The organism is Pseudolysinimonas sp., assembly GCF_051954455.1.
GTDB lineage: Bacteria > Actinomycetota > Actinomycetes > Actinomycetales > Microbacteriaceae > Pseudolysinimonas.
Window position 1 is genome coordinate 52677 of sequence record NZ_JBQCHS010000014.1, and the last position, 54898, is coordinate 107574.

At 73.1% G+C, this 54898-nt stretch carries 57 protein-coding genes (2 of these 57 only partly in view); 20 read left to right on the forward strand and 37 right to left on the reverse strand.

The genetic code is table 11. The annotated features are described in order from the left end of the window. Together ACTHM3_RS05935 and ACTHM3_RS05940 are read left to right on the forward strand one after the other, a co-directional pair. A protein-coding gene (locus ACTHM3_RS05935; protein ID WP_440405183.1) for a hypothetical protein crosses the window boundary here: on the forward strand, positions 1-148 show its 3' portion. The gene continues 38 nt to the left of window position 1, outside the view; the window shows 148 of its 186 coding nt (coding positions 39-186); its start codon lies beyond the left edge, outside the window; the stop codon is at positions 146-148. Next, positions 145-354 (forward strand): hypothetical protein, encoded by a 210-nt coding sequence (locus ACTHM3_RS05940; protein ID WP_440405184.1) that lies wholly within the window; start codon positions 145-147, stop codon positions 352-354. The genes ACTHM3_RS05935 and ACTHM3_RS05940 overlap by 4 nt, the downstream gene beginning before the upstream one ends. Here the strand turns inward: ACTHM3_RS05940 and ACTHM3_RS05945 are convergent, their stop codons facing one another. From ACTHM3_RS05945 to ACTHM3_RS05955, 3 genes are read right to left on the reverse strand one after another with little or no spacing between them, the layout of a single operon-like run. Next, the gene (locus tag ACTHM3_RS05945; RefSeq protein ID WP_440405185.1) at positions 355-1116 is read right to left on the reverse strand and encodes a DarT ssDNA thymidine ADP-ribosyltransferase family protein; all 762 of its coding nucleotides are present in this window, start codon (positions 1114-1116) and stop codon (positions 355-357) included. 15 nt (positions 1117-1131) lie between these two features. Continuing rightward, a complete protein-coding gene (locus ACTHM3_RS05950) occupies positions 1132-2343 on the reverse strand; it encodes an MFS transporter (protein ID WP_440405186.1) in 1212 nt (403 codons plus the stop codon). Positions 2344-2356: 13 nt separating this feature from the next. Beyond that, positions 2357-2899, reverse strand: coding sequence for a TetR/AcrR family transcriptional regulator (locus tag ACTHM3_RS05955; protein WP_440405187.1), 543 nt, complete (start codon positions 2897-2899; stop codon positions 2357-2359). A 73-nt stretch (positions 2900-2972) separates the two neighbouring features. Between ACTHM3_RS05955 and ACTHM3_RS05960 the strand changes: the two genes are divergently transcribed. From ACTHM3_RS05960 to ACTHM3_RS05975, 4 genes are read left to right on the forward strand one after another with little or no spacing between them, the layout of a single operon-like run. Continuing rightward, positions 2973-3860, forward strand: a complete 888-nt coding sequence (locus ACTHM3_RS05960; RefSeq protein WP_440405188.1) for an aldo/keto reductase — start codon at positions 2973-2975, stop codon at positions 3858-3860. Next, positions 3857-4204: a glyoxalase gene (locus ACTHM3_RS05965; RefSeq protein WP_440405189.1), complete on the forward strand. Its 348-nt coding sequence runs from the start codon at positions 3857-3859 to the stop codon at positions 4202-4204. Before ACTHM3_RS05960 ends, ACTHM3_RS05965 begins: the two co-directional genes overlap by 4 nt. 57 nt (positions 4205-4261) lie before the next feature. Next, positions 4262-4819 (forward strand): PadR family transcriptional regulator, encoded by a 558-nt coding sequence (locus ACTHM3_RS05970; RefSeq protein ID WP_440405190.1) that lies wholly within the window; start codon positions 4262-4264, stop codon positions 4817-4819. 4 nt (positions 4820-4823) lie between these two features. Then, the gene (locus tag ACTHM3_RS05975; protein ID WP_440405191.1) at positions 4824-6566 is read left to right on the forward strand and encodes an ABC1 kinase family protein; all 1743 of its coding nucleotides are present in this window, start codon (positions 4824-4826) and stop codon (positions 6564-6566) included. A gap of 15 nt (positions 6567-6581) precedes the next feature. Here ACTHM3_RS05975 and ACTHM3_RS05980 read toward each other — a convergent pair whose 3' ends face one another. Continuing rightward, positions 6582-7853 carry a GNAT family N-acetyltransferase gene (locus tag ACTHM3_RS05980; protein ID WP_440405192.1) on the reverse strand — a complete coding sequence of 424 codons (1272 nt, stop codon included), beginning with the start codon at positions 7851-7853 and terminating at the stop codon, positions 6582-6584. A 106-nt stretch (positions 7854-7959) separates the two neighbouring features. Between ACTHM3_RS05980 and ACTHM3_RS05985 the strand changes: the two genes are divergently transcribed. Next, on the forward strand, positions 7960-8220 hold the full coding sequence (locus ACTHM3_RS05985) for a hypothetical protein (RefSeq protein ID WP_440405193.1): 261 nt from the start codon (positions 7960-7962) through the stop codon (positions 8218-8220). A gap of 4 nt (positions 8221-8224) precedes the next feature. Here the strand turns inward: ACTHM3_RS05985 and ACTHM3_RS05990 are convergent, their stop codons facing one another. Genes ACTHM3_RS05990 through ACTHM3_RS06015 form a run of 6 tightly spaced genes read right to left on the reverse strand, consistent with a single transcriptional unit; the run spans position 8225 to position 13553 of the window. Next, positions 8225-8593, reverse strand: a complete 369-nt coding sequence (locus ACTHM3_RS05990) for a hypothetical protein (RefSeq protein ID WP_440405194.1) — start codon at positions 8591-8593, stop codon at positions 8225-8227. A 43-nt stretch (positions 8594-8636) separates the two neighbouring features. Further along, on the reverse strand, positions 8637-9035 hold the full coding sequence (locus tag ACTHM3_RS05995) for a PPOX class F420-dependent oxidoreductase (protein WP_440405195.1): 399 nt from the start codon (positions 9033-9035) through the stop codon (positions 8637-8639). Between the two features lie 12 nt (positions 9036-9047). Beyond that, positions 9048-10202, reverse strand: coding sequence for a glycoside hydrolase family 3 N-terminal domain-containing protein (locus ACTHM3_RS06000; protein WP_440405196.1), 1155 nt, complete (start codon positions 10200-10202; stop codon positions 9048-9050). Positions 10203-10210: 8 nt separating this feature from the next. Further along, positions 10211-11164 carry a J domain-containing protein gene (locus ACTHM3_RS06005; RefSeq protein ID WP_440405197.1) on the reverse strand — a complete coding sequence of 318 codons (954 nt, stop codon included), beginning with the start codon at positions 11162-11164 and terminating at the stop codon, positions 10211-10213. A 4-nt stretch (positions 11165-11168) separates the two neighbouring features. Further along, complete coding sequence (locus ACTHM3_RS06010; protein WP_440405198.1) at positions 11169-13193, reverse strand: DUF2207 domain-containing protein; 2025 nt, start codon at positions 13191-13193, stop codon at positions 11169-11171. A gap of 15 nt (positions 13194-13208) precedes the next feature. Then, on the reverse strand, positions 13209-13553 hold the full coding sequence (locus ACTHM3_RS06015) for a hypothetical protein (RefSeq protein ID WP_440405199.1): 345 nt from the start codon (positions 13551-13553) through the stop codon (positions 13209-13211). Positions 13554-13654: 101 nt separating this feature from the next. Between ACTHM3_RS06015 and ACTHM3_RS06020 the strand changes: the two genes are divergently transcribed. From ACTHM3_RS06020 to ACTHM3_RS06030, 3 genes are read left to right on the forward strand one after another with little or no spacing between them, the layout of a single operon-like run. Further along, positions 13655-13936 (forward strand): tryptophan synthase subunit alpha, encoded by a 282-nt coding sequence (locus ACTHM3_RS06020; RefSeq protein WP_440405200.1) that lies wholly within the window; start codon positions 13655-13657, stop codon positions 13934-13936. Next, positions 13933-14805: an aminotransferase class IV gene (locus tag ACTHM3_RS06025; RefSeq protein WP_440405201.1), complete on the forward strand. Its 873-nt coding sequence runs from the start codon at positions 13933-13935 to the stop codon at positions 14803-14805. Before ACTHM3_RS06020 ends, ACTHM3_RS06025 begins: the two co-directional genes overlap by 4 nt. Further along, positions 14806-15450, forward strand: coding sequence for a Pr6Pr family membrane protein (locus tag ACTHM3_RS06030; RefSeq protein ID WP_440405202.1), 645 nt, complete (start codon positions 14806-14808; stop codon positions 15448-15450). A gap of 397 nt (positions 15451-15847) precedes the next feature. Here ACTHM3_RS06030 and ACTHM3_RS06035 read toward each other — a convergent pair whose 3' ends face one another. From ACTHM3_RS06035 to ACTHM3_RS06045, 3 genes are all read right to left on the reverse strand, one after another. Beyond that, positions 15848-17965: a DEAD/DEAH box helicase gene (locus ACTHM3_RS06035; protein ID WP_440405203.1), complete on the reverse strand. Its 2118-nt coding sequence runs from the start codon at positions 17963-17965 to the stop codon at positions 15848-15850. 190 nt (positions 17966-18155) lie between these two features. Next, positions 18156-18479, reverse strand: a complete 324-nt coding sequence (locus tag ACTHM3_RS06040; RefSeq protein WP_440405204.1) for a DUF6804 family protein — start codon at positions 18477-18479, stop codon at positions 18156-18158. Positions 18480-18645: 166 nt separating this feature from the next. Continuing rightward, positions 18646-20139, reverse strand: coding sequence for an FAD-dependent oxidoreductase (locus ACTHM3_RS06045; protein ID WP_440405205.1), 1494 nt, complete (start codon positions 20137-20139; stop codon positions 18646-18648). A gap of 62 nt (positions 20140-20201) precedes the next feature. On the opposite strand from ACTHM3_RS06045, the gene ACTHM3_RS06050 reads away from it, so the two are divergent. Continuing rightward, complete coding sequence (locus tag ACTHM3_RS06050) at positions 20202-21536, forward strand: M20/M25/M40 family metallo-hydrolase (RefSeq protein ID WP_440405206.1); 1335 nt, start codon at positions 20202-20204, stop codon at positions 21534-21536. 295 nt (positions 21537-21831) lie between these two features. Here ACTHM3_RS06050 and ACTHM3_RS06055 read toward each other — a convergent pair whose 3' ends face one another. The 5 genes from ACTHM3_RS06055 to ACTHM3_RS06075 form a co-directional block, all read right to left on the reverse strand. Continuing rightward, positions 21832-22698 (reverse strand): aldehyde dehydrogenase family protein, encoded by an 867-nt coding sequence (locus ACTHM3_RS06055; protein WP_440405207.1) that lies wholly within the window; start codon positions 22696-22698, stop codon positions 21832-21834. After that, positions 22698-24137, reverse strand: coding sequence for an aldehyde dehydrogenase family protein (locus ACTHM3_RS06060; protein ID WP_440405208.1), 1440 nt, complete (start codon positions 24135-24137; stop codon positions 22698-22700). The genes ACTHM3_RS06055 and ACTHM3_RS06060 overlap by 1 nt, the downstream gene beginning before the upstream one ends. Before the next feature lie 2 nt (positions 24138-24139). Then, a complete protein-coding gene (deoC, locus tag ACTHM3_RS06065; protein ID WP_440405209.1) occupies positions 24140-25147 on the reverse strand; it encodes a deoxyribose-phosphate aldolase in 1008 nt (335 codons plus the stop codon). Continuing rightward, complete coding sequence (locus ACTHM3_RS06070) at positions 25144-26085, reverse strand: sugar-binding transcriptional regulator (protein ID WP_440405210.1); 942 nt, start codon at positions 26083-26085, stop codon at positions 25144-25146. Before ACTHM3_RS06070 ends, deoC begins: the two co-directional genes overlap by 4 nt. A 74-nt stretch (positions 26086-26159) precedes the next feature. Continuing rightward, the gene (locus ACTHM3_RS06075; RefSeq protein ID WP_440405211.1) at positions 26160-26525 is read right to left on the reverse strand and encodes a hypothetical protein; all 366 of its coding nucleotides are present in this window, start codon (positions 26523-26525) and stop codon (positions 26160-26162) included. An 82-nt stretch (positions 26526-26607) separates the two neighbouring features. Here ACTHM3_RS06075 and ACTHM3_RS06080 point away from each other — a divergent pair, with 82 nt between their 5' ends. Both ACTHM3_RS06080 and ACTHM3_RS06085 read left to right on the forward strand, forming a co-directional pair. Next, positions 26608-27867, forward strand: coding sequence for a 6-phospho-beta-glucosidase (locus tag ACTHM3_RS06080; protein WP_440405212.1), 1260 nt, complete (start codon positions 26608-26610; stop codon positions 27865-27867). Beyond that, positions 27855-28832, forward strand: a complete 978-nt coding sequence (locus tag ACTHM3_RS06085; RefSeq protein ID WP_440405213.1) for an N-acetylglucosamine kinase — start codon at positions 27855-27857, stop codon at positions 28830-28832. The genes ACTHM3_RS06080 and ACTHM3_RS06085 overlap by 13 nt, the downstream gene beginning before the upstream one ends. Before the next feature lie 4 nt (positions 28833-28836). On the opposite strand, the gene ACTHM3_RS06090 is transcribed toward ACTHM3_RS06085, so the two are convergent. From ACTHM3_RS06090 to ACTHM3_RS06115, 6 genes are read right to left on the reverse strand one after another with little or no spacing between them, the layout of a single operon-like run. Next, positions 28837-30054 (reverse strand): MFS transporter, encoded by a 1218-nt coding sequence (locus tag ACTHM3_RS06090; protein ID WP_440405214.1) that lies wholly within the window; start codon positions 30052-30054, stop codon positions 28837-28839. Continuing rightward, complete coding sequence (locus ACTHM3_RS06095; RefSeq protein ID WP_440405215.1) at positions 30051-30992, reverse strand: bifunctional riboflavin kinase/FAD synthetase; 942 nt, start codon at positions 30990-30992, stop codon at positions 30051-30053. Before ACTHM3_RS06095 ends, ACTHM3_RS06090 begins: the two co-directional genes overlap by 4 nt. Before the next feature lies 1 nt (position 30993). Further along, the gene (locus tag ACTHM3_RS06100) at positions 30994-31449 is read right to left on the reverse strand and encodes a hypothetical protein (RefSeq protein WP_440405216.1); all 456 of its coding nucleotides are present in this window, start codon (positions 31447-31449) and stop codon (positions 30994-30996) included. Positions 31450-31473: 24 nt separating this feature from the next. Beyond that, positions 31474-31842, reverse strand: coding sequence for a hypothetical protein (locus ACTHM3_RS06105; RefSeq protein ID WP_440405217.1), 369 nt, complete (start codon positions 31840-31842; stop codon positions 31474-31476). Continuing rightward, positions 31839-32759, reverse strand: a complete 921-nt coding sequence (truB, locus tag ACTHM3_RS06110) for a tRNA pseudouridine(55) synthase TruB (RefSeq protein ID WP_440405218.1) — start codon at positions 32757-32759, stop codon at positions 31839-31841. Before truB ends, ACTHM3_RS06105 begins: the two co-directional genes overlap by 4 nt. Next, positions 32756-33367: a TetR/AcrR family transcriptional regulator gene (locus tag ACTHM3_RS06115; RefSeq protein WP_440405219.1), complete on the reverse strand. Its 612-nt coding sequence runs from the start codon at positions 33365-33367 to the stop codon at positions 32756-32758. The genes truB and ACTHM3_RS06115 overlap by 4 nt, the downstream gene beginning before the upstream one ends. A 72-nt stretch (positions 33368-33439) precedes the next feature. Between ACTHM3_RS06115 and ACTHM3_RS06120 the strand changes: the two genes are divergently transcribed. Next, positions 33440-34882 carry a DHA2 family efflux MFS transporter permease subunit gene (locus ACTHM3_RS06120; RefSeq protein WP_440405220.1) on the forward strand — a complete coding sequence of 481 codons (1443 nt, stop codon included), beginning with the start codon at positions 33440-33442 and terminating at the stop codon, positions 34880-34882. A gap of 38 nt (positions 34883-34920) precedes the next feature. After that, a complete protein-coding gene (locus ACTHM3_RS06125; RefSeq protein ID WP_440405221.1) occupies positions 34921-35919 on the forward strand; it encodes a ketopantoate reductase family protein in 999 nt (332 codons plus the stop codon). On the opposite strand, the gene ACTHM3_RS06130 is transcribed toward ACTHM3_RS06125, so the two are convergent. Then, positions 35916-36602: a uridine kinase gene (locus tag ACTHM3_RS06130; RefSeq protein WP_440405245.1), complete on the reverse strand. Its 687-nt coding sequence runs from the start codon at positions 36600-36602 to the stop codon at positions 35916-35918. The two genes, ACTHM3_RS06125 and ACTHM3_RS06130, sit on opposite strands and share 4 nt — an antisense overlap. Positions 36603-36633: 31 nt before the next feature. Between ACTHM3_RS06130 and ACTHM3_RS06135 the strand changes: the two genes are divergently transcribed. Together ACTHM3_RS06135 and ACTHM3_RS06140 are read left to right on the forward strand one after the other, a co-directional pair. Further along, positions 36634-37533: an A/G-specific adenine glycosylase gene (locus ACTHM3_RS06135; RefSeq protein WP_440405222.1), complete on the forward strand. Its 900-nt coding sequence runs from the start codon at positions 36634-36636 to the stop codon at positions 37531-37533. Between the two features lie 27 nt (positions 37534-37560). Then, positions 37561-38979, forward strand: coding sequence for an RNB domain-containing ribonuclease (locus tag ACTHM3_RS06140; protein WP_440405223.1), 1419 nt, complete (start codon positions 37561-37563; stop codon positions 38977-38979). A 9-nt stretch (positions 38980-38988) separates the two neighbouring features. Here the strand turns inward: ACTHM3_RS06140 and ACTHM3_RS06145 are convergent, their stop codons facing one another. Further along, positions 38989-39735, reverse strand: coding sequence for a phosphotransferase (locus ACTHM3_RS06145; protein WP_440405224.1), 747 nt, complete (start codon positions 39733-39735; stop codon positions 38989-38991). Between the two features lie 59 nt (positions 39736-39794). On the opposite strand from ACTHM3_RS06145, the gene ACTHM3_RS06150 reads away from it, so the two are divergent. Next, on the forward strand, positions 39795-40460 hold the full coding sequence (locus ACTHM3_RS06150) for a Type 1 glutamine amidotransferase-like domain-containing protein (RefSeq protein ID WP_440405225.1): 666 nt from the start codon (positions 39795-39797) through the stop codon (positions 40458-40460). 13 nt (positions 40461-40473) lie between these two features. Here ACTHM3_RS06150 and ACTHM3_RS06155 read toward each other — a convergent pair whose 3' ends face one another. Further along, positions 40474-40959, reverse strand: a complete 486-nt coding sequence (locus ACTHM3_RS06155) for an N-acetyltransferase family protein (protein ID WP_440405226.1) — start codon at positions 40957-40959, stop codon at positions 40474-40476. Between the two features lie 41 nt (positions 40960-41000). Between ACTHM3_RS06155 and ACTHM3_RS06160 the strand changes: the two genes are divergently transcribed. After that, entirely contained in the window at positions 41001-41864 is an 864-nt protein-coding gene (locus ACTHM3_RS06160) for an Fpg/Nei family DNA glycosylase (RefSeq protein WP_440405227.1), read from the forward strand. Here the strand turns inward: ACTHM3_RS06160 and ACTHM3_RS06165 are convergent. The 5 genes from ACTHM3_RS06165 to nusA all read right to left on the reverse strand — a co-directional run bounded on the left by ACTHM3_RS06165 (position 41857) and on the right by nusA (position 48025). Then, complete coding sequence (locus ACTHM3_RS06165; RefSeq protein ID WP_440405228.1) at positions 41857-43293, reverse strand: four-carbon acid sugar kinase family protein; 1437 nt, start codon at positions 43291-43293, stop codon at positions 41857-41859. The two genes, ACTHM3_RS06160 and ACTHM3_RS06165, sit on opposite strands and share 8 nt — an antisense overlap. A gap of 7 nt (positions 43294-43300) precedes the next feature. Beyond that, positions 43301-43786 carry a 30S ribosome-binding factor RbfA gene (rbfA, locus tag ACTHM3_RS06170; protein WP_440405229.1) on the reverse strand — a complete coding sequence of 162 codons (486 nt, stop codon included), beginning with the start codon at positions 43784-43786 and terminating at the stop codon, positions 43301-43303. A gap of 160 nt (positions 43787-43946) precedes the next feature. Beyond that, positions 43947-46658 (reverse strand): translation initiation factor IF-2, encoded by a 2712-nt coding sequence (infB, locus tag ACTHM3_RS06175; protein ID WP_440405230.1) that lies wholly within the window; start codon positions 46656-46658, stop codon positions 43947-43949. Between the two features lie 73 nt (positions 46659-46731). Next, positions 46732-47019 (reverse strand): YlxR family protein, encoded by a 288-nt coding sequence (locus ACTHM3_RS06180; RefSeq protein WP_440405231.1) that lies wholly within the window; start codon positions 47017-47019, stop codon positions 46732-46734. Positions 47020-47044: 25 nt separating this feature from the next. After that, a complete protein-coding gene (gene nusA, locus ACTHM3_RS06185; protein WP_440405232.1) occupies positions 47045-48025 on the reverse strand; it encodes a transcription termination factor NusA in 981 nt (326 codons plus the stop codon). A gap of 102 nt (positions 48026-48127) precedes the next feature. Between nusA and ACTHM3_RS06190 the strand changes: the two genes are divergently transcribed. Continuing rightward, on the forward strand, positions 48128-49366 hold the full coding sequence (locus ACTHM3_RS06190; RefSeq protein WP_440405233.1) for a beta-ketoacyl-[acyl-carrier-protein] synthase family protein: 1239 nt from the start codon (positions 48128-48130) through the stop codon (positions 49364-49366). Here ACTHM3_RS06190 and ACTHM3_RS06195 read toward each other — a convergent pair. The 5 genes from ACTHM3_RS06195 to ACTHM3_RS06215 form a co-directional block, all read right to left on the reverse strand. After that, on the reverse strand, positions 49356-51104 hold the full coding sequence (locus ACTHM3_RS06195; RefSeq protein WP_440405234.1) for a class I adenylate-forming enzyme family protein: 1749 nt from the start codon (positions 51102-51104) through the stop codon (positions 49356-49358). The two genes, ACTHM3_RS06190 and ACTHM3_RS06195, sit on opposite strands and share 11 nt — an antisense overlap. Before the next feature lie 119 nt (positions 51105-51223). After that, the gene (gene era, locus ACTHM3_RS06200; protein ID WP_440405235.1) at positions 51224-52123 is read right to left on the reverse strand and encodes a GTPase Era; all 900 of its coding nucleotides are present in this window, start codon (positions 52121-52123) and stop codon (positions 51224-51226) included. Next, positions 52116-53420: a hemolysin family protein gene (locus ACTHM3_RS06205; RefSeq protein ID WP_440405246.1), complete on the reverse strand. Its 1305-nt coding sequence runs from the start codon at positions 53418-53420 to the stop codon at positions 52116-52118. The genes era and ACTHM3_RS06205 overlap by 8 nt, the downstream gene beginning before the upstream one ends. 191 nt (positions 53421-53611) lie before the next feature. Then, positions 53612-54073, reverse strand: a complete 462-nt coding sequence (gene ybeY, locus ACTHM3_RS06210) for an rRNA maturation RNase YbeY (RefSeq protein WP_440405236.1) — start codon at positions 54071-54073, stop codon at positions 53612-53614. A gap of 16 nt (positions 54074-54089) precedes the next feature. Beyond that, positions 54090-54898 carry the 3' portion of a PhoH family protein gene (locus tag ACTHM3_RS06215; RefSeq protein WP_440405237.1) on the reverse strand. Its footprint extends 301 nt past the window's final position, so only the last 809 of its 1110 coding nucleotides appear in the window; its start codon lies off the right edge, out of view; the stop codon is at positions 54090-54092.

Here is a 54898-nt window from a genome sequence, read left to right on the forward strand (position 1 = left end):
CGCCGACGCGGCGCGCAGCATCGACGCCTACGAGGCGCCCGACCGGACCGATGTCGAGCCGGATCGCGGCGCGGACGACGACCTCGGCGCGAGCGGGAACGACGAGCTGACGGACGGCGACGCCGTCCGCGGAGAGGAGACGCCATGAGCGACGAGCAGGAGAACACCGAGGGCCTCGCCCCGGACGCCGATCAGCGGTACATCGACGGCGAGCAGCCGGGGGTGCTCAACACCCTCAGCGAGACGGCGCAGCGCTTCCTCGGCGACTCCGACGCCGATGCTGCCGGCGGACGCGACCTGCCGGGCGACGCGAGCGGCGAGGAGCCGCCGCAGGACGGCGACCCGGGTCGCTGATCAGCCTCGCTGGAACCACGGCGGGTAGACGGCCACCTTCGGCGCGTGCCCGCCGACCTCGCGCAGGATCGCGCGCACGCGGTCGCGCATCGGCTCGTGCGGCACGCCGATCAGCGCGATCCCGGTGAAGGGGAACGGGTTCGGGGCGAGCAGCTCCGCGGCCGCGTAGGCGGGATCGAGCGAGCGCATGCGGCGCAGCTGCTGCGTCCCCTGCTCGATGCCGTGGGCGAAGCGCGTCGCGGGCGCGGCCGCGTCGCCGTCCGCGAGCACGACGTCGCCCCCCGCCGACTTCGCATCGGCGACGAGGACGACGAACTCCGTCGGGTTGGCCGCGCGCGCGGCGTCGGACCAGTGGGTGCCGGCGGCGCCGTCGCGGACCTCCCGCCAGCGATCGGCCTCGGGGCTCAGGTAGAACGCCACGCGATCGGCGACCGTGCCTCCGCTCGCGAGCGGGGCGCTGCGTCGCATCTCACGGGCGAGCTTGCTGGAGAGGTCGACCTCCGGCGTCGCGTCGGCGCGCAGGGCGCCGTCGATCGCGACCATCTCGAGGTTGGCGACGTGCGTCACGTGGTAGATCCGTTGGGCGCTCAGCAGCACCGAGGGAGCCGCCTGCGTCTGGGGCGCTGACCGCGCGCGGCTCGGCGCGGCCGCCCGCGGCGGGCGGGTGGCGGCGGCACGCGGGGTGCTGCGGGGAGCCGCGACGGTGCGCGGATAGCAGATGTCGCAGAGGCCCTCGTCGAGCCCGTGGATGCATTCGGCCATCGGAACCACCGTACGTCAGGATCGCGCCGGCAGCCGGCGCGCGGCGGAGGCGGCCGCCGCCGCGAAGCCGAGCACGACGACGAGGACCACGACGAGCGGCAGCGTCCACGCGCCGGTGGCGTCGTGCACCCCGCCGACGACCGTGGGGCCGACCGCGCCGACGACGTAGCCGATGCCCTGCACGGCGCCCGAGCGCGACGCGACCATGGACCGGCCTCCCCCGAAGCCGACGATCATGACGATGACGAGCGTGATCCCGGCACCCTGGCCGAGGCCGCCGACCGCGCACCACAGCCACCACAGGTCGGGGTTCACCAGGAAGCCGACCACGACGACCACCCAGCACGCGGCGCACAGCAGGACGGCCATCGTGACGCCGCCGCGCCGGGCGGCGACCGGCGAGAGCAGCGCCCCCGCGATCCCGAACACCTGGAACACGGCGGAGATGGCGCCGGAGACCGTGACCGCGTAGCCGTGGTCGACGAGCAGGGTCGGCAGCCAGGCGCTCATGCCGTAGTACGCGAAGGACTGGGCGCCGAACGCCGCGGCGAGCAGCCAGGTCACCGGGGTCCGGAGCACCGGGCGCGGGAGGTTGTCGGCGGTCGCGATCGGCGCGGTGAACGCCGGATGCCCGGGCAGCATCGCGGCGCGCACCCCGTGGGTCGCCGCCCACACGGCCAGGGCCACGAGCGCGAACGCACCCCAGACGGCGATGGCGCCCTGCCATCCGAGGTGCGGCTGCAGCGGCGCGGTCGCGATCGTCACCGTCATCGTGCCGACGTTGATGGAGGCCGTGTAGACGGAGGTCATCGTCGGCACGCGCGCCGGCGGGTACTCGTGCGAGATGACCACGGGGATGACGACGTTGCCGAACGTGATGAAGAGGCCGAGCAGCGCGGTCCCCACCAGGGCGGCGCCGAGTCCGCCTGCTGAGCGGACGAGGCACGCGACGACGACGCCCGCGAGGCAGAGCGTGAGCGTGAACTCGGGTCCGAAGCGCCGCGACACCCAGACCGCGAGCGGCGTGACGACGGCGAACAGCAGCACCGGGATCGTGGTGAGCAGCCCGACGACGCCGGCGCCGACCTGCAGGTCGTGGGCGATGGTCCGGGCGACGGGGGCGACCGCGACGATCGGCGCGCGGACGCTCGCGGCCGAGAAGACGATCGCGATCGTGAGGAGGACGAGGCCCCCGCGACGGAACGGGGCGGCGGGCGCGGTCGTCATCCCTCCCAGTCTCTCAGGAGGCGACGACCCCTCTGACCAGGAGGTCCATGAGCCGCGCCGCGCGCGCCTCGTCGTCGGCGGTCGCGATCGTGATGCCGAGCAGGGCCGCGATGAGATCGTCGGCGTCGGCGTCGCGGCGGAAGCTTCCGTCGGCCGCTCCGGCGTCGAGGATGCGCCGCACGCCGTCGGCGAGGCGGGCCCGCGTCGCCGCGATGCGCTCGTCCCCGCGGACCACCGAGCGGAGCGCGTCGCCCATCGCCCGCTTGCCTGCCATCCGCTCGGCGAACCGGTCCATCCAGGCGCGCAGCGCGGAGGGCGGCGAGAGCGTGGCGGCGAGCTCCTCCGCGGCGTCCGCGACGCGCGCGAGCTCGTCCTCGTAGACGGCCGCCGCGAGGGCCTCCGCGTTCGGGAAGTGCCGGTACAGCGTGCCGACGCCCACGCCGGCCATGCGCGCCACCGTCTCCGGGCCGTGCGGCAGGCGCGGATCGGCGAACACGCGCTTGGCGGCGTCGAGGATTCGCGCCCGGTTGCGGACGGCGTCGGCGCGCTCGGCCAAAGCGGAAGTCCTTCCGTTTTCAATGCTACGGTCGAAATGGAACTGATTCCGTTTCTACCAGAAGGAGCCCGCCGTGTCCCTGTCCCCCGTCTTCCCCCTCGCCGGCCGTGACGTCCCGCGCATCGGCTACGGCGCCATGCAACTCCGTGAGGCCGACCCCGCCGCCGCGGTCGATCTCCTCCGTGAGGCGATCGATCTCGGCGTGCGTCACCTCGACACGGCCGAGTTCTACACCGGTGTGAACGAGCTGATCCGCGCCGCGCTGCACCCCTACGCCGACGACCTGGTCCTGGCCACCAAGGTCGGCGCCATCGAGACCCCCGACGGCGATCTCCGGGCCGCGCAGAAGCCTGCCGAGATCCGCGCCCAGGTGGAGGCGAACCTGCGCTCGCTCGGCGTCGACCGGCTCGGCCTCGTCTACCTGCGGCGGGCCGACCGCGCTCCCGGCATCCTCGCGACCGGCGACCAGGTGGTGCCGATCGACGACCAGCTCGCCGAGCTCGCAGCCCTCCGCGACGAGGGCGCGATCACGGGGATCGGGCTGTCGACCGTGTCGGTCGATCAGCTCCGCGAGGCCCTGCCCGTCGGCATCGCCGCGGTGCAGAACGCCTACAACCTCGCTGCGCGGGAGGACGAGCCGTCGCTCGAGCTCGCGGCCGAGCACGGCGTCGCGTGGGTGCCGTTCTTCCCGCTCGGGAGCGCATTCGAGGTCGGGCCCAACGTGCCGGACGCGCACCGGCGCCTCATGTCGGTCACCGCGCTGCCCGAGGTGACGACCGCGGCGGCGCAGCTCGGTGCGACGCCCTCGCAAGTGGCACTCGCCTGGCTGCTGCAGCACCGCGAGAACGTGCTGCTCATTCCCGGGACGCGCACGTCGACGCACCTGCGCGAGAACCTCGCGGCGGGCGGGCTGGAACTCCCGGCGGACGTGGTGGCCGCGCTCGACGCCGTCGCCGGGTGACCCGCGACTTCTACGCGAGCATCGGCTGGAACATCGACTTCGACCAGTCGCCCTCCGACGAGATCCGCTTCGTGCAGATCACGCCGCCGGGCTCCGCCTGCTCGATCGCATTCGGACGCGGGCTCGTCGAGGCCGAGCCGGGATCACTCCGCGGGGTCCAGCTCGTGGTGCGCGACGCCGATGCCGCGCTCGCGATGCTGCGGGGGAAGGGCGTCGATGCGGAGGACGTTCAGGAGCTGGCTTGGGGTCGCTTCGTGACCTTCCGCGATCCCGACGGCAACACCTTCACCCTGCAGGAGCTGCCCGAGTGGTCGCAGGGGTTCGCGAACCGGCCGGAGAACTAGTCAGGGAGGCCGCTGCGACCGGCAGCGACGTCCAGCCGGCGGACGTAGCCTGGGCGCATGCGCACGTCATCCTCCGGCTTCGAGCTGCCCGAGTTCGATCTCCGCCGCGCCGTCGACGGGATCCGCGAGGCGTTCACGCCGCGGGAGGCGGACGGGTCCGCGCCGGATGTGCGCGCCGCCATCCTGCTCGAGCTGGCGACGGAACCGATGCACGGCTATCAGCTGATCCGCGCGATCGAGATGCGCTCGGCCGGCACGTGGTCGCCGATGCCGGGGCAGGTGTACCCGACCCTGCAATTGCTCGCCGACGAGGGGCTGGCGACGGCGACGCAGGACGGCGAGCGCAAGGTGTGGTCGCTGACCGACGCCGGGCGCGCGGCCGCGTCCGCGCACACCCGGACCGCGGGCGACGGGGCCACCGGCCCAGCGGCCGCATCGACGCGAGCGCGCGGATTCGACCGCGAGCGCGACCTCGCTCTGCCGAGGGCGGGCGCGCGACTCGCACAGGCGGTCGGCGGCTTCGGGCCGGGCGCCTCCGACGAGCAGCGGCGCCGCGCGGTCGAGGTCATCGACGAGGCGCGTCGCAAGCTCCACGCGATCCTCGCCGAGGACTGACCGGATGCCGCCCACCGGCGGACCCGTGGGCGCCCCGCCCGCCGCCACGACCTCCTCGGTCGCCGCCCGCGCACGCTACCGCCGCATCCTGCGCTTCGCGTCGATCACGCTCGCGCAGCTGTGGTGGTTCGAGATCGCGCTGCCGACGCTCGGCCTGCGCAGGCTCGCCGCCCGCCGCCGCACGCCGCGTCTTCAGCGTCTCGCCCGCCGGTTCCACGGCCTGGCCGCCGAGCTCGGAGGGCTCATGATCAAGGTCGGGCAGTTCCTCTCGTCCCGCCTCGACATCCTGCCGCCCGAGGTGACGCGCGAGCTCGAGGGGCTGCAGGACGAGGTGGCGTCCGAGCCGTTCGACGCGATCCGCATCCAGGCCGAGCGCGAGCTGGGGATGCCGCTCGAACGCGCCTACGCCTCCTTCGATCCCGTGCCGATCGCCGCCGCCTCCCTCGGCCAGGCGCATCGCGCCCGCCTCTCCCCCGCGATCGCGGCCGACCTCGGCATCACCGACGTCGTCGTCAAGGTGCAGCGGCCCGGGATCGACGAGGTCGTCGCGGTCGACCTGGCTGCCCTCCGCCGCGTCGCCCGCTGGCTCATGCGCGTGCGGCTCGTCTCCAGTCGCGCGGACGCGCCGGCGCTGGTGGAGGAGTTCGCGCTGACCAGCCTGCAGGAGATCGACTACCTGCACGAGGCAGCCAACGCCGAGCGCTTCGCCGCCGACTTCGCCGGAGACTCCGCGGTGGGCGCGCCGGTCGTGGTGTGGGAGCGGACGGCGCTGCGCGTGCTCACGCTGTCGGACGTCACGGCCATCAAGATCACCGACGTCCCGGCGCTGCAGGCGGCGGGCATCGATCCGGTGACGGTGGCGCAGGAGCTCGCTCGCGTCACCTTCCAGCAGATCTTCGTGCACGGCTTCTTCCACGCCGACCCGCACCCCGGCAACATCTTCGTGACGCCGGCGCCAGCCGCGTCGGCCGAGTCGGAGACCGCCTCGCCGACCCCGGCCTTCCGCCTGACGTTCGTCGACTTCGGCATGATGGGCGAGATCTCGCCGACCCTGCGCGCCGGCCTGCGCGACTTCATCCTGGCCGCGGTGGGGCGCGACAGCCGGGGGCTGATCGCCTCGCTCGACCGGCTCGACATCCTGCTGCCCACCGCCGACCGCGACGAGCTGGAGCGCGCGATGACGGCGCTCTTCGGTCGCTTCGGCGGGATGGGCATCGCCGAGCTGCAGCGCATCGACCCGCGCGAGTTCGAGGTGTTCGCCCGGCAGTTCGGCGAGACGATCCGAGCTCTCCCCTTCCAGCTGCCGGAGAACTTCCTGCTGCTGATCCGCACCATCTCGCTCGTGTCCGGTGACACGAGCGCGCTCGACACCGAGTTCAACATGTGGGACTCCGTCGACCCCTTCGCCCGCACCATCCTGCGCCCGAGCGGCGCCGACTCGCTGCGGTCACTCGGTGAGCAGGCCGTCGGCTACGCGACGACGATGCTGCGCCTTCCCCAGCGGATGGACGAGCTCATCACCCGCTTCGATCGGGGGCAGGTCGCGGTCAAGGTGCCGGACGTGGAGCGCGGGCTCCGGTCGATGCAGCGCACGATCGGTCGACTCGTCTCCGCGATCGTGTTCGCGGCCCTGCTGTTCGCCGGCGTGCTGGCGCGGCCGGCGGACGACGTGCTCGGCTGGATCCTGATCGCCGTGTCGGCCGTTCCCCTCCTCCACGTGATCGTCACGTGGAGGATGCGCCCCTAGGCGTCCGGCGGCGTCTCAATACCAGAACCCGATCGCGGGAGCGCGCCGGGTTTCGAGCAGGCGGCCCAGCGCGTCGTCCTTCCGCGACGGAGCGCCGACGATCGCCGCGCCGAGCTCTGCCACCTCGATCGGGTCGGCCGGTTCCGCGGCATCCGATACCGCGCCTCGCCCGCCCGACACGGTCAACGCGTAGGAGCCGCTCGCGATCCCGAGATCATCGATCACGCGGAACGCGGCCTCCCCGTCCGTCTCGTACGAGCGCGATCCGAGCACCGTCGCCGCGTCGAGCACGCGCAGGTAGTGCATGTCGAACGGCTTGACCTCGACGGCACGGAAGTCGGAGACCATCCACCGCATCGGCTCGTCGACGGCGCCGAGGTCGTAGGTCACCGTGGCGACGAGATCCATCTCGACGAAGAAACGCCAGATCGCCGCGTAGGCGTCGTCGCTCGCGGCGATGACGTTGAGCACCGCGACACGGTGCGCGGTGAAGTCGTCGGGGTCCTCGGAGACCGTGTAGATCGCCATCCCCCGCAACTCGCCGGACTCGTCGCGGTACTGGACCGCACGTCGCTCGTCGGACGTGTCGCCCTTCCGGCTCTGGAATCCGGCAACCTGATCCCACCTCATCCCGAACGGCGCGACCTGACCGGCGGCGCGCAGGCGCAGCTGCTCGAAGAGCGCGGGAGCCTGGTCGCGCCAGCGGCGCACCGGGATGTAGTCGAGCCGTCCGGCGGGCACCGGTCCCGTCCAGGCGAGGCCGCGGGTACGGATGCGGTACTCCGCCGCGAGCGCCGCGACGCCGAACCCGTAGCGCCCGTAGATGGACGACTCGGAGACCGTGAGCATGGCGATCGCCACGCCGAGCCGGTGCGCGGTGCGCAGTTCCGCCTCGATGATCTGGCGCTGGATGCCGCGACGCCGGTGGGTCTGGGCCGTGGTCACCCCGCTGATCGCCCACGCCGGGATCTCACCGCCGGGGATCGTGAGCGGGCCGATCCAGGAGTTCGAGGTCGCGATCGGCGTGAGGGGGTCGGCGCCCTCGGGGTCGTACACGGCGGTCAGCCGACGGTTGGTGGTGAACTCGGCGGCGTGCGCGTCGAGCGATTCGCGCGTCATCACGGGGCCGAAGAATCCGCGCGCCTCGGCCTGCAGGTAGCGATCCACCGCCTCCCGATCGGCGGAGTCGACCACGCGCAGCTCGTAGCCGTTCGCGGCGAGCTTCGCGGCGGCCTGCTCGTCGATCGGAGCGGACTGGATCTCTCGGGTACGTGCGTCGACGCTCATGCCGCCAGGCTACGGGGGGGGTCGGACGACGGCCCGCTGCCCGTGAGTTGTGCGCGTCCCCTGAGCGTCGGCTCCCGCCTCCCCCGGAACGACCTACGGTCGCCCCATGACCGACACCTCCGACACCCCGTTCGACGACTCCCCGCGCGACGCCGAGCGCGCGATGCAGACCACGACCAACGACGCCGTCGCCGGTGAGACCGTCGAGCCGGTCGACTCGTTCGCGGGCCCGAACGGGGCGGAGAAGCCGGAGGCCGAGCCGACGTACGGCCCGGGCGACGACCGGGTCCCGCCGGAGGACATCGTGCTGCGCGAGGACGACGACCCCTCCGACAGCGGCAGCCCCGACGTCGGTCGGGAGTCCTGAGGCGCTACCCCGCGGCGTTCCAGCTGGAGAAAGCGACCACGATCACCGTGGCGAGCGACACCACCGCGATGGCGAGCATGAGCACGGCCATCCAGCCGAGGCGCCGACGCAGGCGGGTCACGGGGACTGCGAACCGCACGACGTACATGAGCGCGTAGAGGACCCCGACCAGGACCGCCGCGACGAGCGGCAGCCCCACCGGTGGCAGCCCGAGCAATGCCTGCGGGACGAGGACGCCGAGCGCGATCGCGGTGAAGAACCCCCCGACGATCAGCCAGATCCGTCCCGTCGAGAAGGTGAGCGACGGCTGCTCGGTGAGGCGGGTCTCGTCGCGCGCCGGCGGGCGGTCCGGGTCGGGGCGGGATGCGTCCATGCCTCAGACTCCCACGCCGCGGGATCCGCGCAAGGGGATTCCCTCAGCCCTGGCGGGTCGTCTTCTCGACGCTCATGACGAGGATCACCCGGTCGGCCTTGTCGGCGGGTGCCTCGGCCTCCGCGTCGCCGTAGCGGTTCGCGAGCTGCACGTAGAAGGCGCCCTCGGGATCCGGCTCGACCTCGACGAGACGGCCGCGCACCTCGAGGTAACGGAACGGGTTCTCCGGGTCGGTGATCGAGATCGCCATGGACGGGTTGTGCTGCAGGTTGCGGAACTTGCCCCGCGTGGTCGTGTGCGTGAACCGGATGCGGTCGCCGTCGAAGAGGAACCACATGGGGTTCACCTGCACCGTGTCGTCGGGCCGGATCGTGCCGAGAGCCGCGTAGTTCGGCTGCTCGAGGAGGTGCCGAAGGTCGGCGGGGATCACGGTGTCGCTCATGCCTCCATGCTGTCAGGAGGCGAGGTGGCTCTGCTTCCAGGCGAGCACGGCCCGGGCCGCGGCGTCGACCTTCTCGCGGAAGGCGGGATCGACCTGCGCCCGTGCGATCACCGCCGCGGTCATGGGAGCCGCCTGGTCGGGGTCGTTGGAGATGAGGACGACGTCGACGCCGGCGTCGATCGCGCGCACCGCCCGGTCGCCGACGGCGACGCTCTGCACCTGGACCGCCCTCGACAGGTCGTCGGTCATGGTGACGCCGCGGAACCCGACCCGGTCGCGCAGCAGCGTGAGAACCGCCGGCGAGAAGACGGCCGGCTGCGTCCCATCGATCCGCTGGTAGATCGCCGACGAGACCATGACGACGTCGACGCCGGAGGAGGCCAGATCGCGGTACACCCCGACGTCCGGCGCATCCGGCCCCACCACGTCGTCGGTGACGCCTGCCGTCGTGTCGGTGTTGGCCGTGACATGACCGAGCCCGGGGAAGTGCTTCGCCGTGGACTGCACGCCGGCGTCGCGCAGCCCCGCGGCGAACGCCGACGCGTGGTCGACGACCGTCGCGGCGTCGGAGCCGTACTGACGCTGGAACACCCCGATGGGCGGGTTCTGCGCCGCGGTCCCGGCCGGCACGATGTCGGCGACCGGCGCCAGATCGAGGTTCACCCCCGCGGCGCGCAGCTGCGAGCCCCACTCCCGCGCCTGGGTGCGGAGCGCGTCGGGTGCGATCTGCCCCTGCGCGACGGCGGTCGGGATCCGGTCGAAGCCCGGGCCCTGCAGCACCTGCACCTCGCCGCCCTCCTGGTCGGTCGAGACGATGAGCGGGATGCCGTCCGCCGAGGCCGCCTGAGCCGCCCGGACGACGGCGAGGTTGGCGCTCGCGGGCGCCACCGACCGTCCCTTGAGGAAGATGCCGCCGACGTGGCTGTCGCGGATCGCGGCGAGCGCCGCCGGATCGAGGGTCGTCGCGCTCGTCCCGGCGACGAACAGCTGCCCGACCTCCTGGGCGAGGGTCAGTCCGGCGAGCGGATCGGCGGTCGGCGACGACGTCGATGTGGCCGACGGAGTGCGACGGGGCGACGGCGCGGGGGCCGGGGTGCACGCCACGAGGGCGGCGGAGGCGAGCGCGACCGCCGCGGTGGCGGCCAGAGCGCGGCGGCTGCGGTGCACGGGCGACCTCACACGAACCGCGCCGCGGACTGGAGGCGCGTGCGCACCTCGAACAGATCGGTGCCGCCGATCCCGACACCGGCGATCCCGCGCCGGACCAGGTCGACGAGCCGCGGCCGCTCGACGAGCAGCGCCCGCGCGCCGCGCACACCGCCGAGATCGACGACGCCCTCCGGCGCGGCCCCGTCCGGGACCACGATCACGAGCGCCGTGAACCGGACGCGCGCCTCCCGCGCGAGCGCGCGGGCCCGCACGGAGAGCTCGTGCACCGGGCGCTCGTGCGGGGCGAGCGCCGGGCCGGCGATCTCGCCCCGCTTCACGCTCACCGGCTCGCCCCAGTCTTCGCTGAGCATCGCCCAGAGCCCCGTCGGCCCGAGGACCACATGGTCGATCTTGCCGCCGGCCCCCTGCGGCGACGCGGTGAGGCCGTTCCCGTCGCGTCGCGGATCGTCGGTGCGGAGGTCGTGCCAGACCGTGAACCCCATGCCGAGCGTCGCGAGCGCGCGCGCCGTCTCCTCCTCGGCGACGGCCTCCGCGAGGAGGTGCCGGAGCTCGCGAGGCGCCCGCGCCAGCAGCTGCGGGTCGTACGGGTCGGGGATGTCGACACCCCGGCCCGACCACTCCTGCAGGAGCACGAGGAACTGCTCGCGATACCACCCGCCGGGATGACCGTGCATGCGCGCCGCAGGACGGGTGCCCTCGCCCCGCGGCGGGGCGGCGGGTGCCCAGCTGCGCTCCTCGGCGGCGGGTCGGACTCCGCGGTCGTAGGCCGCGCGGGCGTCGGCCGTGCCGACCAGCTCCCACGCGCGTTGCACCCGGTCGAACTCGAGCGCCGCTCCCCCGGTGTCGGGATGCGTCTCCCGAAGCCGGCGCCGGTAGGCGCGGCGGAGCTCGTCGTCCGTCGCGGTCACGGTGACGCCGAGCACCTCGTACGGGCTCGCGGCGAGCGGGCTGTCGGACATCCGCTCATTCTGCCGGGATGGCGCCGCTGGGCGCCGTGCATACCCTGAACGCATCCCCGGCGTCGCCGCCCAGACCGGCAGGCGGACGCCTCGAGCCGAGGCCGCGTGTGCGTGGCTCAGCGGCCTCCGCCGCCGCCTCCGCCGCCGCCGCCGCCGGAGAATCCGCCGCCGAAGGACCCCCCGAGAAGCTCGAGAACCCCGAGCCCGAGTACGACGGCGCCGGGGCGCTGAGCCCGCGCGTCATCCCGCTGATCACGGGGCTGAACGCCGCGACCGTGAACGCCTGCTGCCCGACGTACCAGTCGGGCTCCTGCTGCACTCGGGCGAGCTCGGTCTGCAGCTCCGCCGTCCAGGAGTCCTCGATGCCCCAGAGGATGGCCCATGGCAGCAGCTGCTCGTGCAGCTTGACGATCTGGCGCCCGTCGGCCGTGTCGATGCGCTCCGCACCCGTCACGCTCTGCAGCACCCGCATCCGGTCGGCCTCGGCGAGCTGCATGTACATGCGCATGCCGAACAGATGGTCGATGAGGTGCTTCGCGCCGTCGGTCGGCTGCCGTCCGCCGACCGCGCCCACGATGCCGAGGATGAGCCCGATCAGCCCGGGCAGGAGCGCCGCGATGCCGAGGAGGATCCCAACCGACCCGCCGGCGACCGCCCCGACGAGGCCGCCGACCACGAGTGCGATAGCGATCCCCATCCATACCTTCGCCGCGGTCGACGAGCGGCGCGGACCGTAGAACTCGTGATCGACCCACGCCGAGGCGGCCGACACGGCGCCGTCGAGCGCCTTGCCGAGTCCGGCGTCGCCGGCGCGCAGGAGATCCCGGGAGGAGCCGGGAGCCGCGTCGGCCGCGAACAACCCGTCGAGGAACCGGCTCTCGAACGCGTCCAGCCCGGACCGGTCGAGCAGCTGCACGGCGTAGTCCGCCTCGTCGCGCCCGTGACCCGTCGGATAGCCGAGGAGCCGAACCCGCCCGCGCACGGCGAGGTCCACGAGCTCCGCCGGTCGCGCCGCCACTGCTCGGTTCAGCAGCCGAGCGGCAGGCAGGATGCCGAGCCGCAGCGGCGGCGCGTACTCGGGCACGATGATCTCGCCCGCCCTCGGCCGCCGCGAGCGGCCGAGGACGAAGGCCACGATCCCCGGCACCAGAGCGCCGCCGCCGCCGAGGGTGAGCACGATGGTCCAGGCCGGCGGCCAGTCGATCGGTCGGGAGGTCTCGGGGCTGCGCGGCGTCCCCTCGACGAAGGTGCCGCGGGCGAACCCGATGGCGACCGTGAGGTTCTCGTGGGCGGCGAGGTCCCGGGCCGAGGCGGTGAGGACGGCCGGCTCCGCCGGAGCCCCGGTCGGTGCCGGCGCCGGCGTCGCGGTCGGGTCGGGCACGCCCGTTCCCGTGATGCCGCCGGTGCACCACGTCGTCGCGTTCTCGGGCCCCTGGTAGCAGGCCTGCCGACCGGTGAGCGACGGGACGAGGTCCGGAGCGATCTCGACGCGGGCGCTCACCTCCGCGAACGGCTGCGCCCAGCCGGTGCCGTTGACGTCCCAGTAGAACTCGTCGGAGCCGGTGTCGGCGAAGGAGCGGATCGTGTCCGACTGGGTGTAGCGGATGACGTAGGTCGTCGCCCCGTGGACGTACGCGTCGGTGCCGAGCGACAGCGTCACGAACCGCTCGTCGCGACTCGTGTCGTAGGGCACGGCCCGTCCGGACCCGTCGGTGACCGACTGCACTCGGGTGTCGAGCGGCACGCCGCCGTACTCGTCCGGGATCGCGCGGACGATCCCGCGGTTCTGATCCGGCTGAGGGAAGAGGGCCACGATGGTCTCGGTGACGCTCAGCCGCGCATGACGGTCCGCAGCGCGCGACAGCGAGTAATCGGCGTCGAAGGAGCGGAACGAGAAGTCGTTCACGTCGCCGGGCAGCCCCGCGACGGCGGCCGCCGCGACGCGGGGCGATGCGGCCGCGACGAGGGGCGACGCGCCGATCGCCACGAGGACGAGGAGAGCGCCGGCGGCGGTGAGGAGGCGTCGCATCCCCCCCGACCCTAGTCAGGTGTCGAGCTCGTGCAGCAGTTCCTTCGCCGCCTTCTCGATGTCGTCGTGGTCGTACTGACCCGCGCGGCTCTCGAGCGAGATGACGGCGCAGCGGTGCACCCGGGCGAGGTCGCCGTAGGGGAAGCTGTAGCGCTTCTTGGTCTCCTCGCCCGCCTCGACGTCGACGCCGAGATGCCACAGCGCGTACTCGTCCCAGCCGTGCTTCTCGAGCCACGCGTTCTCGTCGTCGACGGAGGGCGCGTGCCCGCTCCAGTCGTCGCGCTCGTCCTTCATGGTGCGACCCTTCGAGATGAGCTCCTTCGCGTGCCGGAGCGCAGCGCGGTTCAGCGTGACGGTCATGGGCGCGACGCTACGCGCGCGCTCGGCGGCGCCCCGGGGCGCGGAGGCGACGCGCAGGTCCGCGTCCGACGAGCGTCGTGACACGTGCGTAGGCTCGACGCATGCGCGTCGCCCCGAGCCTCGAAGTCCTCCGCGCGGAGGCGCAGGACGAGCTCGGCACGGTCGTCGAAGAGCGCCTGCGCGGCGGCGAGGATCCCTGGGCCTTCATGCACGAGATGCCGACGGTGGACGAGATGGTCGTCCTGCTCCTGCACGGCGAGCTCGCCCCCGACGCGACGACGACCGACGCGGCGCTCGACCGGGTGATCGGCGCCTACCCGGCGCTCCGCCCCACGGTCGACGGGCTCCGCGACCGCATCGACGACATCCGGCGCTCCGCATGACCGCGACGTCGGCGCTCGCCCTCCTCCGCTTCGACGGCGACCGCACGATCGGGCACGACCTCGTCGACCCGGCCTCCCCGGTGCTCTCGGCGCTCGATCTCGCCGCCACCCGCGGCGATGGGGTCTTCGAGACCATCAGCGTGGGCCACGGCCACCCGCAGGCGTTCGAGGCCCACCTCGCCCGGTTCGTCCGCTCGGCCGCGAAGCTCGACCTGCCGGAGCCCGACGTCGACGTCTGGCGTGCCGCGGTCCTCGCGGTCGCCGCGGTGATCGGCCCGGTTCCGGAGGCGTTCGTGAAGACCGTGCTGAGCCGCGGGATCGAGGGCGGCTCGTCACCGACCGGCTGGGCGTACGGCGCCGTCGCCCCCGACCACACGGCGGCCCGCACGCGCGGCGTCCACGCGATCCTCCTCGACCGCGGGTTCCGCTCGGACGCCGGAGCGGCGGCGCCCTGGCTGCTCGTCGGGGCGAAGACCCTGAGCTACGGCATCAACCGCGCGGCGGCGCGCGAGGCGGCGAAGCGCGGTGCTGACGACGTCGTGTTCGTCTCCACCGACGGGCTGCTCCTCGAGGGTCCGACCGCCAATGTCGTGATCCTGCGCGACGGGAGGCTGCTCACCCCGCCGCTCGACGCCGGCATCCTGCCCGGCACCACGCAGGCCGACCTATTCGACTGGGCGCCGTCGCGGGGTCTCGAGCCCCTTTACCAGCCGCTGCGGCCGCGCGACCTGCTCGACGCCGACGCCGCGTGGCTCCTGTCGAGCGTCCGGCACGCCGCCCCGATCAACGCGGTCGATCACGCCCCGCTGACGATGGATCGCGAGCTCACCGACGCCATGAACGACTTCCTCAGCGCCCGGACCGCCTGAATGCGCCGGATCGTCGGCGCGGTCCGCATCGTCGCGGGTCTCGCGCTGCTCGCGACGGTGGTCGCCCAGATCGCCGATGAGCTCGCGCACGCCGCGTTCCTGCCGTCGCGGTACTTCGCGTACTTCACCATCCAGACGGCGCTCATCGACGTGGTCGTGCTGCTCGTCGGCGGATGGTGGGCCGTGCGCCGACCGCGCGACACCCGGCTCCTCACGACCGTCGCGATGTGCACCGTCGTCTACGCGGTCGTGACGACGGTCGTGTACAACGCGCTGCTGCGCGGGATCGTCGCGCCCGGCTACGAGTCGCCGGACTGGATGAACGAGATGCTGCACGTCGTCATCCCGATCCTCCTGATCGTCGACTGGATCGTCGCGCCGGGCCGCGAGCGCCTGCGCGGGCGCGCGGTGTGGTGGATCGTGGCGTACCCGCTCGCCTGGATCGCGTTCACGATGATCCGCGGCGGGATCGACCGCTGGTACCCGTACCCGTTCCTCGAGCCGGCCGGCCCGAACGGCGTTCCCGGGGTCGTGGCCTACATCGTCGGCCTGGCCGCGGCCATGATCGCGCTCGCCTTTGTGGCGGTGCTCCGCACCCGGCCCCGCGAGCCCAAGCTCCAGCAGAGACCCGACGCCGGCCCGTAGGTCCTCGGCTCCGGAGAGTACTGGCGGCGGCGCCTCGTCCGCGCGACCGGTTCTACCCCCGTATCGCGGTCCGCGTCATCGACGAGGCTGCCGCCGCCGCTAGTCCCCCGACTAGTGCATGACCAGATTAGGCAGGGGGACAAGGATATGTATGCCCCCATTGAGGGTGTCCGCCGCGATGCGGACAAATCGGGGTACAGATCGGGCACGACGAAAGGCCCCCGATCGCCGCGCCCTCCCGGCGTGCGCCGGATGGAGCTCGGGCCCGAGGGCCTTTCTGTCACCTCAATCGATCAGCCCATCGGACTCATCTCCTTCAGTGAGGACGACGGTACTCCCGGCTGGATCGAAGGGGAACGGGTGAAGTCTCGCCAGAAGGTTGAAGGTTGAAGGTGCCTCAGACCGTGTCGCGGAGGAGCGCCATGAGGGCCTCGAGCTGGACCGACCCCTCGGCCGCCTCGTCGACGGTCGCGCCGTCGAGGGCGCGCGCCGCGAGCCCGGCCTTCGCGTCGATGAGCTCCGAGATCCGCCCGTCGAGCGTGCCCGCCGCGATGATCCGCCACGCCGTGACGGGCAGCTCCTGCCCGATGCGGTGCACGCGGTCGATCGCCTGGGTCTGCTCGGCGTTCGTCCACGAGAGCTCGGCGAGCACGACGTTCGACGCGACCTGCAGGTTGATGCCCACGCCGGCCGCCGTCAGGGAGCAGACGATGACCGACACCTCGGGATCGTTCGTGAACGCGTCGATCGCGGCGGTCCGGGCCTTCGGCGACTGGTCGCCGCGGATCGAGACCGTGCGGAGCCCGGCCGAACGGAAGTGCGCCTCGGCCGCGTCCATGACGTCGATGTGCTTCGCGAAGAACACGACCTTGCCCACGTTCCGGGCCAGATTGACGGTGTAGTCGGCCGCCGGGGTCGCCTTGGCCTGGCCGATGCGCCGGACCATCGTGAAGACGTTGTCGCCGCTGCCGTCGCCGCTCGCCTGCCGCGTCTCCTCGAGCTCGGCCGCCGCCACCAGGCGGATGACGTCGTCGCGACCGAGGTCGGGTCGCGCGGCGGAGAGGCGACGATACCGCTCCGCGAGGCGCGCCACGAGGGCCGCCTCGGCGGCACGGATCGACCGGCCCGCCTCGCCCTCGAGCTCGACGGGGATGTCGGCGATGCGCCGCGCCGGGATGTCGGCCGCGACGTCCTCCTTGCGCCGGCGCACGATGCCCATCTCGACGACGGCCTCGCGCGCGGCGGCGAAGAAGCCCGGCTCGCCCGGGTCGAGCTCCGTGTCCTCCAGCCGGCGCATGAGTTCCGGCAGCGGCTTCTTCTCATCGATCCAGCCGAGGTACTGCCAGATCATCCGGAAGTCCTCGATCTGGTTGATCAGGGGCGTGCCGGTCAGTGCGATGAAGAGCGCCTTCGGGGTGACCGCGCGGATGCTGCGGGCCAGCGACTGCACATTGCGCGAGCGCTGCGACTCCTTGTTCTTGATGAAGTGCGCCTCGTCGACGATCATCCCCTTGAAGCCGCGGCGGCTGAGCCACGCGACGTGCCGATCGAGGATCTCGTAGTTGACGATCACGATGTCGGCGAACGCGTCGATGTCGTCGCCGTCGCCGTTGACGATCGTCGCGACGCGCTTCGGGGTCCACTTCTCGACCTCGCGCGCCCAGTTGACCTTGACGACGTTCGGCACGACGACCAGCAGCGGGAACGAGTGCGTCACATCGGCGGCGAGCAGCGCCTGCGCCGTCTTGCCGAGTCCCGGCTCGTCGGCGAGCAGGTACGTGCGGTGGCCTTCGCGGGCGCTCTCGACGAAACGCGCCTGGTGGATCATCAACTCGAGCCGCCCCGGCGTGTCGAGCGTGCGCGGCGCGGGCAGCGTCATCGACGCCGCTCCCCCGCCCATCTCGAACGAACGGAACAGCGGATCCATGAGCTCCCAGTTGGCCAGTCGACCGGAGGTGGCCGGCTGCGCCGCGACCGCGCTGAAGTCCGGGGCCAGGAACGGGTTCGACATCTGGTACTGCCGCACCGACTGCGGCACGACCTGGCGCTCCTCGGCGGCCGGCTTCGGCGCCGTCTCCGTCACGACGATGAGGTCGTCGGGGCTGAGCTCCGCGCCCGCGTCGAGCAGCATCGCCCGGCGCAGCTCCTGCGCGGCGGGACTGAGCGGCGCCGTGTCAGTAAGGAGCGGGATGAGGGTCGAGTCGCGCGCCACGGTCTTCGCCATGATCGTCGCGATCCCCTCAAGCCGCGTCACCTCCTTGGTGCGCTCGGCGTCGGTCAGGCCGGTGTCGGTCTTGATGCGGGCGCGCTCCTCGCGCACGAGGGCCGCCACGACGCGGAACCGGGTGCGACCGGTGGGCCCGACCTTGCCGCGCTCCGCGGCGTTCTCGATCTCGCGCACAGTGCGCGCGAGGACGGGGATGATGCCCGTCTCGTCCTGGTGGGCGCGTCGACGCGTCGCGGGACGGCGGGTCGCGTTCTTGCGCTGACCCGACTTCTGGCCGGATGAGGCCATTGCTCTCCTCGGGCGGCGGGTCGACCCCGTCGCCGGCTGTGTCGAATGCGCGGAATCCGCATCGGTCGAAGCGGATCCCCCCTGATCCCGGCTTGGCCGGTCGGGGTGTGCGCACGAATATGTTAGCGCACGCGCGATCCCGGACGAGGAAGGCGCACGCGGCGGCGCGGCACGGGGTGCTGCCGCGGCCTCACGCGTCCTTCGGCGCGCTCTTCACGCGGATGAGGATCGCGCACAGGATGAACACCGCGACCGCCCCGAACTGCCCGGCGACCCACCACTGCCCGTGCCAGAGGAACGGGACGACCGGATTCCAGATGACGACGACGGCGGCGAGGAACGGCAGCGCCCACCACGCGCGGCCCTGGATCGCGAACCACCCCACGATCGCGGCCAGGATGGCGGCGCCGTAGCGGATCCAGAGGAACCCCGACTCGGTGTCGAGCAGCGCCAGTCCCGCGAGCACGACGATCGCCCCGAGCAGGCCGGGGGCCAGCGCCATCCGCCGCGACACCGGATCCTTGTACCGGTCCGCGGGACGCCGCGCGGGCGTTGTGCGCGGAGGCTGCGCACCGCTACCTCGGCCGCCGCCGAGGGGCGCGGATCCGGCCGGAGGTCGACGGCTGCTCATCGCGGACCAGGATATCCGGGTCGGCGGCGCCTGCCGTCGGCCCGGGGTCTCAGGCCTGCGGGCCCAGGTCCTTCAACGGCCGGACCGCGGGCCCCTCCAGCACGGTGCCGTCCGGGGCGAAGCGGGACCCGTGGGCGGGGCAGTCCCAGCTGCCCTCGAAGTCGTTCCAGGTCACGATCGCGCCGAGGTGCGGGCAGATGGCGCACAGCTCGCGCGTCGTGCCGTTCACGGTCGACACCGCGACCGGGCGGACCCCGACGCGGCCGACCTCGCCCATCCCCTCGAGCGGCGCGGCGCCCTTCGGTCGCGCGAGCGCCCCGAGCCACCCGCGGAGGTACGAGCTCGCCACGGCGGCGTTCTCGCCGATCCCGGCCGCAAAGGTCTGCGGGAGCGTGGGGCGGCGGTGCAGGATCCGCTGCCAGTCGGTCGGCGTCCAGCCGCCCTCCTCCCCCAGGATGTCACTCGCGAGCGTCAGCGCCGTCGCGACGCCGTTGGTCATGCCCCACTTGTCGAACCCGGTCGCGAGGTAGACGCGCCCGCGCCCGCGGGGCAGCCAGCCGACGAACGGGATGCCGTGCGGCGTCATGCGGTCCTGGGCGCTCCAGGAGGCGACGGGCTCCGCGCCCGGCCAATGCCGAAGGGTCCAGGCGGTGAGCTCCTCCGCCGACCGTCGCGGGCTCGGCTCCCGCCCGACCGCGTGGCCGAATCCCCCGGTCAGGAGGAGCGGCCCGGAGGTGCGGATGCTGCGGCTCGGCTGCTCCACGTCGAGGAACATGCCGTCCGGCAGCTGCTCCGCGGGCACCCGCCACGCTTGCGCGTAGCTGCGCTGCGCGGAGGTCTTCGCCCAGTACAGGCCGCGGTCGAGGATCGGGATGTTCGTGGCGAGGACCACCTTGTCGGCGTCGAGCGTGCCCGCGGAGGTCAGCACCTCGACCGGCGACGCGGCGTGCACCGCACGTACGCGCACGCCCTCGACCACGAGGCCGCCCGCCTCCCGCACGGCTGCGACGAGCGCCGCGAGCAGGCGCATCGGATCGAGCTGCGCCTGGTCGCGGAGCCGCACCGCGCCCGTGGTCTCGAAGGGGAGGTCGACCCGGTCGACGAGCTCGACCGGGATCCCGACGGCGCGCGCCGCGCGGCGCTCCGCCTCGACCCGCGCCCTCCCGTCGCGCGTCGTGGCGTAGCTGTACGCGTCGCGGCGCTCCACCTCGACGCCGGCGCTCGCGCAGAAGTCGAGGAGCCAGTCGAAGCCGGCCGCCTGGCTGTCGGCGTAGGCGCGCGCGACCGCCGCGATGTTGCGGCTGCGCACGAAGTCGGAGTGCGCGCCCTGCAGCCGGGAGACCTTCGCGGTGGTGCGTCCGGTCGTGCCCGCGCCGATCCTTCGGGCCTCGATCGCCACGACGCGGCGCCCCGCGCGGGCGAAGAGCAGCGCCGTGACGAGTCCGGCGATGCCGGCGCCGATCACCGCCAGGTCGACGTGGTCGGCGTCGGGGAACTCGTCGGAGGCGATCGTCGGGGCGGTCTGCTGCCAGAGGGACTCCATGGCGCCACGCTAGGCGCGCCGCGCGAACGGGCCACGGACTCCCGGCGACCTACCATCAAGGAATGAGCGACGGCGCCGATCCGCGGGTCGAGCGCCTGCGCGCGCAGTTGCGGGTCCCCACGGTGTCGCGTGCCGACGACAGCGCCGACGGCGCCTCGTTCGAGCGGTACCGGGCGCTGCTGCGGGAGCACTACCCGCGGGTCTTCGGCGGCCTCGAGGTCGAGGAGGTGGCGGGCGGCGTCGGTCTGCTGCTGCGCTGGCCGGGTCGGAGCCCGGGCGCCGCGGCGGTGCTCATGGCCCACTACGACACGGTGCCGGCCGACGAACCGGGCTGGACGCATCCGCCGTTCGACGCGACCATGACCCGGGAGGGCGACGACCGTCGGATCTGGGCCCGGGGCTCCATCGACGACAAGAACGCGGTGGCGGGCGTGCTCGAGGCGGTGGAGGCGCTGCTCGCGGAGGGGTTCCGGCCCGAGCACGACGTGTGGCTCAGCTTCGGCGGCGACGAGGAGGTCCTCGGGCGGGCGGCGGAGGCGGCGTCGCGCGCGCTGCAGGAGCGCGGCGTGCGGGCGCGGCTCGTGCTCGACGAGGGCGGCGCGATCGTCCGGGGGCAGTTCCCGGGTGTCGCCGAGCCCACCGCGGCGATCGGGCTGAGCGAGAAGGGCATCGGCTCCGTGGAGCTCACGGTGCGGCAGCACGGCGGGCACGCGGCGCACCCGCCCCGCAGCGGCGTCACCGCGACGACCCGGCTCGCGGCGGCGATCACCGCGATCTCCCGACCGTCGCGGGCCGCGATCCCGCCCGTCCTCGAGGCGATGTTCGAGGTGCTCGGCCCGCGGGCGCGCGGCCTCGTCGGATTCGCGTACCGGCATCCACGACTGATGCGGCCCCTGCTGCTGCGCGCGCTCGCCCGCGGGAGCGACGAGACACACGCGATGATCCGCACCACGCGGGTCGTGTCGCGACTGCAGGGTGCCGCGGCCGACAACGTGCTCCCGGAGACGGCACGCGCGATCGTCAACGTGCGCGTCGCGATCGGCGAGCGCCTCGACGACGCGGTCGACGAGATCCGGCGGCTCGTCGGACCGGACGTCGAGGTGCGGCTGGTCGGCGGGTCGGATCCGTCGCCCGTCTCCCCGATCGACGGCGAGGGCTGGCGGCTCCTCTGCGCGGCGCTCGCGGCGTCGCACCCGGAGGTGCTGCCGGCGCCGTACGGGATGCTCGGCGCCACCGACGGACGCCACTTCACCCCGCTCGGGCCGGTCTACCGGTTCTTCCCGTTCGAACTGACCAACGCGGAGCTCGGCGGCCTGCACGCGATCGACGAGAGCATCCGCGTGTCGTCGTACCTCCGCGGCCTCCGCTTCTACGAGGAGCTCCTCCTCCGCCTCTGACCCCTCCCCGTGCGACTTGTTGCACGCGCGGTGAGACTCTGCCCCGCGAACGGCACGCCGGAGCGCGGGAGCTCGGTACCCCGGAACTCCGACGCCGGCTCGGTGCACCGGAACTCCCGACGCCCGAGTCCGGTTCACCGAGACTCGGAGACGCGGAGCTCGGAGACCGCCGAATTCGATCCACCGGCTCCGTGACCCATCGCTGCCGCCCCCCGAGCCGCACGCGTCCGAAGTCGCATCCGCAGCGCGGAATCTCGCCGCGCGTGCGACTTGTTGCACGGGGGCGTGGGACGGGTCAGATCAGCGACTTGGTGTGCCAGACGGTCTTGGTCTCGGTGAAGGCGAGGATCCGCTGCAGCGACGGCGCCGGCACGCCGGGTTCGGGCGACACGACGCGCTTCAGTGTGTCGGCCGCCGCGATCTCGAGGTCGACCCACTCGATCGAGCCGGCACCCGTGAGGTCGAGCGCGTTGACGTCGGCGTGCGACGCGAGCCACGGCGCGATCTCGGCCGGCGACCCGGTGAGCACATTGACGACGCCGCCGGGCAGATCGCTCGTGGCGAGGACCTCGGCGAGGCTGATGGCGCTCAGCGGGTGCGCCCGATCGGCGATCACCACGACCGCGTTGCCGGCGACCAGCGCGGGCGCGACCGTCGCGACGAGCCCGAGCAGACTCGCACCCTTCGCCTCCTGCGGCGCCACGATCGCGACGACGCCCGTCGGCTCCGGCACCGACAGGTTGAAGTACGGGCCGGCGACCGGGTTGCCGGAGCCCGCGACCTGCGTGAACTTGTCGGTCCAGCCCGCGTACCAGACCCACAGGTCGATGGCGGCGTCGACCTGGGCGGCGGCCTGGGCCGCGGTGACGCCCTCCGACGCCCGGATCTCCTCGACGAACTGCGCGTGACGGCCCTCGAGAACCTCGGCGATCCGGTACAGCACCTGGCCGCGGTTGTAGGCCGTGGCGCCCGACCAGCCGGCGACGGCCGCGCGGGCCGCGACCACGGCATCCCGCGCGTCCTTCCGGGAGGCGAGCGACGCGTTCGCGAGGAAGGCGCCCTTCGGCGTCGCCACCTCGTAGGTGCGCCCCGACTCGCTGCGCGGGAACTTCCCGCCGATCGCGAGCTTGTACGTCTTGGGGATCGTCAGTCGCTCGGCCATCAGTTGCCGCCCTTCAGGTACGCGGTGAGACCGTGGCGGCCGCCCTCGCGGCCGTAGCCGGACTCCTTGTAGCCGCCGAACGGGCTCGACGGGTCGAAACGGTTGAAGGTGTTCGCCCACACGACGCCGGCGCGCAGTCGGTCCGCGACGGCGAGGATCTTGGATCCCTTGTCGCTCCAGATGCCGGCCGACAGCCCGTAGGGCGTGTTGTTCGCCTTCGTGATCGCCTCGGCCGGGGTGCGGAAGGTGAGGACCGAGAGCACCGGCCCGAAGATCTCCTCGCGCGCGATCGTCGACGACGTCGACACGTTGTCGAAGATCGTCGGCGCGAACCAGAACCCGTTCTCGGGGATCGCGCACGGGGCGCTCCAGCGCTCGGCGCCCTCCTGCTCGCCGAGGTCGCTGAGCGCCCGGATGCGGTCGAGCTGCTCACGGGAGTTGATCGCGCCGATGTCGGTGTTCTTGTCGAGCGGGTCGCCGAGCCGGAGCGTCGCCATGCGCTGCTTCAGGCGGTCGACGACCTCGTCGTGGATGCTCTCCTGGACGAGGAGCCGGCTCCCGGCGCAGCAGACGTGGCCTTGGTTGAAGAAGATGCCGTTGACGATCCCCTCGACGGCCTGGTCGATCGGGGCGTCGTCGAAGACGATGTTCGCCGCCTTGCCACCGAGCTCGAGGGTGACCTTCTTGTGCGTTCCGGCGATCGTCTTCGCGATCTCGCGGCCGACCGCGGTCGAGCCGGTGAAGGCGACCTTGTCGACGCCGGGGTGGCGCACGAGCGCCTGGCCGGTGGCGCCGGCGCCCGTCACGATGTTCACGACGCCCGGCGGCAGGTCGGCCTGCTGCACGATCTCGGCGAACAGCAGCGCGGTGAGCGGGGTCGTCTCGGCGGGCTTCAGCACCACGGTGTTGCCCGCCGCGAGCGCCGGGGCGATCTTCCACGCGAGCATCATGAGCGGGAAGTTCCACGGGATGACCTGCGCGGCGACGCCGAGCGGGCGCGGGTTCGCGCCGAGGCCCGCGTAGTCGAGCTTGTCGGCCCATCCGGCGTAGTAGAAGAACCAGGCGGCGACGAGCGGGACGTCGACGTCGCGGCTCTCCTTGATGGGTTTGCCGTTGTCGAGGCTCTCGGCGACGGCGAGCTCGCGGGCCCGCTCCTGCACGAGGCGCGCGATGCGGAAGAGGTACTTGCCGCGGTCGGTGCCCGACATCCTCGACCAGGTGCGGTCGTAGGCGCGGCGCGCGGCCGCGACCGCGAGGTCGACGTCGTGGTCGTCGGCGGTCGCGATCTCGGCGAGCCGCTCCTCCGTCGCGGGCGAGACCGTGGCGAAGGGCTCGCCGTGGCCGTCGACCCAATCGCCGTCGACGAACAGGCCGTACGACGGGCGCAGCTGCACGATCGCGCGCGATTCCGGCGCCGGTGCGTATTCCAGGAACGACATATCTAGTCCACCGTGACGTAGTCGGGGCCGCTGTAATGGCCGGTTGTGATCTTCTGACGCTGCAGGAGCACGTCGTTGAGGAGGCTCGAGGCGCCGAAGCGGAACAGGTGCGGCTGCAGCCACTCCTCCCCCGCGGTCTCGGCCACCGTGACCAGGTACTTGATCGCATCCTTGGAGGCCCGGATGCCGCCGGCCGGCTTGACGCCGACCCGCTCGCCCGTGAGCCGGTGCCAGTCGCGCACGACCTCGAGCATGAGCAGCGTGACGGGCAGGGTCGCCGCGGGCGCCACCTTGCCGGTCGAGGTCTTGATGAAGTCGCCGCCGGCGAGGATCGCGAGCCAGCTGGCGCGACGGACGTTGTCGTAGGTGGTGAGCTCGCCGGTCTCGAGGATGACCTTGAGGCTCGCGGAGCTGCCGTCGTCGCGGCGGCAGGCCTCCTTCACGGCCACGATCTGCTCGAACACGGTGCCGTACCGCCCCGCGAGGAACGCGCCGCGGTCGATGACCATGTCGATCTCGTCGGCCCCGTTCGCGACGGCGTCTCGGGTGTCCGCCAGCTTCACCGCGAGCGACGCCCGACCGCTCGGGAACGCGGTGGCGACGGCCGCGACCGAGATCCCGCCCTCGTCCGGGTCGCCGTGCGCTCCGCCGAGCGCGGCGACGGCCGCCGGGACCATGTCGCCGTACGCGCAGACCGCCGCCACCTTCGGCGTCGACGGGTCGGAGGGGTCGGGGTTCAGCCCCTTCGCGACGAGCGAGCGCACCTTGCCGGGGGTGTCGGCCCCCTCGAGCGTCGTGAGGTCGGTGAGCGCGATGATCTTGTCGAGCGCCCACCGCTTCGACGCGGTCTTGATGGACCGCGTGCCGAGCGCCGCCGCGCGGGCCTCGAGCCCCACCGCGTCCACCCCGCTGAGACCCTCCAGGTGGAGCCGGAGGCTGCGCTCGGTCAGGTCACCGCCCAGCACCCTCACGGCCCGTTCGGCCGGCGGGAGCATCTGCTGCATGGTCATGCGTCCTCCAGGAGCGCTCGTGCCGTGGCGTCGTCGGTGACGAGCACGGTGCAGAGCCCGCTCGTCACCACCGTCCGCGCGATGTCGTGCTTCGCCCGCCCCGCCACGACCAGGATCGCCGTCTCGGCGGCGCGCAGCCGGTCCAGTCCCAGCCCCACCGTCCGCTCATCGAGCGCGGGGTCGACGATGTTGCCGTCGGCGTCGACGAAGCGCCCGAGCACGTCGCCGACCGCGCCCTTGCGCACGAGCTCGGCGATGTCGTCCGGGGTCAGGTAGCCGCTCTCGACGAGGGCGGAATCCCGCACCGCCGCTCCGGCGGTGAGGAGGTACGCGGATGCCGAGGCCGCCCGAGCGAGGGCGTCCGCGACGACCCGGTCCGCCACGATCGCCTGCTTCGTCTCGAGCCGTTCGAGGATCGCGGGGCTCGGCAGGAGGACGGCCTCCCCGTCGGCCTTCGCCGCGATGGTCGATGCGGTGGGCGCCGCCGTCCCGGGCCGGCGGTTAAGCGTGACGCCGCCGTTGACCTGCACGACCTCGACGCCGCGGGCCCAGTGGCGCACCAGCCGATCGGCGACCGCCGCGAGCGTGCGGCCCCAGCTCACGCCGAGGGTGCGCGGGGCGGGACGGAGGGCGGCGAGGTGATCCGCGGCGGCCTGGGCGACGCGGGTCAGCAGCTCCCTCTCGTCGTCGGGAGCGGGCACGACCACCGCGTCCTTCAGGCCGAACCGCTCCTGCAGCTCCCGCTCGACCCCGAGCCGGCGTGCGCGCGGGTGGACGATCTCGATGCGCACGATGCCCTGCTCCCGCGCGTCCGCGAGCAGTCGCCCGACCTTCCAGCGCGAGAGTTCGAGGAGCACACCGACCTCGTCCTGGGTCTTGCCCTCGTCGTAGTAGAGCTCCGCCGCGCGCACGGCCAGCAGCTCGTCCTCCTCCAGCATCGCCGCCAGGCTACGCCGGGACCAGCGGATGCGCGAGTCTCTGCTCAGATGAGCAGCCGATGCGTCCCCCGCGCTCAGCCCGCAGGGCGGAGGGCCGACGCCGCCCCGGCCCAATCGACGGGGTGCCCGCGCAGCAGGTCCTCCAGTCGATCGAGGAGCTCGTCGGGCGCACCGATCTCGCCGACGACCCGCAGCCGGGTCGACCGGTCGCGGGTGCCTCCCTCCACCTCCTCCGCATGGAACGCCAGGTCGCCCACGCCGTCGATGCGCACGCGCAGGAGCTCCGGATCCCGTCGATCGAGCACGATCACCGCGGGGCCGCCGTCGACGAGTCGCAGCTCGGGGTCGAACCAGCCCTCGACCAGGACCGGATCGACGAGCGCGTCCCAGACGATCGCCCGTGGCAGATCGATGAGGCGCTCGACGGTCCGGGGCTGCACAGGATCACGCTACGCGCGCCGGCCGACGTCGCCTCGCAACGAGGCCGTTCGCATCCACGCCGTGTCATGGCATCGTCGAAGCATGAAACTGGCGATCGTCGGCGGCGGCTCGACCTACACCCCGGAGCTCGTGGACGGGTTCTCCCGGCTGCGCGACGAGCTGCCGATCGAGGAGCTCTGGCTCGTCGACCGCGACGAGGGGCGGCTCCGCCTCGTCGGCGGCTTCGCGCAGCGGATGTTCGAGGCGGCGGGGCACCCCGGTCGCATCGTGCCGACCACGGACCTCGTCGCGGGGGTGAGCGACGCCGACGCCGTGCTCATCCAGCTCCGCGTCGGCGGGCAGGACGCTCGCCACGGCGACGAGACCTGGCCGCACGAGGTCGGCTGCGTCGGGCAGGAGACGACGGGTCCGGGCGGCTTCGCGAAGGCGCTCCGCACCGTGCCCGTCGTGCTCGACATCGCCGAGACGGTGCGCCGCCACGCCAAGCCGGGCGCCTGGATCATCGACTTCACCAATCCCGTCGGCATCGTGACCCGGGCGCTGCTGCAGGCCGGTCACCGTGCCGTCGGGCTCTGCAACGTGGCCATCGGGTTCCAGCGCCGCTTCGCGGGGCTCCTCGGCGTCGCACCCGACGAGGTACGACTCGGGCACGTCGGCCTCAACCACCTGACGTGGGAGCGCTCCGTCACCGTCGGCGGCCGCGACGTGCTGCCCGAGTGGCTCGAGACCCGCCTCGACGAACTGGCCGACGAGGTGGAGCTGCCCGCGGGCGTGCTCCGGATGCTCGGCACCGTGCCGTCGTACTACCTGCGCTACTACTACGCCCACGACGAGGTGCTGCGGGAGCAGCTGCACGCCCCGACGCGCGCGGAGGCGGTGCGCGCGGTCGAGCGCGAGCTGCTGGCGATCTACGCCGACCCGGCGGAGCACGAGAAGCCCGCCGCGCTCGCGAGCCGCGGCGGCGCCTTCTACTCGGAGGCGGCGATCGAGCTCATGGCGTCGCTGCGGTCGGAGACGGGCGACGTCCGCGTGGTCAACGTGCGCAACGACGGCGCGCTGCCGTTCCTGCCGGATGACCACGCGATCGAGGTGCCCGCGCACGTGTCGGCCGCGGGCATCGAGGTGCTGCCGATCGCGCCCCTGCCGGACGACATCCGCGGGCTCGTCTCCGCGGTCGCCGGCTACGAGCGGCTCGCGCTCGACGCGGCCGTGCACGGGGGCCGGGAGCGGGTGCTGCGGGCCATGCAGGCGCACCCCCTCGTGTTGCAGTATGAGCGCGCGGAGCGGCTGACCGATCTCCTCGTCGCGCACAATCGGGAGCACCTGCCGTGGGCGGTCTGATCGTCGCGGTCGACGGGGGCGGCTCGAAGACCGACGTCGTCGCGCTGCGGCCGGACGGCTCGGTCGCGGGAGCGGCGCGCGGCCTCGCGACGAACCCGCAGGTCGAGACGCTGCCGGTGGCGGTGTCGCGCATCGACGCCCTCGTCGAGGAGGCGACCGGCGGCGCGGACGTCGCCTACGCGAGCGTGTACCTCGCCGGCCTCGACCTCGCCGTCGAGATCGAGAGGTTCACGGCGGCGATCGCGCCGCTCCGCTGGACGCGGGCCGGACTCGCCGTCGACAACGACCTCTTCGCGCTGCTGCGCACCGGTACGCGGTCCGCGGACGCGGTGGCCGTGGTGTGCGGCACCGGCATCAACGCGGTCGGCGTCCGCGCCGACGGCGGGACCGCCCGCTTCCCCGCGCTCGGCACGATCACGGGCGACTGGGGCGGCGGCAGCGGGGTCATGCTCGCGGCGCTCTGGCACGCGGCACGGGCGGAGGACGGCCGCGGACCGGCCACGACGCTCGCGGCGGCGCTGCCCTCGGAGCTCGGCTTGCCGAGCGTCCAGGCGATCGGCGAGGCGATCCTCCTCGGCGACCTGCCGGTCGCGGCGCTCACGCCGCTCACCCCGGCGCTGTTCCGGGCGGCGCAGGCCGGAGACGGGATCGCGGGGCGGCTGCTCGACCGGCAGGCCGAGGAGATCGCGACGATGGCACGGGTCTGCGCCGCACGTCTCGAGCTCCCGAGCGCAGGCCTGCCGGTCGTCCTCGGCGGGGGGCTCATCCGCTCGGGCGAACGGCGGCTGCTCGACCCCCTGCTGGTGCGGCTGGAGGAGGCTCTGCCGGGCGCGGAGCCGATCGTGGTGGAGGAGCACCCGATCGTCGGCGCGGGCCTCGGCGCCCTCGCGGCGGCCGGCGGGGATGCGGCCTCCCTGGACCGCGCCCGTACGGCCCTCGCCGCCCGCGAGGCGCAGGCGGTCTGACGGACTACGGGCCGACCTCGTCCTCGACGAACCGGGGCCGGTGGAGGACGATCGCGGCCGGGACGAGCGGCAGGAGCGCGACCAGCAGCAGGATGAGCGACGCGGTCCACGACCCCGTCGCCGCGTGCAGGACGCCGACCAGCAGCGGGGTGAGAGCGCCGGCGACGTATCCGACGGCCTGCATGAAGCCGCTGAGCGCGACCGAGCCGGCGTGCGAGCGGGAGCGGACGCCGACGAGCGCCAGGCTGTAGGGGAAGAACGCCGCACCGAGCGCGATGAACGCCACCCAGAGCCAGGGCGCCGCGATCGGTGCGACCAGGAGGCCCGTGAACCCCGCGGCGTTGAGCGCGATCGTCGCGATCGCCGGCCCGACGGAGCTGCGCAGCCGGGCGGCGAGAGGCGGCATGACGATCGACAGCGGGATGCCGGCCAGGCTGAACAGCGCGACGAGGGCGGCCGCGGTCGCCTCGTCGACGTGCGCCACATCGGCGAGCAGCGCCGGGAAGGTGCCGAACACGGTGTAGGCGGCCGCCACGGTGGTGGAGAAGCCCGCGGCCATGGCCCACGCAGTCGGCGAGCGCCAGATGCCGCCGGCGAGCGGAGCCTCCGACGCGCCGCCGGAGCCCGGGCTCCGATCGCGGGCGTCGCTCCCCCGGCCACGGGCGAGCTCGACGATCCACGGCACGGCCGCCACGGCGGCGACGAGCGCCCACGACCCGAGCGACGCCTGCCAGCCGACGGCGAGCGCCACCGGGACGGCGACGAGCGGCACGACGGTCGCCCCGATCGTCTGCACGGTGACGTACCCGCTCGTGACGGGCCCGATCCGGTCGGGGAAGAAGCGGCGCACGAGCGGCGGCAGGAGCACGTTGCCGACGCCGATGCCGAGGAACGCGAGCGCCGACGCGACCACGATGACCGGGGCGCTCGGCACGACGGCGCGGAGCAGCTGCCCGATCACCATGAGCGCCACGCCGGAGAGGAGGGTGCGCTCCATCCCGAACCGCGCGCTCATCCGCGGGGTCAGCGCCCCGGCGAGAGCGAATGCGAGGGGCGGGGCCGCGCTCAGGACCCCGATCACCGCGGAGCCGAGCGGCACGTCGTGCGAGATCTGTTCGGCGATCGGCGAGAGCGCCACGACCGCGGCACGGAGGTTGAGCGCGACGAGCAGGATCCCCACGAGGGCGACGAGGCGCCCCCGCCAGGCGGAGGACGAGGTCATCCGAGCTGCAGGAGCGCGCGGATCGTGGCGTCGTCCTCCCGCAGCGCGACCATGAGCTCGTCGATGCCGTCGAACTTGCGCATCGGGCGCACGAACCGCACGAACCGGAGCTCGATCGTCGCGCCGTAGAGGTCGATGTCCTGGTCGAAGAGATGCGCCTCGACCTGATGCTCCGGTACGCCCTCGAAGGTCGGGTTGTTGCCGATCGAGACGGCGGCGGCGTAGGCGGTGCCGTCGACGACCGCCCAGCAGGCGTAGACGCCGTCCGCCGGCACGAGACCCTCGAGCCGGGCCGGGTCGAGGTTGGCGGTCGGGTACCCGAGCTTGCGGCCCATCTGGGCCCCGCGGACGACGACCGAACGCACCGACGGCGGGCGACCGAGCAGCAGGGCGGCGCCGGCGACGTCGCCCGACGCGACGAGATCGCGGATCCGGGTGGACGAGATCCGCCCGGTCTCCCCGTCCGCGCGGACGTCGTCGATGAGGACGACCGAGAAGCCGAGCTCGACGCCGAGCGCGCGCAGCAGCTCCACGTCGCCCGCGCCGCCCGCACCGAACCGGAAGTCGGATCCGCACAGCACCGTCTGGGCGTGGAGGGCGTCGACGAGCACCTCGCGCACGAACGCCTCCGCGCTCTGCCGGCTGCGCTCGGCGTCGAAGGCGAGCACGAGCGTCGCGTCGACCCCGGCCTCCGCGAGCAGCTCGGTCTTCTGCGCCGTGCTGACGACGGCGGGCGGGCAGAGCTCCGGGCGGATGACGCTGAGCGGATTGCGGTCGAAGGTGACGACCGTCGCGGTCAGGCCGCGCTCGTCGGCCAGCTCCCGCAGTTGCGCGAGCACCCCGCGATGGCCGAGGTGCACGCCGTCGAACTTGCCGACCGTGACCGCCGCGGGTCCGAATCCGGCGGGCACGCTCGCGGGCCCGTCGAAGACCCGCATCTCAGTGGCCCGCCCCGCTGCGACTGCGCGCCAGCCACACGAGCCCGAGGATCGGCAGCACGAGCGGGATGAACAGGTAGCCGGCGCCGTAGGTGCTCCACACGGTCGCGGTCGTGCCGAACGGCGCATTCGAGTGCGCGCCGAGGAGGTCGGGCGCGAGCATCGTGATCGTGCCGATGACCAGCACGCCGAGCAGCTCGAACGAGATCGTGATCCAGGCGAGCGTCCGCAGGCGCGCGGCGAGGGCCACGGTCACGACGACGTAGACGATCCCGGCCAGCAGCGACAGCAGGAAGGCGACCGGAGCCTGCTCGAAGCGGTCGGCGATCTGGAAGATCGACCGGCCGAGGGCCGCGAGCGCGAGGATCGCGTAGACCGCGACGAGCACCCGGCCGATCCCCGAGAGGCGACGGTGCGGCGCCGCGACGGCGGCATCCTTCTCGGTCACGACGGGCACCCGATCAGCCTATCCGCCGGGCCGCTACGCGACCTGGAGCACCCAGATCTGGTACATGCGGAACACCATGACGGCGATCGCGAACCCGGCGATCCCGAGCACGACGTTGCTCCAGCGCGAGCGCTCGAGCAGCCCCCAGACGATCGCGAGCGGCGGGATGAGGAGCGCGGTCACGAGGTACACGTAGAACTCGAGCACACTCCCCTTGCTCGGGTTGCCGGCAGCGGGGGCCACCAGCGCGATGACCAGCTGGGCGATGAGCAGCAGCTCGACGACGATCATCGAGCCGAGGGTGACGTCGGAGGGCTTCCGGCCGATCAGGCCGAGCACGACGCAGATCACGGCCGCGAGCGCGGCGACGACGACCTGGACGATCGTGAAGGCGAAGATCACCCTCCGACCGTATCCGCCGCCGGGCGCGGGAAGTTGACGACCACCCGGGCGACCCCGCCGGCGACCTCCACAAGCCCGGTGAGGCGCCCGTCGTGGAGCGCGGCGACGATCGGCGCATCGGGCGCCGGCACGGCGACCCGCTTGCCGTCGCCGAGCCGCGCGGCCTGGTCGTCGTCGAGCGCGACGGTCGGGAAGAGCGCGGACGCGACGGCGGCGGGATCGCGCAGATCCGCGGGCGAGATCGCCGCGGACGGCACGGCGTCGGCCACGTCGAACGGGCCGATCGCGGTGCGTCGGAGCGCGGTGAGATGCCCGCCGACGCCGAGCCCGGCTCCGAGGTCGCGGGCGAGCGCGCGGATGTAGGTGCCCGAGCTGCCGTCGACGATCACGTCGAGGTCGACGACGCCGCTCCCCTCGTCTCGACGCTCGGCGACCACCTCGAAGCGCGAGATCGTCACGCGTCGCGCCGCGAGCTCCACCTGCTCCCCCGCTCGCACGCGGGCGTAGGCGCGCCGGCCGTCGACCTTGATCGCGCTCACCGCCGACGGCACCTGGTCGATCTCGCCGGTGAGGGCGCGGATGCCGTCGTCGACCGCCGCGCGGGTCACCGCCGAGGCGTCGGTGCGCGCGATCGTCTCGCCCTCGGCGTCGTCGGTGGTCGTCGATTCGCCGAGCCGGATGGTCGCCTCGTAGGTCTTGCCGAGCCCCACGACGTAGGTGAGGAGCCGCGTCGCGGTGCCGACGCCGAGCACGAGCAGGCCGGTCGCCATGGGATCGAGCGTGCCGGCGTGTCCGACCTTGCGCGTGCCGAGGGCACGGCGGGCGGCGCCGACGACCCCGTGGCTGGTGATGCCGGCGGGCTTGTCGACGAGGAGCACGCCCGCGGCGGTCGTCCCGCCGTGACCCGCGCCGCTCACGCCCGCTGCTGCTTCTCGAGATCGACGATCATGAGCGCCTTGCTCGGCGCGCAGGTCTCGATCAGGTCGCGCGCGGCGGGATCGCTGTCGTACTCGCTCGCCATGCCGATCGCGACCAGGGTGTTGAGCATCATGCCGTGCGAGAGGAACTGGTCGGCCTCGTCCGCGCCGAAGCCGGCCTCCTCCCGCAGCAGCCCGTAGACCTGCAGGAACCCGGCACGCGCCGCCGGTCCGATCACGGGATCGGCGCCCAGCATGAACGCCTGCATGAGGCTGAGCAGGAGGCCCCGGTCGCGCAGCAGGTCGGCGTAGGCGGCGCCGAGCCGACCGGCGAGATCGGGGGCGGACGTCCCGTGCCCGGCGATGACCGCGCGGAACGCGCCGAGCAGCCGGTCCAGCGCGCGGTGGAGCACCTCGAGGAAGAGGTTCTCCTTCGTCCCGAACATCCGCACGACGTACGGCTGGCTGACGCCCGCGGCCTTCGCCACGGCGTCGGTCGTCGCGCCCACGTACCCCCGCGCCCCGAAGACCTCGGTGGCCGCCTCGAGGATCGACGCGCGCCGCTCGGCGGCGGGCATGCGGGTCGCGGTCTCCGGGGTGACGGTCACGGTTGACAGGTTATCAGCCGATAACTATCGTCACTCGTAATCATCCGATTACAACAATCTGGAGCTTCCGCGATGACCGTTCCCGTCCCCTCCGCGCGGCGCGTGCCGTTCGCGCTCGCGATCCTCGCCACCGGCATCCCCATGTTCATGGCGACGCTCGACAACCTCGTCATGACCAACGCCCTCCCGGTGCTGAGCAAGGACCTCGGCGCGTCGCTCGAGCAGCTGCAGTGGTTCGTCAACGCCTACACGCTCGTGTTCGCGAGCCTCATCCTCATGGCCGTCGCGCTCGGCGACCGCCTCGGGCGCCGCACGGTCTTCGTGGTCGGCATCGCGATCTTCTCGATCGCCTCCGCCTTCGCCGCGCTCTCCTCCGACCCGGCGCAGCTCATCGTGGCCCGCGCCGTGCAGGGCCTCGGCGGCGCGGCGATCATGCCGCTCTCGCTCTCCCTCCTGACCGGCTCCGTCGAGCCGCGCCGCCGCCCGCTCGCGATCGGCATCTGGGGCGGTCTCGCCGGCGTGGGCGTCGCCGTCGGGCCGCTCATCGGCGGGGCCGTCCTCGAGGGATGGAACTGGCAGGGCATCTTCTGGATCAACGTGCCCGTCGGCCTGGTCGCGATCCCGGTGATCCTCGCGACGCTGCCGAATGCGTTCGGCAGGCGGGTGCGGCTCGACATCCCGGGCGTGCTGCTCGCGGGCCTCGGCGTGCTCGGCGTCGTCTTCGGGATCGTGCGCGGCAACGACGCGGGCTGGAGCTCGTTCGAGGTGCTCGGCTCGCTCATCGCGGGCGGCGTGCTCCTCGCGGCGTTCATCGGGTGGGAGCTGCGGACCACGTCGCCGCTCCTGCCGCTGCGCCTGTTCCGCGACCGCAGCTTCACCCTCGCGAACGTGGTCGGGTTCGGCTTCAGCTTCGGGATGTTCGGGGCGATCTTCATCCTCATCCAGTACCTGCAGATCGTCGGCGGGAGCACGCCGCTCCAGGCCGCGGTGCAGACCACGCCCTGGACCCTCGCCCCGATGGTGGTCGCGCCGCTCGCCGGGATGGTCGCCGGCCGCGTCGGCACGCGCGTCCTCATCGTGGTGGGCCTCGCCCTGCAGGGCGGCGCCCTCGCCTGGATCGGCGCGACCATGACGCAGACCGCGGACTACGGGCTGATGCTCCCCGCGTTCATCGCGGCCGGCGTCGGCATGGGTCTCGTGTTCGCCCCGTCGTCGACGGCGGTGCTCGCCAACATCACCGCCGACGACATCGCGAAGGCGAGCGGCACCAACTCGACCATGCGCGAGATCGGCACGGCGCTCGGCACGGCCGTGCTGACCGCGGTGTTCACGGGAGCCGGCGGGCAGCTGACCCCGACCGGGTACGTGGACGCGGCGCACCCCGCGATCTTCGTGGGCGCGGCCGTCGTGCTCGCCACCGCGATCCTCGCGCTCCTCCTCCCCCACGGCCGGCTCGCACGCACTGCGCCCGCGACGCCCGCCGCCGCGACCGCCCACGAACCCGTCGCCGCCTGACCGCTCGCGGGCCTCGACGGAGCGCTTAGGCTCGGGCGGTGCGGATCTCGATCATCGGCAGCGGCGCGGTCGGCGGCACTCTCGCGGCGCTCCTGCACCGGGCCGGTCACGAGGTCGCGGTGACGGCCCGCGGCGAGAACCTGCGCGCGATCCGCGAGCACGGCATCCGCCTCGACGGCGGGTTCGGCGAGACCGTGGCCCGGGTCGCCGCCGACCGGCACCTGACCGCGACTCCCGAGCTCGCGATCCTCGCGACCAAGGCGCAGGACGCCGAAGCCGCGCTGCGCCCGGAGCTCGAGCACCTGGCCGGCGTCCCCCTCCTCGTGGTGCAGAACGGCCTCGGCGGGCTGGTGGTCGCGCGCCGGATCGCACCCGACTCCCCGCTGCTCGGCGGCCTCGCGCTCTTCGCCGCGTCGTACCTCGAGCCCGGGCACGTCACGATCACGGGGCCCAACCCGATGATCGTCGGCGCGGCGCCCGGCACCGACCGGGCGGTGCTCGACCGCGTCGCCGGCGTGCTGCGCGCGGCCATGCCGATCGAGGTCACCGACGACATCGAGGGCGCCCAGTGGACCAAGCTGCTCATCAACCACGTCAACGCGCTCCCGGCGATCACGGGCCGCAGCGTGCAGGAGGTCGTCGCCGAGCCGGCGCTCCTCCGCGTGATGACGGCGAGCATGCGGGAGACGGTGGGCGTCGCGCGGCGGGCCGGGGTGCGGTTCGCGCCCGTGCAGGGGGTGTCGGGGCGGATCCTGGAGCTCGTCGGCCTGCTGCCGCTCGGGCTCGGCGCGTTCTTCCCCCGCCTCCTCGCCCGGCGGATGGGGTCGGTGCCGAACCCGGGGTCGACGCTGCAGAGCATCCGGCGCGGGCAGCGCACCGAGATCGATTACCTTAACGGGGCCGTGGTCGCGGTGGCCGGTCGGCTCGGGATGCCGGCGCCGGTCAACGCCGGGATCGTGCGGCTCGTGCACGAGGTCGAGGAGAGCGGGCGCTTCCTGGCCGCCACGGACGTCGTGGCGCGGGTGCCGCTCCGCTAGATGCGACGGAGCGCGTCGAGATCCCGCGCGTCGAGCACGACGTCCGCCCCCGCGACGGGATCGACCTCGGCGCGATACAGCTCCTGAGCCCCGAGGTAGCGCCGGTTGTACGGGGATGCCGGATCGGGGTCGGTGCCGTCGCGGGTTCCGCTCCGGAGCAGCCCGACGTCCTCCGACGCGTCGAGCCAGACCACGAAATCCCACGCGTCGCGGAGCTCGGGTCGTTGGATGAGCACGCCGTCGACGACGAGGACCGCGTCGACGGGAGCGGACGTCCACTCGGTCGTGCGCGGAGCATCTCGCGCCTGATCGAATGCCGCGAGGACAAATCCCGCGCTTCCGCCCAGTCGGAACGGGTCGAGCAGAACCCGGCGAATCGTGCCGAGGTCGTACGCATCGCGGTAATAGCCCTCGGCCGAGTGACGGCCGCGGCGATACCGGATCGCGCGAGGATTCAGGAAGTCGTCGAGCGAGGCTCGGAAGGTGACCACGTCACGGGCGCGCAGGGCGATCGCGAGATGATCGGCGAAGGTCGTCTTGCCGGATCCGCTCATCCCGTCGATCGCCACCGTGCGCCGGCCCTGGACCCCGCTTGCGACGATGTCCGCGGCGATCTCCTCCAGCACCCGGCGTCGCGCCGCCGGCAGGCGCGCGAGCGCCAGGGCGGGCGGCTCGGCGGGCATCGCGATCACGGCGTCAGCCTAGGCTGATCCGGTGCACGAGCGATCGGCGGAGATCGGGCCGCTCGCGATCGGCGAGCGTATCGCCGACTGGTACGAGGCCGGGCACCGCGACCTGCCGTGGCGGCGCGACGGGTTCGGGGCGTGGGGCATCCTCGTCAGCGAGTTCATGCTGCAGCAGACACCGGTCGCCCGAGTGGTGCCGAAGCTGGAGGCGTGGCTCGCGCGCTGGCCGACCGCAGCCGCGCTCGCGGCGGAACCGTCGGGCGAGGCGGTCCGCGCCTGGGACCGGCTCGGCTATCCGCGCCGCGCGCTCGCCCTGCACGGCGCCGCGGTCGCGATCACCGCCGAGCACGGCGGGGTCGTGCCGGCCGACGTCGACGCGCTGCTCGCGCTCCCGGGCGTCGGGCCGTACACGGCGCGCGCCGTCGCGGCCTTCGCCTACGGCGTCCGCGTGCCGGTGGTCGACGTGAACACGCGACGGGTGCTGGCGCGCTCGGTCCTCGGGCAGGGGGACGCCGGGCCCGCGAACGCGCGGCGCGACCACGAGCTCATGGAGGCGATCCTGCCGACCCTCCCCGCGCGCGCCCGTCAGGTGAACGCCGGGGCGATGGAGCTCGGCCAGACCGTCTGCGTCGCGCGCTCGCCCCGCTGCGACGTGTGCCCGCTGCGCACCGCGTGCGCCTGGCTGGTGGCGGGCTCACCGTCCTACGACGGACCGACCGCGCCCCGCCAGAAGCGCTACGAGGGATCGGACCGCCAGGCGCGCGGGCGGATCCTGCGCGAGCTGCGCGGCAGCGAGATCCCGGTGCCCGCCGACGCCGTCGCGGCGCTGTGGCCCGACGTCGAGCAGCGCGAGCGCGCCCTCGCCGGGCTCCTCCGCGACGGGCTCGTCGTCGGCGATCCGAGCACCGGCTACACGCTGCCGGAGTAGTCACCGGGGTGGCGTAGGGTCCGGAACGTGCCGTCCCCGATCCTGTCCGTGCCGTCCGCCGCCGCCGATCTGGCCGGGATCCTCGCCGCGATCCCGCGGCAGGCGGGGGTCGTCGCCGACGTCCCGCCCGACGTGCTCGCCGAGGCCGAGCGGGTCGCACAGAACCCGCCCCTCCCCGACGCGGACATGACCGACGTCGAGTTCGCGACGATGGATCCGGCGGGCTCGATGGACCTCGACCAAGCGTTCTTCCTCGCCCGCGACGGCAGCGGCTACACCTTCTTCTACGCCATCGCCGACATCGCCGCGTTCGTCGCCCCGGGCGGTCCGATGGACCTCGAGTCGCACCGGCGGGCCGAGACGATCTACGCGGCCGGGCACCGCATCCCGCTGTATCCGACCGTGCTGAGCGAGGGGGCCGCGTCGCTCCTGCCGGACCAGCTGCGCGGGGCCTTCGTCTGGCGCTTCGCGCTCGACCACGCCGGCGAGGTCACCGAGCGGACCGTCTCGCGCGCCCGCGTGCGCAGCCGGCGACGCCTCGACTACGTCGGGGTCGCGCAGCAGCTCGCCGACGGCACGGCCGACGAGATGCTCCAGCTCGTGCGCGAGGTCGGCCGACTGCGCCTGGCGCTCGAGAAGCAGCGCGGCGGCGCGAGCCTGCAGGCACCGGAGACGGTGGTGGAGCAGGTCGCCGGGCGCTACGAACTGCAGCGCCGCGCGGTCCAGCCGCTCGAGAACTGGAACGCCGAGCTGTCGCTGCTCACCGGTATGGAGGCCGCCCGGATCATGATCGACGGCAAGGTCGGGATCCTCCGCACGATGCCGGCCGCCGACGCGGAGGCGCTCGCCACGTTCCGCCGTCAGACCGAGGCGCTCGGGCGCCCCTGGCCGGAGGGGAAGGCCTATGGCGCCTACCTCGACGACGTCGACGGATCCGCGCCCGGCGACCTCGCGATCCTGCACGCCGCGACGCGGCTGTTCCGCGGTGCGGGCTACACCGCCTTCGACGGGCAGGTCCCGCCCGACACGACCCAGTCCGCGATCGGGGCGCCCTACGCGCATGTCACCGCGCCCCTCCGTCGCCTCGTCGACCGGTACGGGCTGCTCGTCTGCGAGGCGCTCTGCGCGGGGCGGGAGCCGGCGGACTGGGTGCGCGCCGCGCTCCCGAAGCTGCCCCAGGAGATGGCGCACGGCGGCAACGTCTCGGGTCAGGTCGCGAGCCGGTCGCTCGAGGCGGTGGAGGCCGCCGTGCTCGCGCCCCGCGTGGGCGAGGTGTTCGACGCGACCGTCGTCTCGCAGACCGCGGACGGCTGCACGATCCAGCTGACCGATCCCGCCGTCACGGCGCGGTGCGCGGGCCACCCCGAGGCCGGGTCGCGCGTCCGGGTGCGGCTCGTCCGCGCTGACGTCGCGACGGCCGAGGTGGCGTTCGAGCTCGCCGCGTAGCGGGAGCCGTCACCCGAGGGCGGCCGCCCAGACCGCCCGGTGCGCGCCGACATAGGCGGTCGCCGCACTCCAATGCGCGCCGTGGCCGGCGCCGTGCATCGCGGCCCAGGGCTCGCGTCCGGATGCCGCCGCCTCGGCCAGGAGGTCGCGCATCGCCGCCGCGCGCGCCGCCATCGCGTCGGGCAGCGCGGCGCGCAGGGCCGTGTCGGCCCCGTATCCGTCGACAAACGCGCGCAGGCGGTCCGCTGCGGACGCCGGTTCCTCGCCCGGGTCGTTGAGTGCGAACGTCTGCGCCGCGTAGGCGAGGTCCCAGCCGCGCGAGCTCGGCCCCGCCCCGTCCCAGTCGACGAAGACCCACCGCTCCCCCACGACCAGGTTCCACGGACTGAGATCGTTGTGGCAGATCAGGTCGGGAGCGGGAGCCGGCAGCAGCACCTCCCAGGTGCCGTCGGCCGGGTCGTAGCCGGGCGACGCCTCGTGGACCGCCCGCACCATCCGGCCGACGCGCGCGAGCCCCGCCCGGTCGAGCCCGATCTCCATGGCGGACCGGCCCGGGATCCATTCGAGCACCTGCCGTCCGTAGCCGTCCCGACCGCGATGCCGGGGCACGTCGACACCCGCCGACCGCACCGTGTCCATGAAGGCGGCGACCCGTCCGGTGGTCGGGGTCCACGGCTTGCGCACGGTGTCGCCGACCCGGACCGCGCCCGAGGCGTTGCCCCCGGCCAGCGGGTGCTCCCCCGGTCGACCGATCATGCTCCGAGCGTAGGCATCCGAGGGGTGCGCCGAGTCGGCGGGTGCGCGAGGCTGACCGGATGAAGCTGCTGCTCACCTCCGGCGGTGTGACGAATCCCAGCATCGAGGCCGCCCTCGTCGCCCAGCTGGGCAGGCCGATCGCGGAGTGCTCGGCCCTCTGCGTCCCGACGGCGCAGTGGGGTCATCCCCTGTGCACGCCGGCGTCGGCGCGGCGCTTCGTGAGCGGGGGCGGGTCGTCGGGTTCGATGGTCGGATCGGGGTGGGCGTCCGTCGGGCTGCTGGAGCTCACCGCGCTCCCGACGATCGACCCCGACCGGTGGAGCCCCTGGGTGCGCGAGGCGGACGCGCTGCTGGTCGACGGCGGCGACGCGACCTACCTCGCCCACTGGATGCGCGCATCGGGCCTCGCGGCGCTGCTCCCCGAGCTCTCCGACACGGTGTGGGTGGGCGTCAGCGCGGGCAGCATGGTGCTGACGCCGCGCATCGGCGCGGACTTCGTGAGCTGGCCCGCTGCGCCGGACGACCGGACGCTCGGGCTGGTCGACTTCTCGATCTTCCCGCACCTCGACCATCCCGGATTCACCGAGAACACGCGCGCCGCAGCCGAGGAGTGGGCGCGCGGGATCGGCGGACCGGCCTACGCGATCGACGACGACTCCGCGATCGCCGTCGTCGACGGTGCCGTGGACGTCGTCTCCGAGGGGAGCTGGGCGCGGCTCGCCTGATCGCCCGACGGCGTCAGCGCACCATCCGGACGGCGCGGAGTGCGACGCCGTCGACGACGCCGTGCGCCTCGACCCCGCCGTCGCGCGCGAACCCGTTCCGGCGGTAGAACCCCTCGGCGCGGGGGTTGCCCTCGGCGACCCACAGGTACGCCGGCGCGTCGCCCAGCACCGCGTCCAGGAGGGCCTGGCCGAGCCCCGATCCGTGCGCCTCCCGCAGCAGGTAGATCGCCTCGAGCTCGCGATCGCGCGGCGGTCGGTCGCCCCGTCCCGCGCCGGCGCGCGCCCATCCGACGATGCGGCCGTCGCGCTCGGCGACCGAGGCGCCGCCCTCGGCGAGGAGCGCCCTCCACCTCGCCACGCGAGCTTCGTGGTCGCGGAAGCGCTCCTCGATCGCGTCGATCGGCACCAGGTGCGCGTACGTCTCGCGCCACGCGAGGTGATGCACCCGCACCACGGACTCGGCATCCGCCACCGTCGCCGCTCGCACCCGCTCCTCCACGTTCCGAGCGTAGGTCGGGGGCGTCGAGCACAATAGGCGGCATGCCCGAGCTGCCGGAGGTGCAGGCGCTCGCCGACGATCTCGGCGGTCGGCTGACCGGACGCGCCATCGACCGGGTGTCGGTGACCTTCTTCCCGGCGCTGAAGACGTTCGACCCGCCGCTCGACGCGCTCGCGGGGCGGACGATCGCGGGGGTGACGCGCCACGGCAAGTTCCTCGACCTCGCGACCGACGACGGACCGCACCTGGTGATCCATCTGGCGCGAGCCGGCTGGATCCGTTGGCGCGACACCGCGCCGAAGCCGAGCGGACGCCCCGGCTCCGGCCCGATCGCCGCGCGGCTCGTGCTCGACGACGGATCCGGCTTCGACGTCACCGAGGCCGGGACGAAGAAGAGCGTCGCGATCTCGGTCGTGGCCGACCCCGCCGACGTCCCCGGGATCGCGCGGCTCGGCCCGGACCCGCTCGACCCGGGCTTCACCGAGGACGCGTTCGCCGCGATCCTCGCCGAGCAGGGCCGCGCGCAGATCAAGGGCGTGCTCCGCAGCCAGGCGGTCATCGCGGGGATCGGCAACGCCTATTCGGACGAGATCCTGCACGCGGCGCGCATGTCGCCGTTCGCCCGCGCGGACATGCCGCGGGAGCAGGTGCACGTGCTCTACGACGCGCTGCAGACGACCCTGCGCACGGCGCTCGCGGACCGCGCGGGGGTTCCCGCCTCGGAACTCAAGTCGGAGAAGCGCAGCAACCTGCGCGTGCACGGACGCACCGGCGAACCGTGCCCGGTCTGCGGCGACACGATCCGGCAGGTGACCTACGCCGACTCGAACTTCCAGTACTGCCCGACCTGTCAGACGGGCGGCAAGCCGCTCGCCGACCGCGTGCTCTCGCGGCTTCTCAAGTAGTCGCGGCCTCGAGCCGGTCGACGACCGCGGCCAGAGTGTCGTCGTCGCCGACGTTGCCCGCGAACACGACGTAGGGCATGCCGGGGCGGCGGCCGTCGACGGCGCGCCACACCGACACGATGCCGGGAAGCATCGGCCCCTCGACCCAGGCGCGACGGAGTCCGAGGGCCTCGGTCGCGACGTCGGACGAGGTGATGCCGCCCTTCGCGACGAGGAACGCGGGGGCGGCACGATCGAGGACGCCGCGGACGACGTCGACGACGGCAGCGCTCACCGCCCGGGCGATGGCGAGGCTCGCCTCGCGATCGGCGCCCGTCCGCACGGTGCGGCTCGTCCGGAGCACGACCGTCCGCTCCGCGAGGCCGGCGACGGCGCGGTCGACGAGATCCGCCCGGTGCCCCGCGTCGTCCGCACGGGCGACGTCGAGCTCGAGCTCGAGGATCGGGCGAGAGCTCCGGAGCCCGTCGAGCTGGCGGGTGGTCAGGCCCACATGCGAGCCCACGACGACGAGGCCGTGGGCGGCCGCGTCCTCCCGGCGCCCTGCGCGGAGCACCGATGCCTCCACCGGCGCCGACGAATCCTGCCCGAGTCGGGCCCGCACGAACGACGGACCGGTGCGGTACAAGAACCGGGAGCCGTCCCGCTCCGCGCCGGCGACCGCGGCGGCGGCGACGCGGAGGTCGTCGTCGCGCTCGGCGTCGATCGCGACCACGGTCCCTTCGGACAGGCCAGCGAGCCGGGCTGCGATCTTCGCGAGGTCGTCGCGACGGAGGGACGCGAGGTCCAGCACCTGCACGGCGTCGGCGGGTACCGCGCCGCCGGTCTTCTCGGCGACCCAGTCCGGCAGCGTCGAGGAGGCGAAGCCGAAGGTCGCGTCCCGCGCGAACTCGGAGTCCGCCACGGGGATCGTGCGCCCGGCCCGGTCGACGACCCAGTGCACCCCGTCGACCGTGATGCGTCCCGCGTCGAGGTAGGCCGGCACGAGGAGCACGGCGTCGACGCGGTGTCCGCCCGCCTGCTCCTCGGCGCGCAGCACGTCGGTCTCGAGCGGGAAGTGCCCGCGGAGGGTGGAGTCGCCGCGGCTGGCGAAAACGATGTCGACGCCCTCCGCCTCGGCGGCCGCGCGGGCGGCGCGGGCGATCGCGCGCACGCGCTCCGCGGCGTCGGACGGGTCGAGGCTCCGGGTGTTGGTGAGCACGAAGAACCCTGGCCGACCCTGGCGGAGCGCCCAGCGCAGCTCCTCCTCGCCCCACCCGGTGAGCACCGGCACGTCGCGGACGGTCTGCGTGCCGGTCGGATCGTCGTCGAGGATGACGACCACGGGCGTGCCGGCGATGGCGGCCGCGGGGTCGGCGATGCGCTCCGGGAGTCCCGCGAGCGCGGGATCGACGAGCGCGTCGCGCGAGACGGCCGCCGGGCCCGTGGTCATCGCGGGGTCAGCGCCCGTCGGCCTCGAGGTCCTCGTTCTCCTCGAGGTCCTCGAGCTCGTCGTCGGCCTCGAGCTCGCGCGGCTTCACGTACGGATCGGCGTCGCCGGCGTACTGCGCGTTCGAGGCGAGGGCGGCGGCCTCGTTGTCGCGCTCGCGCGCGGCGATCAGCAGCGACTCGATGGCCGCGGCGTTCTCGGGGATCGCGTCAGGGATGAACTCGAGCGTCGGCGTCAGCCGCGTGTTGAGGTTGCGTCCGACCTCGGTGCGCAGCATCCCGGTGGCGGCCGTGAGGGCCGCGGCAGTGTCGGCACGCTCCTCGTCGGTGCCGTACACCGTGTAGAAAACCGAGGCGTGCTGCAGATCACCCGTCACGCGCACGTCCGTGATGGTGACGAACCCCATCCGCGGATCCCGCAGCCCCTTCTCGAGCCGCCGCGCAACGACCTCGCGAATCCGATCCGCGACCTTCGCCGCCCGATCCCCACTCGCCATGGTGTCTCCCTACTTGATTGAACGATCGCTCTGCGCGCGCTCAGCCGGTGGGGTCGGGATGCATTCCCGGGTTCCTGGCTGGGTCTGGCAGCGGCCGGCCGAAGGCCGGACGCCGGAGGGAAACCGGGAATGCATCCCGACCCCTCCGGCGTCCCCAGCCCTACGCCCGGACCTTCTCGCGCATCTCGATCGTCTCGATCTCGTCCCCGACCTGGATGTCGTTGAACTTCCCGAGCCCGATTCCGGCCTCGAAGTCCGTGCGGACCTCGGTGACGTCGTCCTTGAACCGCCGCAGCGACTCGATGGCGAGGTTGTCGCCGACGACGACGCCGTCGCGGATGACCCGCGCCTTGGCGTTGCGGGTGATCGTGCCCGACCGGACGATGACACCGGCGATGTTGCCGAACTTCGACGACCGGAAGATCTCGCGGATCTCGGCGACGCCCGACTGCACCTCCTCGTACTCCGGCTTGAGCATGCCCTTCAGCGACGACTCGATGTCCTCGAGCGCGGCGTAGATCACGGAGTAGAACCGGACGTCGATGCCCTCGCGCTGGGCGCGCTCGCGCGCCTTCACGTCGGGGCGGACGTTGAACCCGATGACGATCGCGTTGTCGATCGTCGCGAGGTCGATGTCCGACTCCGTGACCGCACCCACACCGCGGTGCAGGATGCGCAGCTGGACGCTGTCGTCGATCTCGATCTTGAGCAGGGCCTCCTCGAGCGCCTCGACGGCACCGGAGACGTCGCCCTTGATGATGAGGTTGAGCGACTCGACCTTGCCCTCTTCGAGAGCGCGGGTGAAGTCCTCGAGCGAGATGCGCTTGCGGGCCTTGGCCAGCTGGGCGTTGCGCTCGACGGCCTCGCGCTTCTCGGCGATCTGCCGGGCCGTACGGTCCTCCTCGGTGACGAGGAAGGTGTCGCCGGCGCGCGGCACGGTCGACAGACCCTGCACCTGCACCGGGCGGGAGGGCCAGGCCTCCTCGACCGCGTCCCCGTTCTCGTCGTGCATCGCACGGACGCGGCCGTAGGCCGTCCCCGCGACGATCGCGTCGCCGACGCGCAGCGTGCCGGACTGGATGAGCACGGTCGCGACCGCACCGCGGCCCTTGTCGAGCTTGGCCTCGATCGCGACGCCGCGGGCGTCCTTGTTCGGGTTGGCCCGCAGGTCGAGCCCGGCGTCGGCGGTCAGCAGGACCGCGTCGAGCAGCTCGGTGATGCCCTTGCCCTGGATCGCGGAGACGTCGACGAACATCGTGTCGCCGCCGAACTCCTCGGCCACGAGGCCGAACTCGGTGAGCTGCTGGCGGACGCGGGCGGGGTTGGCGCCCTCCTTGTCGACCTTGTTGACCGCGACCACGATCGGCACCTCGGCCGCCTGCATGTGGTTCAGGGCCTCCACCGTCTGCGGCATGATGCCGTCGTCGGCGGCGACCACGAGGATCGCGATGTCCGACACCTGCGCACCGCGGGCGCGCATGGCGGTGAACGCCTCGTGACCCGGGGTGTCGATGAAGGTGATGGCGCGCTCGATGCCGTCGTGCTCGGTCCACACCTGGTAGGCGCCGATGTGCTGGGTGATGCCGCCGGCCTCGCCCGCGACCACGTTGGTCTGGCGGATCGCGTCGAGGAGGCGCGTCTTTCCGTGGTCGACGTGGCCGACGACGGTCACGACGGGCGGACGGATCTCGAGATCCGCGTCGTCCTCGTCCTCGAGCTCCTGCTCCAGGTCGAGCCCGAAGCCCTCGAGGAGCTCCTTGTCCTCGTCCTCGGGCGAGACGACCTGGATCTTGTAGCCCAGCTCGCCGCCGAGGATCTCGAACGTCGACTCGTCCAGCGACTCGGTGGCGGTGGCCATCTCGCCGAGCTGGAAGAGGATCGTGACCAGGTTGCCCGGCTGCACGCTGTAGCCGGTCAGGCTCTCGATCTTCTCCGCGAAGTCGACGATCGAGGCGCCGCGTCGCATGCGGATGACGGTGGTGCCGTCGCCGCGCGGGACGCTGACGCCGCCGATGGTCGGGGCATCGCGCATCTCGAATTCGGCGCGCTTCGTCCGCTTCGACTTGCGGGCACGGCTCTTGCCGCCACCGCGACCGAAGGCGCCCGCGGTGCCGCCGCCGGGACCGCGGCCGCGACCGCCGCCTCCGCCGGGACGTCCGGCGTAGCCGCCCGTGGGGCCGCCGCCGGGTCGCTGGAAACCGCCGCCGGCGCCGCCCGGACGACCGGGGCCGCCGGGACGCTGCTGGAACGGTGCGCCGGGACGACCGGGGCCGCCGGGACGCGGGGCGCCGGGACGCGGCGCACCCGGGCGCGGGGCGCCGGGACGCGGGGCGGCCGGACGCGGGATGCCCGCGCCGCCGCCCGGACGCGGCATGCCCGGCGTCGACGAGCACGGGTTGTTGCCGGGGCGCGGGGCGCCGGGGCGCGACATGCCCTGGCTCGACGCGTACGGGTTGGTGCCCGGGCGGGGAGCGCCGGGGCGCGGACCGCCGGGGGTGGCCGGACGCGCGGGCGCCTCCGCACTCGCCGCGGCGGGCTGCTGCGGCGCGGCGGGCGCCGCGGGAGCGTTCGGCGCCGACGTGGCGGGGGCCTCGGCCGGGGCTGAGGCCGCAGCGGGGGCCGGGGCGGGCGCGGGGGCCGCCGGCCGCGCGGGGCCGGGCTTGGCGGCGGGCGCCGCCGGCGCGGCGGACTTCGCCGCCACCTTCACGCTCGGGTCCGACTCGAGCGCCGCCTTCAGGCGACGCGCGACGGGCGGCGCGATGCTCGACGAAGCGCTCTTGACGAACTCGCCCATGTCCTTGAGCTTGTCGAGAGCGATCTTGCTGTCGATGCCGAGCTCGGCAGCGACTTCATGCACACGTGGGTTGGCCACATTTCTCCTGTCCGGGATCCGCTCCCAGGTCAGGAGCGGACGTCAGTGGGTGAGGGGACTCATTTCGAGCCGCTCATGACTGGTCCATAGCCGTTTCAACCTTCTGGTCGGATGACATGTCGAGACCCGGCTCCTCGCGGAGCCCGGTCGCATCGAGGTCCGCCTCCCGGAGCGCCCGGCCGAAGGCCTTGCGCTGGAGGGCTTTGTCGACGCACGCGGAGCTGCGATGCAGCCACGCGCCCCGCCCGGGAAGCCGCGCCGCGGCATCCACCGCGACCCGGCCGTCGCGCGCCACGACCCTCACGAGTGAGGAGCGGGGAGCACGCTGCCGGCAACCCAGGCAGGTTCTGACGGGTTCCATTCTAGCCCCCTTCCCGGGAAGAGGCTCAGGACTCCATCACCGAGTCGGGCTGGATGTCGATGCGCGCGCCCGTCAGCTTCGCGGCGAGACGCGCATTCTGGCCCTCCTTGCCGATGGCGAGCGAGAGCTGGTAGTCGGGGACGAGCGCGCGGACGGCCTTCGTCGCCTCGTCGACGACGAACGCGCTGGAGACCTTCGCGGGGCTCAGCGCGTTGGCGACGAAGGTGGGCAGGTCGTCCGACCAGTCGACGATGTCGATCTTCTCGTCGCGCAGCTCGCTCGTGACGGCGCGCACGCGCTGGCCGAGCTCGCCGATCGCGGCGCCCTTGGCGTTGATGCCCGGCTGCGTCGCGCGGACCGCGATCTTGGTCCGGTGGCCGGCCTCGCGCGCGAGGCTCGTGATCTCGACGGCGCCCGACGCGATCTCCGGCACCTCGAGGGCGAAGAGCTTGCGCACGAGACCCGGGTGGGTGCGGCTGACCGTGATCGACGGTCCCTTGAGGCCCTTGCTGACGCTCGTGACGTAGACCCGGATGCGGGTGCCGTGCGCGTAGTCCTCGCCGGGCACCTGCTCCTCGGGGGGCAGGATCGCCTCCACCGTGCCGAGGTCGATGTGGATCATCCGCGGGTTCGGACCCTGCTGGATGACGCCCGCGACGATGTCGCCCTCACGGTTGCGGAACTCCCCCAGGACCTTGTCGTCGCCGATGTCGCGCAGGCGCTGGTTGATGACCTGCTTGGCCGCGAACGCGGAGATGCGGCCGAAGCCGTCGGGGTCGTCGACCGCCTCGCCGATCTTCTCGCCGTTCTCGTCCAGCTCGGGGACGTAGACGGTGACGTGACCGGTCTTGCGGTCGAGCTCGACGCGCGCGCCCGACTCCGGGGTCGTGTCGGTGTGCTTCAGGTAGGCGGTGAGGATCGCCTGCTCGATGATCGTGACGAGCTCCTCGAAGGGGATCTCGCGCTCGCGCTCCATGAGCCGGAGCATGGTGAGGTCGATGTCCACGAGGGCCTCCGCTATTGAGATCTCACCCCGTCGGCGCGACCGGGGCATCCGACGATCTTAGCGAGCGCGAGACCCGCGCGCGCGGGGCGTAGCGTCGGACGGGTGACCGGGACCATGTTCGCGCGACGCGTCGTCATCACCGGCCTCGGCGGACTGACGCCCGTCGGCGCCACCATGCCCTCGACGTGGGAGGCCCTGCTCGCCGGGCGCTCCGGCATCGGGCCCATCACCCGCTTCGACGCCTCCGACCTGCCGGTGCGCATCGCCGGCGAGATCCCCGACTTCGACCCGCTGCAGGTCATGTCGCAGAAGCAGGCGAACCGGTCGGCCCGGTTCGCGCAGCTGGCGGTGGCCGCTGCCCGGGAGAGCGTCGCGGACGCCGGTCTCGACCTCGAGCGTGAGGACCCGGCCCGCATCGGCGCGGCGATGAACACCGCGGTCGCGGGCATGGGCGAGATCGCGGGGGCGGAGGACGCACGGGCGGACGGCGGATGGCGGGCGGTCGCGTCCACCTTCGTCCCCTCGGTGATCCCCAACATGCCGGCGAGCCACGTCTCCATGGCGCTCGGGCTGCACGGCCCGGTGACGGCGGCGGCGCTCGCCTGCGCCTCGGGCAACTACGCGGTGCTCGATGCGGCACGGATGATCGCGGCGGATGAGGCCGACGTCATGATCGCGGGCGGCAGCGACGCGTCGATCGGGCCCCTCATGTTCTCGGGACTGTCGATGATGGGCGCGCTCTCGCGCAACAACGACCACCCGACGGAGGCATCGCGGCCGTTCGACGCCGACCGGGACGGATTCGTGTACGGCGAGGGCGCGGTGGCTCTCGTGGTGGAGTCGCTCGAGCACGCGACGGCGCGGGGCGCGACGATCTACGCGGAGGTGCTCGGCGGCGCCCTGACCTCGGACGGCTTCCACATCGCCGCGCCGGAGCCGAGCGGCCGGTACGCCGCCGCCGCCATCGCCGGTGCGCTGTCGCGCAGCGGACTCGCCCCGCAGGACGTCGGCACGTCGACCAAGGCCAACGACCGCACCGAGACCATGGCGATCCGGTCGGCATTCGGGGACGCCGCCGACCGCGTCGCGATCAGCTCGCCGAAATCGATGGTCGGCCATCTCATCGGTGGCGCCGGGGCGCTGTCGCTCGCGGTGTGCGCGCTCGCCATCCGCGACCAGACGGTCCCGCCGACCATCAACCTGCACACCCCGGACGCCGAGTGCGACCTCGACTACGTGCCGAACACCGCGCGCGAGATGCCGGTGCGCGTGGCCCTCACCAACGCCTTCGGGTTCGGGGGCCAGAACTGCGTGGTCGCGATCGCCGCGTTCACAGGCTGAGGAAGCGTCCGGCCGCCAGGTCGTCGGCGGCCTCCCGCTTCTTCAGATAGTGCACCTTCTTGCCGGTCGCGTTGAACGGGATCTCCTCCGCCGCGATGAACCGGAACAGCCGCGGCCGCTTGTATCGCGCCAGCAACGGGTGCCGCGTGAGGTAGGCGTCGAGCTCCGCCACCGCGTCACGGTCGTCCTCCGGCAATCCGCCCGCTTGGCGCACGACGTACACCGCCACCAGCTCGCCCCATTCGGCGTCGGGCACGCCCACGACGATGGAGTCCGCGACCCCGGGGTGCTCACCGAGCGCGCCCTCGATCTGGACGGGGTGCACGTTCTCGCCGCCGGAGATGATCATGTCGTCCTTGCGCCCCACGATCGTCACCGCCTCGTTCTCGTCCCAGGTGGCCAGGTCGCCCGGGTAGAACCAGCCGTTGCGGAACTTCTCGGCCTCGGCCTCCGCGTTGCCGAGGTACGAGTAGCCGGACTTCACCGTGCGCGTGGCGAACTCGCCCACCGTACGGCCGTCCTTCGGCACCTGGTCGCCGGCATCCGCGAGCCGATCGGGGTAGGTGGCGACGACGGCGACATCGTCGTCGGTCGACGCGCGTCCCGTCGACCCGGCGCCGTCCGGCAGGTCCTCGGGGCGCAGGAACGTGTTCCAGAAGGTCTCACTCGTGCCGTACCCGTTGAAGATCCGCGGTGTGAGCACGCGCTGGAAGCGCAGGGCCGCCGCCCGGTCGAGCGGGGCGCCCATGGTGACGATGCCCTTGAGGCTCGAGAGGTCGCGGGCACGGGCCTCCTGCGCGTCGGCGAGCCGGAACAGCGTGGCGGGCGCGCCGATCAGGTAGGTGAGCCGCAGGCGCTCCGCGAGATCGAGGACCACGTCGGGGTCGAAGCTCCGCAGCGTCACCGACTCGGCGCCGACGTAGAGCACCGGGTTCGGGCCGCCCGAGTACAGCCCGCCGCGGTGGAACAGCGGCGTCATGTTGAGCGTGCGGTCGTAGGGGCTGAGCGGGAAGTGCATGATGACGTCGTGCGCGGACATCACCTCGACGAGGGAGGGCAGCGGCACCGGCTTCGGCATCCCGGTCGTGCCCGAGGTGTACAAGCGGGTCACCTCGTCGTAGACCGACGCGGGGGGCAGCCCGTGCTGCAGCCCCGCGAGCTCGTCGTCGGTCAGCGGATCGGCGGTCAGCAGTTCCTCGAAGCCGATCGACCCCTCGACGCGCTCCCCGTCGCCGACCGCGACGAGCAGCGCGGGCGTGATGCGGGCGTAGGAGAGCGCCTCCGCGATCGCCGACGTGCGCTCGGTGTCGTAGACGAGCACCGCCGGGCGCGCATCGTCGACGATGTAGGCGACCTCGCCGGGAGCGAGGCGGTAGTTCGTGGGTGAGAAGATCCCGCGGAGGGTGTGCGCTGCCGGGTAGAGGATCGCGAACTCGGGCCCGTTGAACAGCTCCGCCATGATGAGTCGGTTCGCCCCCACGCCGCGACGGAACAACCCGCCCGCGACCCGTCGGACCGCGTCCCCGAACTGCGCGTAGGTCCAGCTGCGCCCGGTCGCCGGCTCGCTGACGGCCACGCGGTTGGCGAAGCGGTGGACGTTCCGCTCGACGCCGGCGAGGTAGGTGAAGCGATGCTCGAAGACGTCCCGGAGCGCGGTCGGGTCGTAGCGCCCCGTCTGGTCGAAGGCCGCGTCCTCCGCGGCGAGCCCGCGCAGGCTCTGATCGTTCTCGATGGGCATGCGGCCTCCCGGGTCCGAGTCGGAGTGAGGTGCGTATCCGGGGCGGCCTGCGGGCGGCTTCGAGAGCACGCGACGACGCGCGGCGGGTCTCGGGTACTGCTCGTGTCAGACTACGCCGCTCAGAAGCCGAGGCGGCCGAGCTGCTTCGGGTCGCGCTGCCACTCCTTCGCGACCTTGACGCGGAGCGAGAGGAAGACCTGACGGCCGACGAGCGGCTCGATCGCGGCGCGGGCGCGAGCGCCGACGTCTTGGAGGCGTGAGCCGCCGCGGCCGATGATGATGCCCTTCTGGCTGTCGCGTTCGACCCACAGGTTCGCGTAGATCTCGACCAGGTCGCGGTCCTCGCGCTCGACCAGGTCGTCGACCGTGACGGCGAGGGAGTGCGGGAGCTCGTCGCTGACGCCCTCCAACGCGGCCTCGCGGATGAGCTCCGCGATCCGGGTCTCGAGCGACTCGTCGGTCACGGCCTCGTCGGGGTAGAGCGCCGGCGACTCCGGCAGCAGCTTGACGAGCTCGGTCGTGAGCACGTCGAGCTGGACCCGGGTGGGCGCCGACACGGGGATGACGGCCTCCCACTCCCGCAGCGCGCTCACCGCGAGCAACCGCTCCGCCACCATCCCCTTGGGGGCGGCGTCGACCTTGGTGACGATCGCGACCTTCTTGGCGCGCGGGAACGCGTCGAGCTGTTCGTTGATGAACCGGTCGCCGGGGCCGAGCTTCTCGTCCGCCGGAACGCAGAACCCGATGACGTCGACGTCGCCGAGCGTCGCCGAGACGACGGCGTTCAGCCGCTCGCCGAGCAGCGTCCGCGGACGGTGGATCCCGGGGGTGTCGACGATCACGAGCTGGCCGCCGGGCGCGTGCACGATCCCGCGGATCGCGTGGCGCGTGGTCTGCGGCTTCGACGAGGTGATCGCCACCTTCTCGCCCACGAGGGCGTTGGTGAGCGTCGACTTGCCGACGTTCGGACGCCCGACGAACGAGACGAATCCCGCCCGGAAGACCTCGGGTTCAGTCACGATGCTCCACCTCCGCGCGTTCGGCCCGCCGCCGCTCCTGGAAGGCGAGCAGGTCGGGCGTCGCCTCGACACGTACGGCGAGGAGTCGCCGGCGCTCGACCCGGTCGGCCGTCAGTCGGAGGCCGGAGACGACCACGGTGTCACCGCGCAGCGGCAGCCGCCCGAGCGCCTTGCCCATGAGCCCGCCGACGGAGTCGACGTCGTCGTCGTCCAGGTCGATGCCGTAGAGGTCGCCGAGCTCGTCGGTCGCGAGCCGGGCGCTGACCCGGTAGTGCCCCTCCCCCAGATCGACCACGTCCTTCAGCTCGCGGTCGTACTCGTCCGAGATGTCGCCGACCAGCTCCTCGATGAGGTCCTCGAGCGTGACGAGCCCCGCGATCCCGCCGTACTCGTCGACCACCATCGCGAGGTGGTTCGACGCGCGCTGCATGTCGCGCAGGGTGTCGTCGGCCTTCTTCGACTCCGGCACGAACATCGCGGGCTTCGCGAGCTCCCGCACCAGAGTCGCCCTGGCGTCCTTGCGCGCCTCGTGCGCGAGCCGCGCGACGTCGCGGAGGTAGAGCACGCCGATCACGTCGTCGGCGTCCTTGCCGATGACCGGCATGCGCGACACGCCGGTGCGGAGGAACTGGTCCATCGCCGCGAAGACCGTCACGTCGTCGTCGACGGTCACCATGTCGGTGCGCGGGAGCATGACCTCGCGGACGACGGTGTCGCCCCACTCGAAGATCGAGTGGATGAGCTCGCGGTCGTCCTCCTCGAGAACGTCGAGCTCGGTCGCCTCGTCGACCATCGAGAGCAGCTGCTCCTCGCTCGAGAACGTGGCCGCCGCGGGTCGGCCGGGCGTCACCCGGCGCCCGAGCGCCACGAGCACGTCGGCGAGCGGTCCCAGCACGACGCGCGAGGCCCGCACCACGGGCGCGGCGAACAGCAGGATGCCGCGGGCGTGCGCGCGCCCCACCGACCGCGGGCTCGACCCCACGAGCACGAACGAGACCGTGATCATCATGAGACCGCTGACGAGCAGCGTCCACCACCACTCGTCGCCGAACACCGTGGCCCACACGAGCGTGACCAGCACCGCGGCCGCCGTCTCCGACGTGACGCGCACGAAGTTGACGGCGTTGACGTGCTCGGCGATGTCGCCGGCGATCCCGAGCAGCGATCGCCGGGTGCGCCGCCCCTCCGCGAGCTCGACGATGTCGGCCCGACTCAGCACGCCGAGCGCCGCATCCGCCGCCGCGAGCAGGCCGCCGAACGCGACGAGCGCCACGGCCGCGACGATGAAGACGGGGATCACGTGACGCCTCCGGAGGCCCGGCCTGTGAAGGTCTCGATACGCGGCACCGCCGCTACTCGACCCGCATCACCCAGGGCGGGGCGGGCGATCCGGTTCGCGGACGCTGGCCGGGTCTGGCGGGCGCATCGCGAAGCGATGCGCGGGATGCGTCCGCGAACCGGATCGCCCGTCGCGGCCGTCCCCACCACCTACCGCTTCCGCTCGGCGAGCGTGAACCCGACGAGGATGTCGCGCTGGACGCCGAACATCTCGCGCTCGTCCTCCGGCTCCGCGTGGTCGAACCCGAGGAGGTGCAGGATCCCGTGCGCGGTGAGCAGCTCCAGCTCGTCGAGCGTCGAGTGCCCCGCCTCCTTCGCCTGGGCGATGGCGACCTGCGGGCAGAGCACGATGTCGCCGAGGAGCCCGGCCGGCGTGATGTCGTCGTCGGTGCCCGGACGCAGCTCGTCCATCGGGAACGAGAGCACGTCGGTCGGCCCCGGCTCGTCCATCCACTGCACGTGCAGCTGCTCCATGGCGGCCTCGTCGACGAGGAGGATCGCGAGGTCGGCATCCGGGTGGACGCGCAGGTGGTCGAGGGCGAAGGTCGCGAGGCGCAGCAGGGCGGACTCGTCGACCTCGACGCCGGACTCGTTGGTGATCTCGATGCTCATGCGGTGCGGTTCCTCGTCAGCGGTCGCGGCGGGGCTTGCGGTCCTGGGGAGCGCGGCTCGGGTTCTGGGGGCCGAGCCCGGCGCGCCGTTCGGCGCGGTTGGCGCCGTCGCGGTTCTCGTAGGCGCGGGCCTGCCGCTCGGCGTCGTACTTCGTGTAGGCGTCGACGATGCGGCCGACGAGCGAGTGGCGGACCACGTCCTCCGAACCGAGACGGGCGAAGTGGATGTCGTCCATCCCCTCGAGGATCCGCGAGACGAGCTGCAGGCCCGAGGCGCCGGTCGGCAGGTCGACCTGCGTGATGTCGCCGGTGACCACCATCCGTGTGCCGAACCCGAGACGGGTGAGGAACATCTTCATCTGCTCGGGGGTCGTGTTCTGGGCCTCGTCGAGCACCACGAACGCGTTGTTGAGGGTGCGGCCGCGCATGTAGGCGAGGGGTGCGACCTCGACGGTGCCCGAGGCGAGGAGCTTCGGCACGATCTCCGGATCCATCATCTCGTTGAGCGCGTCGTAGAGCGGCCGCAGGTAGGGGTCGATCTTGTCGGTCAGCGTGCCGGGGAGGAACCCGAGCCGCTCCCCCGCCTCGATCGCCGGGCGCGACAGGATGATCCGCTCGACCTCCTTGCGCTGCAGCGCCTGCACGGCCTTGGCCATCGCGAGGTAGGTCTTGCCGGTGCCGGCCGGGCCGATCCCGAACACGATCGTGTTCTGGTCGATCGCGTCGACGTACGCCTTCTGCCCCATGGTCTTCGGGCGGATCGACTTGCCCCGGCTGGTGAGGATCGCCTGGCTGAGCACCTCGGCGGGGCTGCCCTCGCCTCGCT

Bases quoted from the DNA above. Each gene is read 5' to 3' on its own strand.
- ACTHM3_RS05950 (WP_440405186.1), bottom strand. From the start codon at position 2,343: ATGACGACCGCGCCCGCCGCCCCGTTCCGTCGCGGGGGCCTCGTCCTC.
- ACTHM3_RS06195 (WP_440405234.1), bottom strand. From the start codon at position 51,104: ATGCCCATCGAGAACGATCAGAGCCTGCGCGGGCTCGCCGCGGAGGAC.
- ACTHM3_RS06165 (WP_440405228.1), bottom strand. From the start codon at position 43,293: ATGACCACGGGCCCGGCGGCCGTCTCGCGCGACGCGCTCGTCGATCCC.
- ACTHM3_RS06055 (WP_440405207.1), bottom strand. From the start codon at position 22,698: ATGGCCGAGCGACTGACGATCCCCAAGACGTACAAGCTCGCGATCGGC.
- deoC (WP_440405209.1), bottom strand. From the start codon at position 25,147: ATGACCATGCAGCAGATGCTCCCGCCGGCCGAACGGGCCGTGAGGGTG.
- ACTHM3_RS05985 (WP_440405193.1), top strand. From the start codon at position 7,960: ATGACCGACACCTCCGACACCCCGTTCGACGACTCCCCGCGCGACGCC.
- ACTHM3_RS05975 (WP_440405191.1), top strand. From the start codon at position 4,824: ATGCCGCCCACCGGCGGACCCGTGGGCGCCCCGCCCGCCGCCACGACC.
- ACTHM3_RS05995 (WP_440405195.1), bottom strand. From the start codon at position 9,035: ATGAGCGACACCGTGATCCCCGCCGACCTTCGGCACCTCCTCGAGCAG.
- ACTHM3_RS06045 (WP_440405205.1), bottom strand. From the start codon at position 20,139: ATGGAGTCCCTCTGGCAGCAGACCGCCCCGACGATCGCCTCCGACGAG.
- rbfA (WP_440405229.1), bottom strand. From the start codon at position 43,786: ATGGCGAGTGGGGATCGGGCGGCGAAGGTCGCGGATCGGATTCGCGAG.
- ACTHM3_RS06005 (WP_440405197.1), bottom strand. From the start codon at position 11,164: ATGTCCGACAGCCCGCTCGCCGCGAGCCCGTACGAGGTGCTCGGCGTC.
- ACTHM3_RS06090 (WP_440405214.1), bottom strand. From the start codon at position 30,054: ATGACCTCGTCCTCCGCCTGGCGGGGGCGCCTCGTCGCCCTCGTGGGG.
- ACTHM3_RS06145 (WP_440405224.1), bottom strand. From the start codon at position 39,735: ATGATCGGTCGACCGGGGGAGCACCCGCTGGCCGGGGGCAACGCCTCG.
- ACTHM3_RS06050 (WP_440405206.1), top strand. From the start codon at position 20,202: ATGAGCGACGGCGCCGATCCGCGGGTCGAGCGCCTGCGCGCGCAGTTG.
- ACTHM3_RS06060 (WP_440405208.1), bottom strand. From the start codon at position 24,137: ATGTCGTTCCTGGAATACGCACCGGCGCCGGAATCGCGCGCGATCGTG.
- ACTHM3_RS05940 (WP_440405184.1), top strand. From the start codon at position 145: ATGAGCGACGAGCAGGAGAACACCGAGGGCCTCGCCCCGGACGCCGAT.
- ACTHM3_RS06080 (WP_440405212.1), top strand. From the start codon at position 26,608: ATGAAACTGGCGATCGTCGGCGGCGGCTCGACCTACACCCCGGAGCTC.
- ACTHM3_RS06070 (WP_440405210.1), bottom strand. From the start codon at position 26,085: ATGCTGGAGGAGGACGAGCTGCTGGCCGTGCGCGCGGCGGAGCTCTAC.
- ACTHM3_RS06010 (WP_440405198.1), bottom strand. From the start codon at position 13,193: ATGCGACGCCTCCTCACCGCCGCCGGCGCTCTCCTCGTCCTCGTGGCG.
- ACTHM3_RS05980 (WP_440405192.1), bottom strand. From the start codon at position 7,853: ATGAGCGTCGACGCACGTACCCGAGAGATCCAGTCCGCTCCGATCGAC.
- ACTHM3_RS05990 (WP_440405194.1), bottom strand. From the start codon at position 8,593: ATGGACGCATCCCGCCCCGACCCGGACCGCCCGCCGGCGCGCGACGAG.
- ACTHM3_RS06015 (WP_440405199.1), bottom strand. From the start codon at position 13,553: ATGACCGTCACGCTGAACCGCGCTGCGCTCCGGCACGCGAAGGAGCTC.
- ACTHM3_RS06150 (WP_440405225.1), top strand. From the start codon at position 39,795: ATGAAGCTGCTGCTCACCTCCGGCGGTGTGACGAATCCCAGCATCGAG.
- ACTHM3_RS06160 (WP_440405227.1), top strand. From the start codon at position 41,001: ATGCCCGAGCTGCCGGAGGTGCAGGCGCTCGCCGACGATCTCGGCGGT.
- ACTHM3_RS06095 (WP_440405215.1), bottom strand. From the start codon at position 30,992: ATGCGGGTCTTCGACGGGCCCGCGAGCGTGCCCGCCGGATTCGGACCC.
- ACTHM3_RS05970 (WP_440405190.1), top strand. From the start codon at position 4,262: ATGCGCACGTCATCCTCCGGCTTCGAGCTGCCCGAGTTCGATCTCCGC.
- ACTHM3_RS06180 (WP_440405231.1), bottom strand. From the start codon at position 47,019: ATGGAACCCGTCAGAACCTGCCTGGGTTGCCGGCAGCGTGCTCCCCGC.
- ACTHM3_RS06025 (WP_440405201.1), top strand. From the start codon at position 13,933: ATGACCGCGACGTCGGCGCTCGCCCTCCTCCGCTTCGACGGCGACCGC.
- ACTHM3_RS06035 (WP_440405203.1), bottom strand. From the start codon at position 17,965: ATGGCCTCATCCGGCCAGAAGTCGGGTCAGCGCAAGAACGCGACCCGC.
- ybeY (WP_440405236.1), bottom strand. From the start codon at position 54,073: ATGAGCATCGAGATCACCAACGAGTCCGGCGTCGAGGTCGACGAGTCC.
- ACTHM3_RS06120 (WP_440405220.1), top strand. From the start codon at position 33,440: ATGACCGTTCCCGTCCCCTCCGCGCGGCGCGTGCCGTTCGCGCTCGCG.
- ACTHM3_RS06130 (WP_440405245.1), bottom strand. From the start codon at position 36,602: ATGCCCGCCGAGCCGCCCGCCCTGGCGCTCGCGCGCCTGCCGGCGGCG.
- ACTHM3_RS06020 (WP_440405200.1), top strand. From the start codon at position 13,655: ATGCGCGTCGCCCCGAGCCTCGAAGTCCTCCGCGCGGAGGCGCAGGAC.
- ACTHM3_RS06030 (WP_440405202.1), top strand. From the start codon at position 14,806: ATGCGCCGGATCGTCGGCGCGGTCCGCATCGTCGCGGGTCTCGCGCTG.
- ACTHM3_RS05945 (WP_440405185.1), bottom strand. From the start codon at position 1,116: ATGGCCGAATGCATCCACGGGCTCGACGAGGGCCTCTGCGACATCTGC.